Origin of the sequence: Seleniivibrio woodruffii (genome assembly GCF_029267515.1) — a bacterium.
Classification (GTDB): domain Bacteria; phylum Chrysiogenota; class Deferribacteres; order Deferribacterales; family Geovibrionaceae; genus Seleniivibrio; species Seleniivibrio woodruffii_A.
Genome location: NZ_JAJUIS010000010.1, coordinates 1 through 51,743 on the forward strand (window position 1 = coordinate 1; position 51,743 = coordinate 51,743).

Below are 51,743 nucleotides of genomic sequence, written 5' to 3' on the forward strand. Positions count from 1 at the left end.
CAACCCGTGTGGTACCAAAACACCAAAAATGACCGGAAAGATCCGCATCATTGATTACTATATCTATTTCTTTGTCCCGCTGGACAAGTCTGTGTCCGCGTCCGATATACGTCTTCATTTGCCATACCTCACTATGACACGCTCTTTAAGCTCATTAGCCGTAAAAACTATATGCGCCTTCGGTATACGCTTTTCCGTCTGCACAAGACTTCTTGCTCCTGATATCCGATTGACACAATGCACGGTGCTTCCCTGCAGCCGGAACAGCTCGTCCACAAGACGCTCTGTTGTCCGGCTCAGGATAAAGCACACCTCTCTGTCCTTTTCAGAAAGACCAGTTACATGAAACCAAAGCATTTGCCCGGGAGTGTAAGTATTGCGTTCGTGGATCGGAGTGCTGCGCAATGAACAATAAGCAGGAATACGGATACCTTCTGACGCTTCAGCATAGAAAACTCCCACTTCCTGCTCATAACGCAGAAAAAAACAGTGGACAGCCGTTCCTATAAACGGCTTTAAACATCTTTGCTTTGCAACGATAGCCTGCGCCTGAAATGCATTCTGAAGAGCTTTCGCCATATGACGCAAATCCGCCCTGCGCAAAGAAAAGACCGACTCTTTTCCTCCAAAACCATTTGCTTGATATTTTCTGAGAGTAAGTCCTTCTGATGTAAATTCACAGAGAACAGGACAGCGGAGCTTGTGAGTGTAAAACTGCTCCGCTGTCTGCCTGAGAATGCCTTTTATCTCATCCTCGCAAAGCCCGTATTTGAAAGCAATTTCATCAAAATATGCTTTCAACCACAAAGCTCAATTCTCCCCTGATTGCCATCTTCCATCACGATAATGAGGATGTCGTCAAAAAATGCAGCGTAATCCCGCTCATCTTCAGGCTGAACAGCCATACGAAGGACAAGGTCCTTAACATTGTTTAACTTCTTATTGACTTCGTTAAGCTGCACAAAGGCGTTAATAGTGTTGTCGTTATAATCAGTGTCATTCATGATGTTTTTCCGTTTTTAGTTTTTTCGTTTTTTTATCACCCCGTTTTTTCATTTTTTGTTTGTTTTTTAGTTTTTTCGTTTGCACCGCCTGCGGCGTCGGCATCAGGTTCATCGAAAGTGCTTTCAGAGTGGGAAGATGAGTCTGATTTCGGTTTTGAGAGCAACTGAACATCTTCGACCTTGATCGTATGCTTCGTGTGGAACTGCCCTTCGGTGTCCCAAGATGAGTATTCCAGCTCACCGGTGACAAGTACCTGCCTGCCTTTCTTTAAAAGAGGCTCCATTATCTTAGCGTATTCGCCCCAGATCGTAGCACCGATGAAGAAAGGCTTTTCCTTGTCTTTATCCTTCTTAGGTTTAGTTGTAGCGATGGTGAATGAAAGAATAGCTGTGTCTTCGCCAGGGAGAAAGCGCAGCTCAGAGTCTTTTGTAAGATTGCCGAGAAGTATAACTTCATTTTTGTAAGGCATGATAGATAACCTCCAGTGAGTTTCTAAAATAGAAATGTCTGGGAGGGTAAATTCATGTTCACAGATAATGCTAATCAGGGTATAATGGGCAGATTATTAGGTAGAGGGTTATAGAATGAATAAATTTCTAATGATTATGCTGGTTATATTAATTTCAATTACAGCACTTGCTCAAACTACTTACACGATAACTAAGAGTAATTTCAACCTTCTTGAAGTTAATGGTAGCCCTTACTCGGGATGTAACAATACACTAAAAAATTCTACGGTTGAAATACTGGAAACCGTACCTTTCAATAATGATCCTAATCCAAACCAAAAAATTTTAATGCGTAAAGTTAAAGTTCTGACTGGTGGATGCAGTGGGCATATCGCTTATCTTTATAAGGGTAGTTTTGAAGAGTAATTTGGCACACTTTTGGCACACTCTGGGTAAGATTCGGTAATATTCGATAATGTCGGCTTACTGATAAATAACGTATATTGTCGTACTGAACTGAATTTTATGCGTTCGACTCCCGCATCGCCCGTTTCTGGCACACCAAAACAATTAAAAAATGCCCCTGTAGTCATTTTAAATATACTAAGGAGCAGTTCAAATTACTTTTTGAGAGTGCCGTCAACCTTGTCTTTCGTTTCTTTAGTCCAGTTATCTTTTGGTCTTGAAGTAGAATATTCTACGTTCTTATCAATCCCTTTGTCTTTTCCCTGAGAATCCGAAGGATAGTTATGGTTCTTACCAAATTTGTCAGACATGATATTCCTTTTATGACCAGCGAGAACCGCGTCTTCTAAACTCCTGCACGATCTCTCTATAAAGATTATTATCACCGTTCTGTTTGGCATAGTATCCGGCTTTCTCCAGACAAGTTCCACATATTGCATAAGGGAATTGCCTTGATATGTTAAAGCTATACGTGCTTCCGCAATTCTGACACCTTATTGACTGATAGTCTCCGTTTTTAACCTGATTCATTATATCGCCGAAAAAACCCATATAATTCTCCTGTTATAAAAAAACACTAATCTTCAGAGGTATAGCTGTAGCCACATCCTTTGCATAAATAAGTCCCATTGCCGTTTGTATACCACTTGTATTGCTTACACCTTGGACACTGGCAGTGATTGGGAACCGAATAAAAAGGGCCATACTTTTCTTCAATTTTTTTGACAACTTCTTCTGTACTCAAAACACGCCTCCGTATAATTTGATAAACATAAAATAACACATAGAGAACATTAAATCAACCAAACGAGAACTAGTCTGAAATATGTTTAGAATATTTCACATATATTATCTATCAGGATTATTACACTATCCTCCATTTTATGTTATGATTCATTGCAGACCGGAGGAAGGATGGGAAACATATTAAACAACAGAAAGATAGGGCTTGCCCTTTCAGGTGGTGGCGTAAGAGCTATAGCATATCATGCAGGTGTTGTAAAATATCTTGCCGAACACGGTCTTATGAAGAAAATTACCAATATATCATCAGTTTCCGGCGGCAGTCTGTTCACCGGACTCGTGCTTCATCTCTCACAGAACAGATGGCCTAACGATACCCAATACATCGCAGATATCCTGCCGAAACTCAGAGAAATGATGATCTTCACATCATTGCAGCAGTCCGGTATGTCGGCTCTAATGAAATTTTCCAACTGGAAGCACGTTTTAAACAGAAGGAGCCTGGTCATCTCACAGACTATAGAATCTTTATGGGGTATAAACTCCGTCCTCGCCGACCTCCCACGAAACCCTGTCTGGACAATCAACTGCACAAACGGGGAAAACGGGCAGCGTTTCCGGTTTAAAAACGAAACAATGGGTGACAACAAAACCGGATATACTTCTGCCAGAATGTTTAAAACGGCAGACGCCATGGCAGCATCCGCGGCATTTCCCATTGGCATAGGTCCAGTTGAAATAGATACGGCAGCCTATAAATGGGAGCTTGAAATTCCTTACGGTTCAGATCACAAAGAACGTGTTAAACCGGAATTCGGCACACTGCACATATACGACGGCGGACTTTACGACAACCTCGGGACCGAAACATTTTACGAGGTCAGTGAACATGGCGTTAAACTTAATACAAAAGACGTTGATTATATTATCATCTCCGATGCCGGTTCTCCATTTACAGAAACTCCGCTCTCAGACCCGTTTTCTCTCAGCAGGGTCAATAAACTGATCAACATACTAATGGAGCAAAGCAGAAGGCTCAGAGTGAACTCGTTCATGTATTTTATGAAGTACAATGGAAACGCTGGAATTTACATCTCTCTTGCAGATAATTCCCTCCTTTCAATAACAAACGACGACGACTTCACTCTGAACGAAGTCAGCGCCGCCAGAAGCCTTCCGACTTCGCTTGATCAGATGACAGGATTCGAGTTCGATTCTCTTGTAAAATGCGGATACAACTCAATGCGACTGAAAACCGACACGCTGTAGTCTTCCTTAATCAGATTCACGATTTAACAATAATATAATAATAAACTTATGTTCATCAATAAAAAATCATAATCTTATTATGCACTATTTTACAACGTATTAGACAAAAACAGGCACACAGTACACACAATGAATTCACACCAGAATTGACAGGAGGTGTTATAATTTAAACATAAAATATTCACAGGAGGAAATCATGTCAGTAAATATGCTAATAGGACTTGATTTTAAACTTTTGGGAACAGATCTCAAAGCAGGATACCTCAAACTCGACAAAGGGTTCAAAATTCTGCTCACACAGCCCGAAACTGAAAAGAATGAAGGCATCTCCATTGCGCAGTTCATAGCGGATGTTGAGAAACTCGCCGGCAAACAGGAAGGGCTTTCAGCAGACGATATAAAAAACAAAATAAAGTCATCATCAGAAAACAGCAAAATCAACCTTGATGAAATCAAGATTAAGCTGTCGTCAATATATCTGAAAGTGGTCAGCGACGGAACAAAAACCGATTGCGAATACGCTTTCAGGTTGGATATTCTTGCGGAAGGTCTTGTTCCAACCGCCATAAAATCCATAATTGACGTCAAACTTCTCACCATTGCAATCTGGAATACTGCAAACGATAAAATACTTCAACAGCTCTCAATCCCTGCCGAACTCCAGAATGCCTGAGAAAAAGCCGTCCATAATGCTCGGAATAAAGGGAGCCGTATGCGGTCTCCCTTTACAGGCGGGCTTTATAAACGACAACGGACATATTTACTGGTACGGAAAAGCGAGCTTGCAAAACGATTCTGTCGCTGGACTTTTCAACTTTGTCGGAGGCGGCATCGGTGACAGCATAGTGAAAAACTGTCCGTCAGCGGTCAGTCCCATCCATTGCGATATCGACGTGTTCAGTAACAGGAACGGAAACGGATTCCGTCTGGACACCGACAGTCTCTTCATCAGCGGGCTCAAATCCGGTGGTGATTCCGCAATTCTCCTGAAACTGAACGACAGCGGAACTTCCGGCAAACTTGCGGAGATAATAGGTACTATCAGAAAAAATCTGAGCGTATCCGACTTTTATGTCATGTTCCGAAGCGGCAAAAGCATCACCCTGCCCGCCCTGTGCGGTTCTGCATCAAACGAAAAGATACCTGAACCTGCCGACAGTTATAACGTAATTCTCAGCGGCAGATTCGTTTTCGGACAGGGAAGCGTTGTTTCTTCTGCATTCAAAGAGATTTTCGGCATAGAACAGCTATCGCTGTTTCTGGGAGCTGACACGGATAAAGGCGCATTTGCCTGTACACTTGCTATCCCTGACAAGGACGGGCAATACGTCAGCGTAAAAGATATGTACATATCAGCAGGATTCGCCGCCGGACTGAGTTTCACCATGAGCGGCACTTTTCAGATAAAGGCAGATATGCTCAAAGGTTTATATTTCAGAACAGCCAGCAGTTTTTCACCCGGCAGCTTTATGATATCCGGCGAGATGATAAGTGCAGAACCCGTTAAGCTGGCGGACTGGATTTCACTGGGCGGAATAATCATCAGTCTCGGCTTTGACAAGGGCATAACGGTCGGGATGTCCGCATCTCTGTACATCAGAAAGCTGTCGATGTTTTCCGCCGTGATGCTGGAATGTGCAGGTTCCGCTGTGAACCCTCTTCTGCTATGCGCCGCGGTGAACAAGCTGTCCATCCCAGACCTGTTTGTCAACCTGACGGGAACGGATGTGGAAGCCGTTCATACGCTGGATTTCATACAGATAAACAGCTTCAGCCTGACAACTTCGGACAGCAGATTCGACACGTCAAAGGTGGATGCCAAAGACGCGGAATATATCGCAAAACAGTTTGCGGAAACCGTACCGGATAAGACCCTTGCCTTGTCGGCAGGCAGCTTAAAGGTACAGAAATCCGGCGAAGACTATTCGCTGACCGATACCTCAAGAATGAGACTCTACACAATCACGAAGGATGGAAAGATACTGCTGAACGCGCAGTTCTATTTTTCGGATATAATCGGCGAAAAGCAGTTCGGCAGCTATAAGATAAGCGCGGGAATATTTTTATGCGGAGTTGTCAGCATCTTCGACATAAAGTTTGCTCTGCTGATATCATACCGTCCCAACGACGGACTTACGGCTTTTGCTAAGATAGACGCTTTCGACCTTAAAATAGGCGGATTCAGCATATGCAAGGTATCAGGTTCGAAAGGCAAATCAGACCTGATCACGCTGCCTGCTGACAGCGTTGTGAAACAGTTCTCTCAGGATGCGCAGGACGGCGTGGTGTTTTTCCTGTCGGCGGGCAAAAAGGACGTCCAATTCTATTTCGACGGACGTATCGAACTGCTGAACGGGCTGATAACGGCGGAAGCACGCCTGATGTACATTCAGCGCAATATCTCCCTGTATGCTTCGGTGAATTTCCTTGGCGTGTTCAAAGCGACAGTGAAGATTGAAGCGTCATACGCAAATTTTTCGAACGCCTTTTTCTCGCTATACATACTGATAGACACCAGCGGACTGGAAGACATGCTGAAAGGCGTCACGGAGCGTATAAACAGAGCCATTGAAAAGTTGCGGGCAAACATCGACGGCGCAAAAAGGTCTCTGGACAGCGCCCAGCAGAACGTCGATTCGCTGTATCAGCAGATTAACTACATGAACAGCCTTATAGACGGATGCCGCAACGCCATCAGCAATGCACACTGGTGGGAAAAGGCTTTCGTAGCCATTGCGAAGGGGCTTGAGATAGCCGGATACGAGATAGCCAAAGCAGGGATTTACGTCGCCATCGGCACCGCGACAGCCGCCCTCCAGATTGCTAAAGCGGCGGTGAGCTTCGCGGGGGCACTCAGCGAAGAGGTTTTAAAGCTGGTGAATAACGTCATTAATGCTGCGGCTTCTCTGCTGGTTATAAAAAAAATGGAGATTGAGGCAATGGTATCCGGCAGTCAGCAGACTTTCAGGGCGGCTGTGACATTCAGAGCCATAGGACACGAATACACCGCCCAGATCAGCTTCGGGCACGGCACAAGCGCCGATCAGTTCAAAAACAACGCAACCGGCAGTATGAACGGACAGATGGAGGGCGATCTGAACCGTCTTGAAAACGGTCAGTCTTCCGGCAGGATGAAAAAAGACGTATTCGAACTGCCCACTCACGAGGAGATGGTGGCAAGCATACAGAATGCGATGAACCTTCTGCAAAACTCAGGACAGATGATGTCGTCTATGATAGACGGGTATAAAGACGAGTTCGGCGAGGATTTCTCCAGATTTCAGGAGCTGCAAAGGTCGTTTGCCGACACACTGTCTCAGGTGAAGCAGTCGCTGGCGGCAACAACGGACGCTGTTGAAATAGATTCACTGAAAAACACTGTCGATGCCATGAACAACCTTACAAGCGGCGAACACAACCTCACGGATGAAAACGTTTCAGAGATAAATGACGCATCGGAAGCGTTTAAGAACGTTTCAGAACTCCACGGTCTTGTAAGTTCAGCCATATCCACTGTTAACGGGGTCATAGCCGAAACGGACAGAAAGGAAAAACCCGCAGGCAGGCGTGCAAAAAAATCAGGCGAACCGTCAAAAGATATGAACGCGTTCATGCAGAAACTGGCGAAGGAGGTAAACACTCGTTTCTATACCCCGCAGGATACGGGATATATCAACCTTGCGAAAGAGCCTGTGATTCTGGAAAGCATAAACGGAACGATAGAGCAATTCGGCGGAGAACCCCTTAAACAGCCGCGGCGCGGCAGAGCGAAAGAAGCGCCGTACACTCCGAGAATATAATTACAGGAGGCAGATTATTATGATAGGCATAACAACTGATGGCGAATACACCCAGTTTGACAATCCCAGAGATTTCTATGACAGCACAGTGCGCGCGTTTTCAGGCGGCAACGGACGGGCGATATGCCACAGGTTCAGCTATTACAACATTGAAAAAGCGTTGTGTTATAACCTGGATACTAAGAACACGGATGCAATTAAATCTCTGTTTTCGATAGTAACGGATAATGATGAGGCTCTGACGAACGAACTGTATGAAAAAATGAAGATGTTGGAACAAAACAACTATACGAACGTTATACTTCTGAATACGGTACTCGGTATACTCAATAATGCCCCCGCAAATCTGAAAACAGGTGACGCAAGCTGGAACAGCTCTCTGGGAAACGCTTTCGACCCTCTCCAGTGGATTTACAAAGAAGATGACGGGATTATAAAATATGATGCTAAATTCAAACTTAACGAGGAACTATGTCTACCGGAAGACGGTTTCTATCTTACTGACGAAAGAGATGGCAGAATGCTTCACAGGCTTATCAATGAGGTTCCAACCTACGACGAAGACTGCATAAGCATCTACACAGCAAGAAGAGATAATGACGACAGTCCGTTCATATACTGCTCATCAAATAAAATAAAATTTGTACCGACAGATAACTCCTATGCCTCCAGCGAAAAAATATTCTATCTCTTTGAAGAAAAATGGTACCCATTTTCAGGGGATTAGGGAGCGGACATGAGCAATACAACCACTTTAAACAACGTAGGGCTGTCGCTGTCAGGCGGCGGTGTGCGGGCATTGGCATTTCATGCGGGACTGCTGAAATTTCTGGCAGAGAACAACCTCATGGAGAAGGTTACAAACGTATCCTCCGTTTCCGGCGGCAGCCTTTTCACGGGACTGGTCTTCCATTACGCGAAGAACAAGTGGGCGGGCGATACAGAATACCTGAACAGTGTCCTGCCGCAGATAAGAAAACTCATTACCACTACCTCTCTGCAAAAAAGCAGCATGGCGGCACTCATTAAACCTTCGAACTGGAAAAATATCCTGAACAGAGGCGCGGTGATAGCCCAGACCATAGAATCACTTTGGGGTATAAAATCCCGCCTTTCAGACCTCCCGCAGGCTCCTGTCTGGACAATCAACGGCACAAACGGGGAGAACGGGCGCAGGTTCAGGTTTAAAAACGGGACAATGGGCGACTATAAAACCGGATATGCCGCCGCAGGCAGCTTTAAAACTGCAACGGCAATGGCGGTGTCGGCTGCCTTTCCCATAGGCATCGGTCCCGTTGAGATAGAAACGGAAAAATATATCTGGGAGCGTGAAACCGGCTGGGAAACAGGTAAAACCGAGCGCGTTTATCCTCCTTATACCAAGATGCACATATACGACGGCGGGCTTTATGACAACCTTGGCACTGAGGCATTTTTTGACATAGGCAGGCAGTGCATCAAGTCCAGCGCAAAAAACCTCGATTTCATGATAGTTTCCGATGCAGGAACGCCTTTCGATGACAAGCCTGTTCCGAACCCGCTTTCATTCGGACGGGCGAGTAATCTTGTAAACATACTGATGGATCAGGACAGGTCATTAAGGGTGCGCTCGTTCCAGAATTTTTTCATAAACAATCGCGGGTCTGGCATGTATATATCAATGGGCGACGACCTGCTTAGTAATGTCGAACTGCACGAAGCGGGTCTTTCCACAGACGAGATAAACACGGCGAGGAATTACCCAACCACGCTTGAAATCATGAAAGAGAAGGATTTCGATGCGCTTGTGAAATACGGATGCGCGGCGGCGGGTCTCAGCTTAAAAAACAATTAAACTCAGGCGGAGGGCTTCCTCCGCCCGATTCATCTATTTTTTATAAACGATAAGCTCCAAACGGGCGCTTATTTTGAAGCGTACAATTCCGTTCTCGTCGGTGAACCTTTGCAGTTCCTTTTCGATATCGTTTTGCAGGGCGAACACCTCGCTTATCTCAAGCTCGTCCTGACAATATGAAACTGCCTCTTCAAAAGGCATTGTCTTGTTCCGTATCTCGTCAAAAATCTCGGAATAATAAGCTATGCCTCTGTCGTCCAGCCATTTGCGCATATTCTGCGAATTGTTGAACACGCGCGGTTTTACCTGACTCTTTCCGGCGATGTACTTTATGGGTTCAACATCCCTTTTTCCGCCCCAGCCAAGATATATGACAGCCTCCCTTGCGCTGTCGCGCACCTTCTGATAGTCCTCCGCGAGCTGCACGGCAGGTGTCATTGTGGACACGGCAATGTCCCATTGCTTTCCTCCGGTGTCGAAAGTATCCCAAGGACTTATGATTGTTTCTATGTTTTGGCAGCCCTCCGCCGCAGCGTCCTGCTCAAGCACAGAGAGCATCTCCTGTGATATGTCAATACCTGTGACACTGCCCGCCTCTTTCGCAATGCGGATGGTATAAACGCCTGTTCCGCAGCCGACATCAAGGATACTCTTTCCGCTGAAATCAATCCCAGCTTTTTTCATGGAATTTACGATACGCGCCTCAATAACGTCTTCGCTGCTCTTATATCTGGGATACGAACCCGATTTTTTCTTCCATCTGTCCAGCATATATTTGTGGTCTCTGCCGTTCCCTCTTGCCATGGCACCCTCCCTGCATTTCAATTATATGACATAATTACATGCACCTGCAAAAAATTAAAGACAAAAATTCCTTCCGTTTAACTGTAATAAACGTTTCATTATTAATGCGTTATTCAATATCAAAATTATGCGGCAGCAAATAAAGGTTAACACGTTATTCACCCGTTAGCGCATTATTAACAATATTGACACCGTTAATCTTTGTAATCTATAAGTTTATCAGAAGCGTTATTGTATTTATTATATAACGTATCAGGGAAGGTTCCATGTCAAAAATAACCAACGTCTCATCAGCCTCAAAATGGGAAAAAGGTGCTGTTGCAGGCGGCATATGGGGCACGTCTGAAATGTCTCTCGGCTCTGTTCTGCACAACATGCGTATTCCCATGAAAGGCTACATACTTACGTTCATCGCAATCACCCTTATGTCCGGCATAAACATCAGGTGGCGGCAGAAAGGTCTTTTCTACAGAGCGGGGCTTTCTTCCGCACTCCTTAAACTGTTTTCCCCAAGCCCGAACCTTATAGTTCCGGCAATCGCCATAACAATTGAGGGGTTCCTAATGGAGCTTGGCGCACGCATAGGCGGAAACAACCCTATAGGCTATGCCATCGGAGGCGGGTTTGCGCTGATATGGACGATACTTCATAAATTTTTCAGAGCCTTTATGATGTTCGGTCCCAACATCTATATCCTTTACGAGCAGTTCTTCGAAGGCACTGTGGGACTTGCAGGGCTCAAACACATCGACCCGATATGGGGCATAGCTGCTCTTATTGCCATATATTTCATCTGCGGAGTCATAGCCTCTGCTATCGGCTCATTCATAGGGCACAATCTGGAAACCAACATCAGAACAATCACATACACAGAAAACGTTCCGTCGTTCAAACCGGAAAAGCAGAAAGCGGCAGCACCATCAAACTTCAAACCGTCGCTGGTATGGATGTTCTTTGCTGTGCTGGCGATGCTGGTCGGTCTTATTTTCATGCATTCGTATCCCTCTGTGATACCCTTTCTGGGAATCTATTTCATCTTCGCTGCAATACGCTATTCAAAATCGCTTAAAAGGATGCTTAATCCTAAATTTTATATCCCCGTGCTGATAGTCTCATTCCTTTCCGGCGCTTTCATCTATGCCGGAGACAAAGGGATGCTCAGCCCCAAAGCCATATCAGGCGGTCTGGCAATGGTTTTCAGGGCGTGCCTCATGACCATAGCTGTTAACGGCATACTGAACGAATTTAAACATCCGCGCATAGCCGCAGCAATACGCAGAAAGTACGGCGACAGGATGGACAAAACCGTTGCGACCGCATGGGAGACAAACCGCGCCGTCGGCTCCGTGGTAACAGGCAAAGATATCCGTACAAAACCAATGAGCGCAGTAAAGCAGTTACTGATAACCGCCGACAATATGCTGGACGACGTTAAAGCGAACGTGACACTAGTTACGGGCGCTGTTGATGCCGGAAAAACAACGTTCATGGCAGCAGAGGCGGACAGGCTGAAACAGGATTTCCGGGTATGCGGATTCATCTGCCGCGCAAACGTTTATGCGGAGAGGAAGGACGATTACAGACTCACCGACCTGGTTACGGCAGAGGAAATACCCTTCTGCAAACGCAATGCGGAGGGTACTTTTGACTTTTCAGACGATGCCGTAAAAATATTCGAAGAAAAGGTGCTGAAAGACTCGGAAAACGCGGATTACGTTTTCATAGACGAAGCCGGAAAACTTGAAATAAACGGCGAAGGCTGGAACGCGCTGATAACTGAGCTTCTGCGCAGAAGGATAACGATTGTCATAGCCGTGCGTGATACGTTCGTGGATGAGTTTCTGGACACCTTCGCAATCAAACGCGCAAATATAATAAAAAGATGATAAAGACCACCTCGTTCTATATTTGCTTGGGCTTATGTTCGTTCTGCACGCCTTCGAGAAAAAAACGCAAAAAAGACTATTCCGCAGGACAGAATAACGCCTGCAAAACCGTACATCACCTCGAAACCAAGCCATCCGCCGATGATGCCGAGCACTATTGCGCCCGTGGTTATCCCCACGTCCATGAAAGACGTAAAGAATGCCAGCGCACCTGCCCTCTCCTGCGGCTCAGTCTTGTCCACAACGTATGCCGTAAGCGCGGGCATAAAAGCACCGAAACCAAGCCCGAAAAGCGCGCCGATGAAAGCCAGCATATACAGGTTTGACAGAAACGGCAGACAGAAGGTGGCGACAGCAAGTACCGACAAAAACGGCAGAACAACTTTTCTGCGCCCATAGATATCTGAAAGTTTACCCGCCGCAACTCTGCTCAGCAGCGTAAAGACAGCATAAACCGTAAAAAATATGCCGAAATCAGCCATACCTTTCTCCGGAGCATAGACCGGAAGGAACGTTATAACGGTGCCATAGACGGTTGAAGCGCTGAAAAAGGTGACGGATGCCGCCAGAACAGGCGGTTTCAGCCCGGCTTCAAATATCCCTTTTTTCTGCACGCCGTGGGTCTCCGGTCTGCGGTCGTCTATAAGCAAAAGCGAAAGAAAGGACAAGGCCGCCGTTATGGCGGACAGTGAGAACAGATAATTAAAATCATGGGTGATGGTGATTATACGGCTGCCCCATGCGGGAAAAAGCGCCATTGCAAAAACGTTGGCAACGCCGTACACACCCATAACCTCGCCTCTGCGCTGTATGGGCGCGAGGTCGGCAACGTAGGCATATGCCGCGGCAAGATAACACCCGTGGGCAACGCCGTGAAAAAGACGTATGATATAAAGATGCGATATTCCGCCCGCATGTGAATATAGAACAAACAGGAGCGCAAACATGCCGGAACCAGCCAGAAGAAACTTTTTTCGCCCGTATCCGTCGGCGAGCTTACCGAAATATGGTCGCAGAATAACGGAGGTAAGCGTGAAAAAACCGACTACAGCTCCAATCTGCCCTGCCGAACCGCCGATATGGTGAACAAACTGCGGAATAGTTGGCAAAAGAAAATAAAAACTGCCGAAATAAAGAAAGCCCGAAACGCAAATGAGCACAAAATTCTTTGAATAAAGTTTAAAATCGTCCATCCCTGCCCCTTTGGGTTCCAATACTTAATAAGTATATTTGCTTAACAGGAATTGTCAAAAGATTAATCACAAGAAAAATATCATCCTGTTTAATAGAAATATTGAATTTTTGTATAATTGCTTGCATTTATGAATTAACATATTTCACATAAATATTATTTATTCTCTATTTTACAATAAATTATAAATAATAAACATTCATCTGAAAAAATGAAATAAACACAGGAAATATCACAGCAATACAATTATGTTTAACTTACGGCATATACCGTTATGCCTGATATAAAAATCAGAATCACCCTCGTTTCTCCGGAAACTGAAAGTTGAAAAACGGATACGATTTCTGTTATCCTGTTTTCAGAGGCAAAAATGCTCACTGATTTACTTAACGGCTTTATTGAAGAGATGGAAACTTTTCTGGATGGCTGGACGCGCCACATGGAGGCGGCAGGGTACCTTGAGCACACCACCGCCAAACGGGATGACTGCATCCGCAGTCTGCTCGGTGTTATCGAGCCGATGAAAAAGCATCTGGCGGAAGGAAAACCCGTCGAGTTTGCGTATATCATGAAAAACAGCAGAGAGATAGCAGACAGCCTTATCATGATGGCGGAACGCCACAAAGCCCGCGGAATCACTGCGGAGATGTTCTTCGGCTGTTTTAAAACTCTTATACACTCTCTTGACGACATTATCCTCTCATCTCCCGCTCAATCCGGTGAAAAACTCAGACTCTACATAGAGTTCCGCAGAATGCTCGATTGTGTTGAATCAATTGCCATATCCAAATGGGACAAACAGTCCAGAGACGACAGGATGAAGATGCTGGAAAGAACCGACCGCATACTCACCCTTGCCAAAAATAAATATGAGAACATTTTTCAGGTGACGTCAGACATCGTTCTTGTCACCGATTCCGAAGGGCGCATCCTTGAGATGAACCGCGCCGCTGAGGAAAAATTCGGACAGAACGCCATCGGTTCCGCCGTGTGGCTTTATATCGGTCTACAACCGATGCCCATGGGCGAACTCCTGAAAGAATACCCGGCACAGGCACAGAAAGAGGTGCGTCTGCCAGACAACACCGCAATCGTCACTCTCGGCGTTGTGCCTCTGAAAAAAGTTTCTCTGGCTTCCGCAGGATACGTCATAATCCTCAGCGACATAACGTGTATGGTGGAGCATAGGGCACGGCTGGAACAGCTTGTTAACGAGCGTACGGCAGCGCTTTCAAAATCGGAAAACCTTTTCCGTTCACTTTTTTCCAGTGCGGGAGAAGGGATAATCCTTGCGGACAGAAACCTCGGCATAGTCCAGTCCAACGAAAAGGCGGATACCATGTTCGGATTCGGCAGCATAGGACTTACCGGTATAAATTGCGCTAAAATATTCCACCCCGACGGTTTCAAAACAATTAAAAACAGCTTTGCAGACACAGACATAAGCAGTACGGAAACCATGTGTGTAACAACCCGCGGAGATTCGTTCCCCGCAAACGTGACCACCAGCAAACTGACGCTCGGCAGTGAACCTTTTCTGCACCTGATTGTGCGCGACATCACTCAGCAAAAACTAATGGAAGAGAACATACTCCACGAGAAAGCGGCTGCGGAGGAGATGAACGTCACCCTTCGCAATGTTATGAAGACCATAGGCAAGGATAAGGAAGAGACCGAACGCACCATAGCGCAGCGTATTACAACGCAGATACTTCCTTCCATGCAGAAACTTGCAGCCGAAGACAACATTGAGATACGAAAAATGTACGCCAACATGATAAAAGAACAGCTCTCATCGCTGACAGGAATAAACGCGGCGAACAGCGCAAGCCTTATGAAGCTGAGCAAGGCGGAGATACAGATATGCCAGCTTATTCAGGCTGGAAAAAGCAGTAAAGAGATAGGCGACATAATGAATATCTCTTTTGAAACAATGCAGACCCACAGAAAGAACATCCGCAAGAAACTTGGGCTCAACGGCAAAGACCTGAATCTTTACTCCTTTCTGACCAACACCTGAGACTGCTTCGTTGCACCCGCAGAGACCGTCTCTCAATTGCTTTTCATAACCGAGCAGTTCAAGGCGGAGGTTATAAAAAATACAAAATTAGACAAAGCGGGAAGATGCGAGCTATGCAAGGAAGATTTTCTGAGATGAGCAAAAGCATACAAATGATGTATGTGTTGCGAATGAAGTGAATCTGACGCAGCAGAGCGAAGTATATTGCCGCGCATATCGGGTAGAAAACATACCCGATAATTACCCCATCTCTAACATTCATCCACCATCCATACCCGTCTATAATAACGTATAAAAAACGTATGAGGCGGAAATGTATAACGCAGAAAATACCCAAAACATCCTTGAACAACTGCGTGACTTCTTTTATTTCGGAACGCAGGATACAATGAAACAGGCATATCACGAAATGTGCCGAATTAACGGAAAAGAGCCGTCACAAACCGACTGGGTAGAAGAGGAATACTGCTTCAACAGGCTGTTTGTCGGTCCATCTGCACCTGCCGCTCCGATGCTGGCATCCTATTATCTGGAAACTGATATGGCATATAACGGTCATGTAACAAAATGCGTTAAAAACCTTTACCTCACTATAGGGCTTGAACTGCCGAACGGCGTGAACATACCGGAAGACAGCCTCCCCTTCGAACTGGACGCCTGCCGCTATCTGACACGGCTGGAGAACATCGCCAAAGAGGCTTCGGAAATCCGTAAATACTTCATAAAAAACCATATGAACGAGTGGGTAAGGCTGTTTCTCAGCAAAACTGAGCACGAACAGAAAACGCCCGCCGTTGACTATATGCTGTTTATTCTTAAACGGTGGATAGAATCCGCCGTTGCCGAACTAGCTGCTCAGGAGGTCTAAAATGGACGGCAACAAAAAGCAGAGACTTGAAGATGTCTGCTCCCTATCCCGACGCGAGATATTGAAAGGTCTTGCGGCTGCTGGGGCACTGGCATCCATCCCTGCGGGTCTTTTTAAAGCGGAGGCGTGGGAACGCACGACGTATCAATCCGGTCTGAAAACTTTCCGCAACGCCTGTCCCAGAAACTGTTACGACACATGCAGTATCGTGACATATGTTAAGGACGGCGCAATCGAGTTTGTCGAAGGCGCGAAAGAATCAACGTTTACCGACGGCGCGCTCTGCGTTAAAGGCTTTTCATACCCCAGAAGAGTCTACAGCCCTGACAGGATCAAATACCCAATGATTCAGGACAAACGCGGAAGCGGAAACTGGCGGCGCATAAGCTGGGATGAAGCTCTTGGCATAATCTCCGACAAGATACTTGAAATGAAACAGAAGGATGGCTCACTTCTCGGCATGGCGCTGGACAAATACTCAGGCAACTTCGGCATAACCCATTACGGCGTTGAGGGCATGTTCTCGTCCCTCGGCTACACCACACGCTTTGTCGGAACGCCCTGCTGGCCTGCGGGCATAGACGCACAGAACTTCGACATGGGCAACATGTGGTGCAACGACCCCGAAGACATGGTAAAGGCAAAATATATCATCGTATGGGGTGGAAACCCTGCTTGGAACTCCGTTCATACTATGAAATTCATATACGAGGCACAGGCAAGAGGCGCAAAACTCGTGGTCATCGACCCTATCCTCACCCAGACAGCAGCAAAAGCAGACACTTATATCCGTGTTAAAACCGGACAGGATGGCGCTCTGGCTTTGGGAATGGCGAAGCACATAGTTGAAAAAGGGCTGTACGACAAAGAGTTTGTGACCAAATATGCAAAAGGCTTCAAAGAATTTAAAGCGTATCTGGACAAGCACGTCACAGTTAAATGGGCGGCTGCCGAAACAGGTGTAAGCGAAAAAATTATCCGTCAGATAGCCGATGAATACGCGAAGGCGGATCCTGCGACAATCTGGATAGGATACGGGATGCAGCGCCACACCAACGGCGGCGCATCCGTGCGCTCAATCGATGCTCTTGCGGCACTCACCGGAAACATCGGCAAAGAGGGCGGCGGCGCGAGATACGGGCATCTCTCCACATGGGGATTCAACTACAACGCAATGGTGCAGAAACAACCCGAAGGCTCAGTGGGCTACACAGGAAAGGACAAGATTAAAAGCGAGTTTGACCAGACAGCGGGAGAAGCGCAGTCATACTCCGACAGAACCATAAACATCAACAAGATAGCAGAGTCGATACTCACAACGGACGAGCCTCCTATACGTCTGTTGTGGGTCGCCTGCAAAAACCCGTTTGCGCAGGATTTCGACCGCAATAAGATGAAAAAGGCGTTCTCAAAACTCGAAATGGTTGTCACTGTTGACCAGTTCTTCAATGAAACCGTCCAGAACTCCGACATTGTGCTCCCCTGCACAACGCTTTTCGAGGAGAACACAGTCAACGTATCCTACTGGCACTACTGGATGAGCCTGAACGAAAAAGCTATCGAAAACCAGTACGAGGCGAAATCCGACCTTGAGATAGCTGCTCTGCTCTCCGCAAAAATGAACGCAAAGGTAGCAGGTTCATGCACTTTCCCGCAGATAACCGATACAAAAGTGTGGATGGAGAAAGAGTTCAACGACGGAATTTACAAATATTTCGGCATAAAAAGCTGGGAGGAGCTTAGAAACGGTCCAAAAAAAGCCATTCTCACCTCCACAGCCTCATGGAGCGACAAAAAATTCGGCACGCCTTCCGGTAAATACGAATTTATGTCCGACCTTGCCAAAGAGTACGGACACAAAGCGCTTCCGGAATATAAGGAACGCAGGAAGCCCTACGGAAAATTCCGCATACTCACGCCCCACACCCAGTTCGGGCTGCACTCACAGTTCAACAACATCGACTATATGGAGGACTTCAATAAGGGTCCCCTCGTATACATGAACCCATCAGCCGCCAAAGCCAAAGGGATCAAGGACGGCGACACTGTAAAGGTCTCAAACAAGACCGGAGCCGTCACTCTGAAAGTTAACCTGACAGAGAACATAGCGCCCGACGTACTTCTCATGTATGAGGCGTGGTTCAAGGGAAAGGATTTCAACGTTCAGGAGCTGGTTGACGACACGTCCAGCGACATGGGCACCTTCAAAACGGGAGCCCCCGGCGTTGCCATCCACGACCAGTTCGGCGACATAGTGAAGGCATAGAGGGGGATGACATGAAAAAACAGCTTGCCTTTATGGTAAATTCTAAAAAATGTATCGGCTGCTACTCCTGCGCCATGGCATGTAAAAACCAATATCATCAGGAACCGGGCGTGGCATGGAGAAACCTTCAGCCGCTGGAGGCAAAGGACTATCCCCACAGGGACAGAGCCTTCTTTTCGCTCTCATGCAACCACTGCGAAAAACCCGTCTGCGTGCAGGTCTGCCCTGTAGGCGCGCATGTAAAACGCGAAAAAGACGGCATAGTGGTTCACTCGTCCGACAAATGCATCTACTGCCGTCAGTGCATAAAAAGCTGCTCATACCACGCGCCCAAGGACAATGAAGTGCTCCAGCGTGCGGAGAAATGCAGCATGTGCGTTGAACGTATCGACGCGGGACTTATGCCAGCCTGTGTTCAGGGCTGTCCGGCAAAAGCTCTTACACTGGTGGAGCTTTCCGCTCCGGAAGCACAGAAAGGCGTGCAGTATCCGAAAGGATTCGGCAAATTCACACGGCTTAACCCGTCCACAAGGTTTGTCGAGGCGAAAGCTCCGCAGCTTGTGCTGGCGGTTAAGGATAACTGACAATACGGGGCGTTTAAGGCGCCCCAACCTAAACCTATGAAAATATTATTAATTTTCGTTTTAATGAGTACTTCCGGCATAGCAGCATATGCGGATACTGTCATATCTGCTCCGACAGACACGCCAATCCGCATACGCACAGAAGCACCGGAACCGAAAAAGGGGGGAGGAGATTTCTATACCGTAAAGGTATCTGAGGTTGAAGGTATGACAGCCGAAGCGGCAATACCGGAAACAACTCTGATATTCAACAGAGAGGGTACCTTTTCGGTGGATATCTCTGTCATACATATATCCAAAGGAAGCTGCGGAGGCGTCGAATCATCTGTTTATTCAAAACAGAAGCTCACAATAAAAACCGGCAAACTCAAATAAATACGAAACAATAGAAATTCTTCTTTATTGTTCGTGACTTAAATTTCAAATTACTGGCAATTACGCAAAAAACATGATAAATATATATTATAATGTTTTTGGGAATGAGACTATGAAACCAATTTTCAGCAGCCTCAGATATCGTATTCTCGCCTTTACGGCGGCTCTTATGTCTGTTGCTGTTTTTATTCTTATTTTCAGTACGTACTTCAAACTGCGCAGCGATATTATCAGTAAAAATGAAGAAGCGTTCGCCATGTTCGGCAAAGTCTTTGAAACCGAACAGGAGACTATGATAAGGCAGTATTCCCTTGGGCTGGACACTCTCACCGACAATCAGACACTTGTGGAAAAATTTGCCCGCAGAGACCGCGAAGGGCTGGCAAAACTGGTTGATAACATTTACGATACACGGCTGAAGCATCTTTACGACATAGAACAGTTCCAGTTTCATATTCCACCCGCAGTCAGTTTTTACAGGGTACACAGCAAACAGAATTACGGCGATAACCTGCAAAGTTTCAGAAAAACCGTGGTTAAGGCAAACGAACAGAAAACCATGGTGGCTGGTATTGAAGCCGGCAGAGGTGGGCTCGGTCTGCGTGTTGTCAAACCCGTCTGGTATAATTTCGAGTCTGTCGGAACAGTGGAGTTCGGCGGCAGCATAGACAATATGCTCCGCAATGCAAAATCAGGCACAGGTATAGATTATTCAGTCGCTCTGGATAAAAAGATGGCCAGCAAAGCGAAATTTTTTCAGGAATCATCCCCGTGGCTTCATTATAAAAACCTTCTGGTATATGATTTTTCCTCCGAACGCGCCAAAAAAATAGTCGCAGCTAATTTAATGGAAAAGAAAGGCATATTCCGATTTTCCGACAAATTCTATATGACCAGCAAAATACCGCTTTACGACTATTCATCTAACAGGATAGGCTGGCTTTTTCTTGTCAATGATACAACCAGAGAAGTTACCCAGATGTATTCGGCAGTGATGAAACAGGCTGCTTCCATAGCCGCATACGGGCTGTTTGCCCTGGCGCTTGTGTCCGGTTTTATGATAAAAGTGCTTTTCAGACCCATAGAAAACATAGCAAAACACGTCACCGATAATGAAATAACCCTTGAAAAGGAACCGAAACTGCTGTCGTTCAACGAAAACACGGAAATAACCGTTCTGGCTGAGGCATACAATAACCTCAGCATGAATCTCTACAGCAATCTCTGGGAACAGAACAGGCAGATACACGCCATTGAAGATATAAACAAAAATCTTGAAAATACTATAAACAACCGCACAAAACAGCTTGAAGAAGCAAATCAGCGGCTGGAATCAGCTCTGGACAACTACAGATACATCAATGAGGTTAAGACCGAATTCCTTACAGATATGAGCCACGAAATACGCACTCCGATGAATGCAATATTGGGTTTAAGCTATCTCGCGCTGCAAACCGGACTTAATCCCAAACAGTACGAATACATCAGCAAAATACATTCCTCCGCCACACTTTTGATGGAGATAATCAACGATATACTCGACTATTCCAAAATAGAAGCGGGAAAACTGGAGTTGGAAAACATCAGCTTTAACCTGCCCGATCTGGTAAAAAGCATAAAGGATATCCTTGAGGTTCAGGCGGAGAAGAAAAAAATTTCGCTGTATCTGGAAATAGGCGGCAACGTGCCCATGTATGTTAAAGGAGACCCGACCAGACTTACTCAGGTACTATCCAATATAGGCTCGAACGCTGTCAAGTTCACAGACAAAGGCTCCGTGACGATAACGATAGACTGCACTGAGTCAAATATGTCCTACAGCACTCTGAAATTCAGCATCAAGGATACCGGAATAGGCATCCCCGCAGATAAAATAAACAGAATTTTCTCTTCATACGAACAGATTTCCAGCAAAACTTCCAGAAAATACGGCGGTTCCGGTCTGGGACTTTCAATTTGCAAAAAAATACTGGACAAAATGGGCAGCACTGTCTTTGTTGAAAGCGAACCCGGAAAAGGAAGCACGTTTTCTTTTACACTCAAAATGAAAAATACCGACGTAACCAGAGCGGAGGATATGAAAGAACGCTCAGGCATACTGAAAAGAAGAAGGATACTCGTATCCGAAAATATGTCCGGCGAGCAGGGGAGTATCTCCTCGATATTCAGGGAACTTCTTGCCGACGTGGTTTCCGCGGACAGCAGTATCGAGCTAATGAAGATAATAGGCAATAACCTGAAAAACGACGGCACACTGGGATTCGACCTGATTGTGCTTGAAAACCGTCTGCACGAACCTTCACCCCTTGAGGTTTTCGAAAAACTGAATGCAGACGTTTCGCTTCTGCCGCCTGTGATATACATAAGCAGTGAACAACCGGAAAAAGATACCGGACTTAAAATAACCACTCTGGCAAAACCTGCATCCCCCACCCTTCTGTTCCATACGGCAGTAACTGCCATAACCGGACAGGCTTCCAAAGACGAACTGCCGGAACTTCTCAGCGCGGGCACAACCGGACACAGGATACACGTTCTTGTGGCGGACGACAACAGCCTTAACCGTGAAGTCGCCAGCGAGTTCATGCAGCTTCTCGGCGTCAGTGTCAGCTTTGCGGAAAACGGCAGAGAAGCTGTTAAAGCTGCGGAAGAGGAGACCTTTGATGCAATTTTACTGGATATCATGATGCCCGAACTTGACGGCTATTCCACAGCCAGAATGATACGAGAGGGAAAACTGAACGCAGACACCCCCATTTATGCAATGACTGCCAGCGTAATAGACGAAGACAAACTGAAAATGAAAACGGCACTCATGACGGGAGCCATCAGTAAGCCGTTAAAGATAAATGAGATATCCAAAGCTATTACTGAAGCTGTGCGCATACGATCCGAAATACCGGTCGGAACACACATGTTCGATCCGTCAGGTCACATAGATTTCACTGCCGGACTAAGCGGCTTCGGAGGCAATGAGGCACTGTTTATCAAGGCTTTGCAGGAGTTTCTGAAAGCTGCGGAAACCATCCGCAAGGAGACCGCTGCCCAGTCTGACAATACAGCACTTACCGATATTTTCCGCTCACTCGGTTCATATGCAGAAAATCTTGCCATGCCTAAACTGGCACAAACGGCTAAAAACGCAGAATCAGCAACCGAATCGGACGACGGGAAAAAGACCGGAGAGGCGGTTGCCCTGCTGCTGGAAGAACTTAACAAAGTCGGCAATATCGTCGCACAAAATCTTAAAATCAAAGCCTGAAATGGCACTCTAATTGCTTTCCTATGTCTATCTTCTTTTAAGGAGGAAAGAATGGACACAGAGGCATTTTTCAACGAAAAGGAAGACGAAAGGATAAAGCAGCTCACAGGCATTGCAAACCTGCACATATCCATAGCCCGCGACCTGCTTTCAACCGACAAACCACTCTCCCGCGAGGAGATGGAAAGTCTTCTGAATCTGCTGATAACGGCAAACGAGGCAAAACGCCTTGCCCAGTCGCTTAAAGAAGGTCAGGATGTCAGAAAAACAGCGTAACTGAAAGCCCCGCAATAATATTTCTGGCGGGGCTTAGTTAACATCCTAACAATTCGCTTTGCGCTTTTTAAAGACAGCCTAAGACAAGGCTTGCTCTTTATATAATTATCATGTACAGTCATCCCCATACTTATAATTATTTATCGGGCGTTTGAGTGAAAGAAGATACTCTTATTAAACGTATTTTGCGGGAAAACAACGTCGTCACTGTCTTTCAGCCTGTGGTGAGTCTGAAAGAAATGAGAATTGTAGGGTTTGAAGCCCTCTCCAGAGGCATCTGTTCCGAAACAGGCAACATTATCCAGCCAAGCATCATGTTTGAAATGGCGCGGGCTGAAAACTGTGACCTTGATCTGGATCGTCTCTGCCGCCGCACGGCAATGAAGTCGTATAAAACCATCCCCGACTACAATAAATATCTGCTGTTTCTGAACATCGATACCTGTGTCATCGATAAGAACGATACGGAATCGGCAAACTATACGAAAGCGCTTACAGACGAGTTCGGCATCAGCTATTCCTCCATCTCCCTTGAGATTGTGGAATCGAAGATAGAGAACAACCACAACCTCGTCAATTTTGTGGATAACTATAAAAAACTCGGTTATTACGTCTCTCTGGACGATTTCGGTGCCATGCACTCAAACATGAACCGTATCATACTTTCGAAACCCAACATTATCAAAATCGACATGGGACTGATACGCAACATCCACGATAACTATTATCAGCAGTCAATAATCACATCCATAATAGATATTGCGAAAAAGACCGGAGCGCTCACACTTGCGGAAGGGCTTGAAAATATGGAAGATATCATGAAAAGCTATGAACTGGGCATAGACCTTTATCAGGGCTTTTTCTTCCACAGACCATGTATCGACGTAGGCAGCGCCATCGGCTTCATTCAGGACAAGATAAACTATACCGTGGGCTACGTTAAGAACAAGCTGGCGGAAAATGTCACCATCAGAAAGAACAGACACACAAACTTTGAGAATATAACTTCGCTCCTGAAACAGGAGGCAAAGGGAAGAAACCTTGAGGCGTTCTATAAAGCGCTTATAGCTAACATAACTTTTTTCCCTGAGATAGAGAGAATATTCATTCTTGACAATGCGGGGATGCAGACTCTGCCTTCCGTTATGAATCCGTCCCACGAAATAAGAAAAACAAAGTCTTTCAGCATGTTTCATGAAAACCACTCCGACCACTCACTGAAAGACTATTATTACTACTTGAAAAAACTGGATGCCGGACGATATTTTACTGACACGTTTATCTCAAGCACATCCGGAAACATTTTGCGAACGATGTCATGCACCCTAAACATCAGGGACGAAAATTATATTCTGTGCATAGACTTTATTGATAGTCTCAAATCCTGAGAACTGCGGAGATTTTTTTGGAAAACATCGGTTTTGACATTGCTGAAATTGTAGAAAAAGAACTTATACGGATTGAGTTTCAGCCTATCCTGAGCCTGAAGCTCAAAAAGGCCGTCGGCGTTGAGGCTCTTTGCAGGGGTATCAACCCCGCCGACCGTACGGTTATTTCCCCAATTACTCTCTTCAGTGAAGCTAAAAAACACAACAAAGTGCTTGAACTGGACAGGCTCTGCCGCAAAACGGCAATGAAAGAGTTCGCAAATATACGCGATCATGCAAACCTTGTTCTTTTCCTCAACTTTGACGCGTCCGTTCTGGACAACGTTATTGACGAGGACAAGTCATGGACGAAAATATATGCCGACGAAGCCGGACTGAAATATCAGAACATCGCGGTCGAGATACTTGAATCGAAAATAGAGAACAACGCCAAGCTGGAAGCCATAACGGAGAAATTCTCTGCGCTTGGCATGTTCGTGGTTCTGGACGACTTCGGCGCGCTCCACTCGAACCTCAACAGGCTTGTAATATCAAAACCGGACATCATCAAAATAGACAGAAGCCTGATCCACAACGTAAGCCAGAGCTATTATCAGCAATCAATCATAAAATCCATCATAGACCTCGGAAAGAAAATCGGTTCACTGACCCTCGCCGAAGGCGTAGAGTCCAAAGAAGACGTAATGAAATGCCATGAGCTTGGCGCAGACCTGTTTCAGGGGTTCTTCTTCTCAAAACCTAAAAGCATCAGCGATCTTCAGGACTTCTGCTGCCGGTCAATGATGGACGGGCTGTCTTATGAAATTAAAGACTACATGGCTGTGAACCTAGAACAGAAGCGCTTTCAGCACGCAAATTTCGAAAGTATCCTCAACAGGATGCTGGACGAAGTTGTCAACACCGGATCGGAAGATTTCAGGCATGTATCCGAAGATTTCATCAGAACGCATAAAGACATAGAATGTGTCTACTTCCTTGATGAAGACGGGGTGCAGGTGGGAGACACGGTATGCGGATTTAACATACCGGATAACGAACACAGTCTGTTCCACCCTTCAAAAACAGGCACAGACCACTCTCTTAAAGAATACTTCTATTTCATAAACAGTCTTAACCTTCTTTCATACTACACAGACCCTTATATTTCACTGGCAACTGGTATGCTTTGCCGAACTATGGCAAAAAGGTTTGAATCCGGAGACAGAACGTTCATTCTCTGCATTGACTTCATCGACAGCAGAGCGTGTAACCTCCTTTAGGCTGGATTCGCAGAAACGTAATTTAGTTCCGTCTTCGCAGGGAACACTGACCGAAGGCTGAATGAGCCCAGTCGAATAACGCGAAGACGCAACCTCATACTCACAGTACGGGTCCCAGCGTCCGGCATCCGCCTTCGAATACGCGCACATAGAACGGGCGTTTCCTGAGATCGCTAAGTGAAATGCTGTCTGACATACCTATATAGTGAAGCGTAAGATTGCGCACTTCTTCCGCAAAATCCGCCGAATACACCATCAGATTAAGCTCGAAATTAAGCCTGAAACTCCGTGTGTCCATGTTTGCCGAACCGACAGTAGTCCATATGCCGTCAACGGTGATTATTTTTGCATGAACCATCTTGTCCTTGGCTTCGTAAATAACAACTCCCGCCTCAATAAGCTCCTCGTAATATGACCTGCCTGCGGCGGCGATAATTGGATGGTTGTTTCTGCCGGGAACGACTATTCGCACCTTTATTCCCTGTTTGGAGATATTTTTCAGCACCTCCATCATAGGCTGGTTCGGCACAAGATAAGGAGTGATTATATCAACCGAATGTCTCGCCCTGTTCATGACGGTAAACAATGAATCATATATCATAGGCGTGCTCTGGTGTGGGCCTGACGGAATGATATGTACGGTTCTGTCGCCACAGTCCATGGTCTTAGGCACAAGGATATTCTCCGAAATGTCCATGCCGGTGGCGAACATCCAGTCCTCAGCGAAATATCCGGAAACAGAGTTGACCGCGTTCCCCTCGAAACGAAGGTGAGCATCAGCCCATTCCTGATATTCGTGCCCGATGTTCATTCCGCCCATATACGCCACCATGCCGTCTATGACTGCTATTTTGCGGTGGTTGCGGAAATTCACGCGGGATGCGGTTCTGAACCCGAAGGGAGAGTGGAATACTGCCGTTTCAACGCCGCTTCTGCGCAGACGTTTCAGCAGTGAGCCGAATATCAGCCCCATAGAACCCCAGCCGTCCACCATGAAATAGACTTTAACGCCCGCCTGTGCCTTCTCTTCAAGCAGAGACGCAAAACGCCCGCCAACGCTGTCGTCGCGGAAAAGATAATATTCCATGAGAATGTATTTTTTCGCAGACATGATATCCGCTTCCAGAAGGTTGTATTTCTCTGCGGCGTCGCTTATCAGGTGCAGATTGCGGCAGCGTACCGGATACATCCCCGTAACCTTTGTTATAAGCCTGCCCAGTTCACCGACATCCACTTCGCAGCGTTTGTCCTTGCATATAGTCCTGTCCAGAAAAGGATAACGCTTCATGCGCTTTTCTACGATGTTTTTGAGTCTTGGATTACCGAAAATCAGATAAGCCAGCGCGCCCACCACCGGAAAAAGAATGACGGCAAGCACCCACGAAAGGTTCGCCCTAGCCTCGCGTCTGCCTGACAGTATTATCATTATCAGAATGAACGACAGCAGTTCAAAAAAGTACGTCAGCAGGTTATCATAATGAATTGTCAAGCCTGCACCCCTGATAAATACCTTTCTCCGTCATATATTTCATCAGTTTCTGTTTAAATCCCGCTTTGCTGTTTGTCCAGAGGGGAGCTATCAGCGTATCTCCAGCGGCATCACCGACGAGCCTTGCAACAACCATATCCGGTTTCATCCGCCCTATCGCTTCCGCCAGTATATCTATGTATTCATCTTCTGTAAGCAGGTCTAAGTTACCCCTGTAGTACCAGTCGGCAAGGGGCGTGTTCTTCACAACGTGCAGATGGTGAAACTTTATGGAGTGAACCCCAAGTTCAACGCAAAGCTCCACAGAGCGCATCATGTCCGCGCGGGTATCCCCCGGCAGACCGAAGATGATATGTGCGCAGGTCTTTATGCCATGTTCATGGGTGAGCCGAACAGCGTCGGCAAACTCTTTAGCGGTGTGCCCTCTGTTTATGACTTTCAGAGTGTTGTCGTTTGCGGACTGAAGCCCGTATTCCAGCATAACCTCATATTTCCCGTTCAGACCGGAATAGTATTGCAGTTTTTCCGCATCTATCACGTCGGGACGGGTTCCGATGTAAATTGAGACTATACCTTCGTCAACAAGGGCCTTTTCCATACGCCTGCGTATTGTTTCCATATCTGCATAAGTGTTTGAATATGATTGAAAATAAAGGATAAAAGCATCTATCCCCTGCGCGCGTAATTTTTCTGCGCGCTCTGTCACCTGACAGGTTATGGAGTTCTCGGAAGAGATGGTAAATGAATCCACATTGCAGTAAATGCAGCCTCCCTCGCCTTTCAGCCCGTCGCGGTTTGGGCAAGTAAACCCTGCGTCAACAGATATTTTGCGCACCTTGCGCCCGTATTTGTCTTTCAGATAATCATTTAAAGAATAAAAAAGTCTGAATTTGTCAGATTTCGTCATATTTAACCCTTTACTTTCCGACTGGAAATATAATATATCATAAAGATATCTGATTCCAATGATTTAATTTTAACACGGCAAATGCCTAACCCGGAGAAAAGATGTCAGGTTTGCTGTCATTAAGTGTAGTTTTGGTATTTCTTGTCATTTCGCAGCTTATCTCTGCGTTCCTTTTCACTCTTTATTTCGTAAGACAAAAGAAAAAAATGGCGGAAACCAATAAAAAACTTAAAGCGGCAAATGCACGTATACAGCAGTACCTCAGCGGTGTGGACGCCTCGAACCTTATGTGCATAATGGACAGCACCGGCGTTATGAAATACATAAACAGGGCTTATCTCAACGCCGTGGGTTATAATTTTGAAGAGGTTGTCGGCAACAAATATGACATTCTCACCCATCCCGACACACCCCAGAAAACATATGAAGAGATGTTCTCCACATTGCAGGAGGGGCAGATATGGTCCGGCATGATACTCAATCAGGCAAAAGACGGGCACACGGTCTATCTTGAGACCTCTGTCGTACCCATCCGAGACGACAACAACCGCATAACCGAATATCTCTCCATACGCAAAGACCTTACGGAAGTTTACGTTCAGCAGGAACAGATCAAGAAACAGTACACAGATCCGCTCACCGGATTTCCCAACAGAACAAGAATGAGGCTCGACCTTGAAAAGATAACTGAACCCGCACTCGCTATCATAAACATCGACTCGTTCAGCACCATAAACACCTATTACGGGCTTGAGGCCGGCGACGAAATACTTAAAGATTTCGCAAAACTGCTGAAAAGCAAACTTGACTTGTCAATGACGGCATACAGGCTCAGTGGCGATGAGTTTGCGGTGCTCGCCGACGGCATAAACGACATCAACGAGTTCAACCTAACCATAAAGCATATCATGCACGAGATAACAGAACACAGGTTTCACCATGACGGCAACGAGATACAGCTTAACCTGACATCCGGTACCGCCCTTGGACACGACAACCCCATGGTCAAGGCGGGTATGGCTATCAAACAGGCGCGGCAAAATAAAAAAACGCTCACAACCTATTCCGAAGTGCACCAGGTTGCCGAACAGATGCGCGAAACAATACAGTACACCACTGCACTTCGCGATGCTGTGCGGCTGGACAGAGTTGTGCCGCATTTTCAGCCCATAGCGGACACTGCCACAGGAAAGATATTCAAACACGAAGCCCTCATACGTATTCAGGACGAAAACGGCAAATTCATTCCGCCCATGTGCTTCCTTGAGCTTTCCAAACAGCTAAAACTTTACAACGACCTGTCGTCTATCATGCTCATGAAGACCATCGACAAGATAAAGGATACGGACAAACGCATCTCTTTCAACTTTGACAAAGAGGATGTTCTGAACCAGAGGATGCACAATAAACTGTTCGATGCAGTACGCAAATACGGTCTTCAGGGCAGGGTCACAATTGAAATAACCGAATCCGAAGGCATAGACAACCTCAGTGAGCTTGCGGCGTTCGTAAGCAAAGCGAAACAGGAAGGATGCCTTATAGCCATCGACGATTTCGGCACAGGCTATTCAAACTTCATGTATATCCTTTCGCTCCAGCCGGATTTCCTTAAAATAGACGGTTCCATCACCCGTCAGATACTTGAATCCAAACGCGCCCGCCTGCTCACGGAGACAATCGTCAGCATGTGCCGCAGGGCGGGGATAAAGACAATCGGCGAGTTCGTTTCATCCGAGGAAATCTACGGAACCATGAAGGAACTCGGCGTTGACTACGTTCAGGGCTATTATTTCGGCAAACCCGAAATTGAACTGCTGTAATCCTTGTATTTATCCGCAAATTGCTCTAAATTGGACACAAACATAACTCTCAGGTGACTTATGATAAAACAAGAGCTTCTCGACGTTTTGGCATGTCCCAAGTGCAAACTGCCTGTCAGGGAATCCAAAGACGAAAAATACATAGTATGCGACGCGTGCAGACTCCTTTATGAGATACGCGAGGGTATCCCTGTGATGCTCATTGACGAAGCAAAACAGGTGGAAGACACAGGCGGATACTGATATGGAGATACTAAGCTCCTTTCAGATGAGCAAAGCCGACAGCTTCACCATCAACAACATAGGCATCCCTTCGGCGGTGCTTATGGAAAACGCGGCGGGCGCTTTCGTCCGCGTGCTTCTGGAAAAAATGCCGGAAATGACCACTGCGGCGGTTGTCTGCGGAAGCGGAAACAACGGCGGAGACGGACTGGCGGCGGCAAGACTGCTCTGTAACGCCGGAATACACACCGACGTGTTCCTCGCCTGCGACCCTGAAAAGCTCAAGGGAGACGCGCTGGTCAATCTGAACATACTCAAAAACTATCCTGTAAACATATTCGTTATAACCGACGATGAGATACCATCATTTGAAAGTTACGACGTCACTGTGGATGCTCTGTTCGGCACAGGGCTTAACCGCCCGCTCTCAGGCTATCCCGAAGAACTGGTTCACAGCATAAACCTGTCGTCAGAATTCACAGCGTCCATGGACATTCCCAGCGGACTGTGCGGCGACACATGGCTTGTGATAGGCACGGCGATTGATGCCGATCTCACGGTTACTTTCGCACGCCCTAAGTTTCCCCATGTTATGTACCCTGCCCGCAAACTCTGCGGCGAGGTTATCATAGTTGACATATCCATTCCCGATTTCGCGATATCAGGCTGCCATACCTATCTGCTTACGCCGGACAATCTTCCGGTTGTGACACCCAGAGAGCCGGACAGCCACAAGGGTAACTTCGGGCACGCTGTTGTCATAGGCGGAAGCCTCGGCAAATCCGGTGCCGTGCTGATGGCATCACGCGCATGTGCGGTCTGCGGAGCGGGACTTACAACTGCCGCTGTACCCAAAGCACTCATCCGCACAGCGGAGAACTCCAACCCCGAAATAATGTCCCTGCCCGTGGGCGAAGGCGATTTTTTCGCGGCGGAAGGCTCGGACAGACTTATAGACTTCCTCGAAGGGAAATCGGTTGCATCCGTCGGCATGGGCATTGGCACAAACGAAGCCACTGCGGAATTTCTGGATAAACTTATAAGCAAAACGGAAATACCTCTGATAATAGACGCGGACGGAATAAACCTGCTGAAAAAGAAGCAGTTCAGAAAACTGGAAGGCAGATGCGCCATAACTCCCCACATAGGCGAGTTTGCGCGGCTGCTTGGAATCACAACGGATGAGGTTAACCGCGACAGGATAAACCTTGCCAGCAAGTTTGCCTGCGACAACGGAATAATCGTCGTGCTGAAAAGCGCCGACACGCTCATCGCGCTCCCAAACGGACTGGTATTCGTGGATATTTCCGGATCCCCCGCTCTCAGCAAGGGCGGCAGCGGAGACTGCCTCACAGGACTTATCACAGGCTTTGCTGCACAGGGTTACGACCTTGATTTCGCATGTATGCTCGGCAGCTTCACTCTGGGCAGAGCCGCGGAACTGGTGCTTGAAACGATGAACGAAAAAACCGTTCTTACGACTGACATAATAAACACTGTGGGACGCGTGCTGAATGAACTGGAACAGAACGCTTGAGAACGAAGAGGACACCAGAAAATTTGCGGAGGAAGCGGCGGAGTTTCTGAAAGGCAGAGTGGTGCTTCTCAACGGAACCCTCGGCGCGGGCAAGACATTTTTTGTAAAGTGCATAGCGGAGCATTTCCACTGCACGGAAGCGTCAAGCCCGACGTTCACTCTGCACCAGCAATACGACGGAGACATAACTATCCGCCATTTCGACCTTTACAGGCTGAACAGCTTTCACGAACTTGAGAACATAGATTTCTGGAGCATAATCGAAAGCGGCGACACCTGTTTTGTGGAATGGGCGGAAAAATTTAATCTGCATGATGAGCTTGAAAATTATATCGAAATCAATATAACTGTATTAGACGGAACCAAAAGACAAATCACGGCGGTGACAGATTGCTTATGAAACCTCAGATATGCCCTTATTGCGGAGAAAGAAGGCTCGAAGAGCTTGAGCCGACAGAGATAATGGTGGACAATTCTCTCTGGGTGATTCACCATTACGAATGTCAGTTCTGCACGGAAGTTTTTGACAAGATCATCCCCGAAGGCGAACTTGAATACGAAATTGACGATATTGACACTGACATATACACGGACGGAGACATGAATGAAAAAAAATTCCGCAACTGATCTCTTCAGCCACCTTTCGGATGATGAGATGCAGCGTATCGTCCTGCTCAAAAACGGGCTTGAGGATCTAAACCTCATCCTTCAGGAAATAGAAGATACATACAATAAACTTGCGGAAATAGGAATAACCGAGCAGGAGAAAAAACACCAGCGTCTCAGACTTATGACACTGGAAAAATATCTTCTCGACCTGAACGAGAAGGTCAACTCGGCTATGGGAACCACAGACAACAAATCCAGACTTTCATAAATATAACGGAGACGACCCCCGATGCAGAAAGAATACCCCACACGAATCAACCCTGCGGATTTTGAAGCCGCGCTATATAAGGAATGGACAGATAAAAAATATTTCCACGCCGACGAACACAGCAAAAAACCGCCCTATTCCATAGTTATCCCGCCACCCAACGTAACAGGCTCTCTGCACATGGGACACGCTCTTAACAACACTTTACAGGATATCATGATCCGCTTTCACAAGCTGAACGGATACGAAACCATGTGGATGCCCGGCACAGACCACGCCGGAATCGCAACACAGAACGTCGTTGAGCGTCTGCTCGCCTCCGAAGGCACAAGCAGACACGAACTGGGACGCGATAAATTCATAGAACGCGTCTGGGAATGGAAAGCACAGTCCGGCGGCACCATCATAAACCAGCTCAGAAGGCTGGGCTGCGCCTGCGACTGGGACAGAGAACGCTTCACCATGGATGAAGGTCTCAGCCGTGCAGTCCGCAAAGTATTCGTATCGCTCTATAAAGAGGGACTTATCTACCGCTCGGACTATATCGTCAACTGGTGCCCCCGCTGCCACACCGCCCTTTCCGACCTTGAGGTCGAACACGAAGAGATTGAGGGCGCGTTTTATCACATCTACTACCCCGTTAAGGGAACAGACATAAAACTTGAGGTTGCCACAACCCGCCCGGAAACCATGCTGGGCGATACCGCCGTCGCTGTTAACCCCAACGACGACAGATATAAACACCTTATAGGTAAAACCGTTATCCTTCCCCTTGTAGACCGCGAAATACCAATCATAGGCGATGAATACGTCGATATGGAGTTCGGAACAGGATGTCTGAAAGTGACACCTGCCCACGATCCCAACGACTTCCTTCTTGGCATGAAGCACAAACTTGAAAACATCAGCGTTATGGACGAAAATGCCGTTATCAACGAAAACGGCGGCGAGTTCAAAGGGATGGACAGATTCGAGGCACGCAAGGCGGTTGTTGTAAAACTTGCGGAAAAAGGGCTGTTCGTTGCCAAAAAGACACACCAGCATAAGGTTGGTCACTGCTACAGATGCAAAACAGTTATCGAACCCAGAATCAGCCTTCAATGGTTTCTGAAAATCAAAGGCATGTCCGACGAAGCTGTTAAAGCGGTTCAGTCAGGTCAGATAGTCATAAAGCCGGAAACATGGCACAAGACCTTCTACAACTGGATGAACGATATCCGCGACTGGTGCATATCCAGACAGATATGGTGGGGACACCGTATCCCCGCTTGGTACTGCAAGTGCGGCGAAATAATGGTTGAAGAGGAAGCACCTGAAAAATGCCCGCGCTGCGGAAGCACCCATCTTGAGCAGGAGACGGACGTTCTGGACACATGGTTCTCATCCGGTCTGTGGCCTTTCTCCACACAGGGTTGGCCTGAAAATACGGACACACTGAAAAAATTCTACCCCACGTCCACCCTTATAACAGGTTTCGATATCCTGTTCTTCTGGGTTGCCCGTATGATGATGTTCGGTCTGAAATTCATGGGAAAAGAGCCTTTCAAAGAGGTGTATCTCCACGCCCTTATCCGCGACAAAGACGGGCAGAAAATGAGCAAATCCAAGGGGAACGTTATCGATCCCCTTACCATGATAGACAAATACGGTGCAGACGCATTCCGCTTCACCCTCGCAGCCTTTGCCGCACAGGGAAGGGATATCAAGCTGGACGAGGCGAGAATCGACGGCTACCGCAACTTCGTAAACAAGATATGGAACGCCTCCCGTTTCATCCTCACAGGCTATCAGGGGCAGAAATTCACCGCCGGCACTCAACTCTCACTTGAAGACAAGTGGATTTTGCAAAACCTGAAAGATACGGAGGAGAAAGTATCCAAAGCAATAGCCAACTACGATTTTAACGAGGCGGCGCTGGCTGTTTACCACTTCTTCTGGCACAAGTTCTGCGACTGGTACATAGAGCTTATCAAACCCAGAATTTACGACGAAACAAAAAAGGACGACGCATACGCCGTTGCGGCATATGTCATCGAAAAATCGCTTGTTCTGCTGCACCCCTTCATGCCGTTCGTAACTGAATACATCTATCAGCTTGTAACCGAAAAAGAATCGATAATGCTTGCAGAATGGGAAAAATTCGACTTCGCATTTGATGAGGAAATGAAGGAGATGGAGGAGATAATCGAACTTATCGGACTTATCCGCAATATCCGCGGAGAGTACAACGTCTCCATGTCAAAACAGCTCAAGGCGTTTGTAAAAACTGATAAAGAGATTACAAAGACAGCCTTTACAAAATACAGAAACATGGTCATGAACCTTGCCAGACTTGAAACTCTGGAGATGACCGACACTGCCGTTGAAAAGGCTTCGCAGAATATCGCCACCTCTTTCGAGGTATACGTCTCCCTTGAGGGACTGGTGGACTTCGCGGCTGAGGTTTCGAAGCTGGAGAAAGAGCTGACTAAACTTGAGAAGGATGCGAACATATACGGCGGTAAACTGAAAAACGAAAACTATCTCAAAAACGCCCGCCCTGAAGTTATCGAAAAGGATAAAGAAAAGTTCGCAGAGATAGACGACAAAATGACCAAGATAAAAGAGACCATAGAGAGGCTTAGAGAACAATGCTGAGAGAAAAACTCGTAAGACTCGCCCTTGAAGAGGATATAGGCACAGGCGATCTCACCGCCAAAGCATTTCGCGACTATGAAAAACTGAGTGCGTTCGCATATCTTGCCAAAGAGGACTTCATACTCTGCGGAACCAAGACCGCACGCATCGTCTTCAATGAGCTTAATGCCGGCATCAACACCATCTTTTACAAAAAAGACGGCGAACCTATCAAAAAAGGCGAGATATTCGGTGAGGTCAACGGACCTGTCTACTCAATTCTATCCGGTGAAAGAACCTCTCTCAACTTCCTGCAAAGGCTCTCCGGCATAGCCACGAACACTGCGGATTATGTAAAAGAGCTTGAAGGAACGAACATAAAAATACTGGACACCAGAAAAACCACCCCAGGCTGGCGGGTGATGGAGAAATATGCCGTTCTTATCGGCGGCGGAAACAACCACCGCATGGGACTCTTTGACGGCGTTATGCTGAAAGACAACCACGTTGACGCTGCGGGCGGTATAACCGCCGCTGTGCGCCTTGTGCAGAAGAGCATCCCCAGCACGGTCAAAATTGAGGTTGAAGTGCGCAACCTCGCCGAAGCAAAAGAGGCAGCAGAGGCTGGTGCGGATATCATTATGCTGGACAACTTTAAACTTGAAGACATGCAGGCTGCGATAGACGTTATCGCGAAACGCGCTAAAATAGAGATATCAGGCGGCATAACCAAAGAAAAGCTGAAAGAGTTCCGCCATCTTGCCATAGATTATATATCAATCGGGGCGCTGACACACCACGCTGTCAGTGTTGATATGAGCCTGAAAATACGCAAATGAGATGCTGCGAAAGACTGCGCAAACTTATAAACCGGAAAAGTACTATTGTTTTTGTGATGGTTGCCGTCAGCTTCTTCTCGCTTTTTCACTATCGCTCAAATCCCAAAGCGCTTAAAATCGGCGCAACTGCTCCGGACATCGCCCTGGAATCAATGGATGGTGAAAAACTTAACCTTTACGATATCAAAAAACCCGTTATGCTGGTATTTTTCAACACAAATACATTTCTTTCCGGTGGCATGTATACACAGCTTTTCCTGAAAAATATGCCTTATCTCAAGAGTATAGACAAAATTAACAAGGCAAGGCTTATCATAATAACCGACGGAGATCAGCGAAAAGCTATTATCCGAGAAAAATTATCTGATTCACGTTATAAAATCCTTGAAAATAATGTTTATTCAAGCAATAATAAACAGGCACAGACAGAGTACGGGCTTTCAATCTGGCCCCATTTCTTTCTTATTGACAGTAATAAACAAATCATTTACGCCGCCAAGGTTCCGTCTGTGGAGATTGTTGACGGCATTTTAGACAGGAGTCAGTAATGCAGGATTTTTTTAACGTACAGGACATACAGGACGAATACGATATTGTCATTTTAGGGGCTGGTCCCGCAGGTCTCACAGCAGGCATGTACGCATCCAGAGATAAACTGAAAGTGCTGATTCTTGAAAAACAGTTCCCAGGCGGATACGTTGCCATAACGGAATGGGTTGAAAACTACCCCGGTTTCTTCGACGGCATAATGGGTGCCGACCTTTCCGAGAAATTTTACCACCACGCGGTTAAGTTCGGCACTCTGGTGCGCAACGGTAACTGCACAAAGATAGAGCTGGACGGCGATTACAAAATAGTCCACATTGAAAACCGTGCCAACCCAGTTAAGGCGAAGGCGGTTATCATCGGGTTCGGATGCGAACCCAAAAGACTGGACGTTCCCGGTGAAAGCAGATTTTACGGCAGAGGCGTTTCATTCTGCGCAACCTGCGACGGTTCTTTCTATAAAGACCGCGTTGTTGCCAGCGTCGGCGGCGGTGACTCCGCAATAGAGGAAGGAGAATATCTTACCCGTTTCGCATCAAAAGTTTATGTAATTCACAGACGCGATTCCTTCCGTGCGTCAAACCTCGCCATGGAGCGCGCCTATGCAAACCCCAAGATGGAGTTCATCACCGACACTGTAGTTGATTCCGTTAACGGCGAAACCAAAGTTACCGGTGTCACACTGAAAAACGTCAAAACAGGCGAAAAGCGCGATCTTGAAGTGGACGGACTGTTCGTTTTCATAGGGCATACAGCTAAAACCGAACTTGTTAAAGACCTTGTGAAAACCGACGAATGGGGATTCATCGTTGCGGACGAATCCACAAAAACTTCAGTACCCGGAATTTTCGTTGCCGGCGACGTGCGCACAAAGGAATACAAACAGATAACCACTGCGGTATGCGACGGCACCGTTGCTGCTAAAAACGCAGAAAAATATATCAACGAAACTTTTGTGAAGGCATAAGTTGAGCGGACTTCCCCCTGTAACCTTCGTTCCCACGCCCATCGGAAATCTGGGGGATATCACCCTGCGCAGTCTTGAGGCGCTGAAAGAATGTGATGTTGTTTTTGCGGAGGATACCCGCACCGCGAAATCTCTTCTGAACGCGCTTGACATAAAGAAGCCTGTGGAGTCTTACCACAAAGATAACGAAACACAGGCTTCAGCAAAGGTTCTGAACACCGTGAGCGGCGGCAAGACCATCTGCGTCATATCCGAGGCGGGCACCCCCTGCATCAGCGACCCAGGTAATACACTTACATCCGTTCTCGTGCGTGAAAACGTAAAGTTTCAGGCGCTTCCCGGTGCCACTGCGTTCGTTCCAGCTCTCATGATGTCAGGTTTCGATATATCCGACTTCTACTTTCACGGATTTCTGCCACACAAACCGTCAGAACGCCTTAAAACGGCTGAAACCCTCACAATATATAACACTGTGATAGCTTTCTATGAATCTCCGCACAGGATAGAGGACACCCTTAAAACTCTTCTGCAGGTTTTCCCCGCGCCTATATTCTGCGCAAGAGAGATATCAAAGCTGTATGAATCGTCCTATTTCATAAACAGCGAGGCCGACATAGAGCAGCTTATGAAAAAGGGGGAGTTTGTGGTGGCTGTGAACAATCGCAGAAAAGATACGCAGGCGGAACCATCAGACTGCGGCGAAACCGCAAAGAAGCTCATCAAGGCTGGCTACAGCTCAAAAGACACAGTTAATATTCTGAAAGCGCTTGGTTATAAACGAAACGACGCCTACTCAGCGGTACAGGAGATTGTAGAGTCCTGACGCTATATAAAATACCGAACCCGCCGCCATCAGCCCGAAAAGAAACATCTTCTTTCTTGTTATAACCTTATGGGTCAGCTTATCCAGCGAAGGCTTGACACTGTCCGGCACGTTTTCTTTCAGCATATTGGTAAACTCTTCAAAATCGCCATACATGGAAGATATAAACACGAACTTGTGAGGGTCGGACAATATCAGTATCACCCGCCAACGGAGGTTGACTATCCCGATCTCTTCAAGCTCAGACATTTTTATGCTTTTGGTACCCATCATGTTTCTCTGATTTATCTCACCGTTTTCAACGGAAACACGGCTTATCAGCATACTTACGAGGTTATACAGCAGAAATACCGTCATAACGGCGCAAACCGCGGCAGAGCTGCCGGAACCGTCTTTAACTGTATAAGAATATGAAAAGAAAAGGGACGAAACAAAAAGCAGTATCATTCCGTAGAGCAGTTTTCTGCTTATTCTATAAACCGTCAATGCTAATCTCCAGCGACAAATCCGTGAGGAAGTTTTTCTTATGCTTCTCTATATCATTGATTGTGTTAAGTGTCATTTCAAAATTTTCACTTCGGAGCGCATATATCATTCGAACCTCTTTTCCGGTAAGTTCCTGCGGATAGTTTTTCATATATTCCGATACGCTGTCCATAAGCCTTCTTCCGTTATAATTCAGCACGAAATAGAGAAGTTTGTAATAATCGCTGTATTTATCAAATCCACGGAGGTTCGCCAGCGATGTGTATGACGCTTCGGCGTTAACAAAGTCCTCTATCCAGAGGAAATAGTACAGTGACGCCTTGTAAAGCTCTTTATACCGGATATCCAGAGCACTCATCTGCTGGAGGTATCTGAGAGCGGAATCCTTATCCCGCAGAAGGATACTGTAATATACCATTTCCTTGAGCGCCGCCTTATCGTCCTTGTATTCAGCAAAATTAAACACAGAAGGTTTTTTGCCCTGTTTCATCAAAGCATATGACTTCATAAATTTATAAGTTCTGTCATTTAAAAGTCCTGTATCAATTGATTTGCTTAAACCTTCCTCCGTTGCTGTAAGATCCCAGAGTGCCCGCCCTCTGTATATGCTGCGCATATTGTTGAGAGGCATAAGAACCTTGTGTCCGCTGCCGGACATGTAGTCGGCAACGGCATAAAGATTTTTGAAATAGGTGTTTCTGCTTCTGTAAGGCTCAAGATCCTCCTTAACCTTTTTATACATCCCAAGTCCTGTTTCCGCCAGAAACGACGAATAGAGTATCGGTTCCGGTATGTTCCGCTTGCTCTCCACCGCCTGAACGGCTCTGTCTCTGACAATGTTGTAATAGTCTGCGGGGGTTGTGGTTTTCGCCATCAGCTTCATTGTGGCGGCAAGCCCGAGATATGCGGGGAAATGATAGTTGTTCTGGAGCACGGCGGTGTCAAAATATTTCGCCGCAAGTTCAGGATCTCCAAGGTTCAGCTTTGCAAGCCCCATATTATATAGAGTATAGGGGTTGTTATTCAGCATTTCGTTTGCCCTGTTGAACTTGTCGTAGGCCTCGTTAAACCTGTAGGCAAACATATCCGCGACGCCTGCGTTATTCAGCTTTATACCTTCGGAAAACTCAACAGACCGCTCAAGTTCGCGCAGAGCGCTCAGTTTTTCATTCTCCTGCAGGAGTTTATACCCCATAGCAACGAAATTCATCATTTCAGAAGGTTCTATAAACAGCGGATAGAGCATAAGGGAAAGCATCTGTTCGAACTTTCCGTCGAACCTGTATGCGAAGTCGATATCGTCGATTCTCGGTATCAGGTGGAATTTAATGTTCATGTTCCGCGTAAAGGTGCCCTCTCGCTGAACCTGTTCCGCAACAACCTCTTTAAGACCTGAAACATTGTTGGTGTTGAAATAGACGGCCGCCCGGTACCAGAAATATTCCGGTCTGGACTTGCTTATTTTTTTTGCATAAGTCAGAACGTTATCATATTTCTTATATTTCATGTTGATATAAGACTGATACACGTAATAGTCGTTATCGGTTTCCGGCGGAATGTTCTCTATGAACCTCCTGGCGGGTACCATCTTATCTTTAAAGATATAGTACGCAACCCGTGCAAGGTTAAGAAAAGGCGAAGACCTGTCAGAAAGCAGTTCCGATTCCACTGAACCAAGCGGCTCGTAATATATTATTCTGTGCTTAACAAGCATATAAAGCATATCGTCTGTTTTGAAGCGCTCATATGAAGCCGCCGCAAAACCGCCGGAGGCAGTTATTTCCCCCATACTTAACAGAACTTCATATTTGAGTCTGTAATAGTCTGTTTTGTCAGGAAATTCATTTATAAGCGACGTAATATCGCTGTTCGCTTCATTAAACTGACCGTCGTGGTAGTATGCTTTTGCGAGCCTGAACCTGTACTCCTCAAGCGGGTTTTTCTCTATAAGCTCTTTAAGTAGGGAAATGGCACTCTTATTATCACCCAGAGCTGCATAATTCAGTGCCGAAAGGTTTACAGCCTCCTCCGTACGGAAAAGTTCCATGGCTTTCAGCGAATTTACAAGCCCCTGCTGGTAAATTCCCTCGTTGTAGTATGCGCTTCCAAGGTTATAATAGTCTGTGTAATCCTTGTACGGCAGATTTTCAAGGATAGCAATGCCGTCTTTATATTCGCCTATGGTCATAAGGAAATACGCGTAGTTCGACTGAACGTATTTAGAATGTTCGCCTTTTTTCATCGCCTCCTGAAAATATTCGGCGGCAAGAGCCGTCTCGCCCCGTTTCAGGTGGATATTAGCCATGTTCACAAGCATCTTAGCAGAACTGGCGTTATTGTCCTTCAAGAGCCTGCGGACTATTTTTTCAGCCTCTTCAAGATTGCCCGTCTGCATAAGGACTACGCCAAGGTTCATATAGGCTTCCTTGAAGTTTGGATTCTCTTTAACAGCCTGACGGAAAGCGTCTTCCGCCTTGTCTATCTCACCGAGCAGATAGTAGCTGACCCCTATGTTGTAAAAGGCAATGGAGCGGTTTTGCGCAAGCGCTTCGCTGTAAAATTCGATTGCGTTGTTGAACTCGCCCTTGAGGAAAAAATCGTTGCCTTTGGTGATATTCTCATTAGGGCTTATGATGGGCGAAACGATAGGTTTGGTATCTGTTATCTTTTCGTCGAGCTTGGGCTGGGGTTTGTCCTCTTTTGAACAGGAAAACATCAGCACAGACAGAAATACTGCTGCGATGATAACAACGCGGTACGGCAGACGCAAACGTGAAAACCTGTTTTTTTCGCTGTTCATGTCCGGCGGCATAATCCGTTATCCCTCCGGTACTTTATATTATTATGGGGCAAATCCCGACTCCGTTCGGAAAACCTTCCGTAGGATTTTAATCGGACAATTTGCGTAAAAGTTGATAGATTTTATTCTTATCCGAGGGCTTCGTCAATGGCTTCGTTGGCGAGCCTGTCGGCTGTCTTGTTCATTGCGCGTGGAACATGGGTGAAAGTCACTTTTTTTCCTGCAAGAACAGCATCAAGCTCCTGTTTAAGCGGTATGATATTTGGATGTTTCACCTTATACTCACCCTTCATCTGCTTAACCACCAGTTCGGAATCCAGAAAGAAATTCAGTTCCTGAACATCCCTGACAATATGGTTTTTCGCAGCTTCAATAACGGCTGTGTATTCGGCAAAGTTGTTAGTCGCCTGACCAAGGTATTTCTTTCCGGTGTATATCTCAACCCCGTCGGCATAAACGGCAAAACCGCAGGCGGCGTGTCCCGGATTCCCCCTGGACGCGCCGTCTGTGTATATATCAATCTTCGGCATTAGTTTTTTCTTCTTCGTCAACAGCGTAAAGAAATCTCTGGCAACTGGGGCACTGGAGAAGCTCCTTCTCTTTTTTGACCTCAACATAGAGCTGGGGCGGAATCTTTATGCAGCAGCCTGTGCAGGTTTCGTTGTCAACGCGCACAACGGCGAGGTTGTGTCTTGCGTCCCTGATTCTCTCATATTTTGAGAGCATGGGTTTTTTGATAACTTTGATGGCTTCCGCTCTTGCGGCCTTGTCTTCGGCAAGCCTGTTTATGAGTTCTGCGTTCTCCTCATCCTTCTGGTTTTTGGTGAACTCAAGCTCTTCTTTCATCTTTTCAAGTTTGTCGATGACAGACTGGTTTTCGGCTTTGTATTTGTCCACAGCTTCCGTAAGCTCGATCAGTCTCAGCTCGGATTCGTAAACGTTCTTTTTCAGCGTATCCATCTCTTTCAGCACAGCTTCATATTCCTTATTGTTCTTAACGTCGGGAAGTTTTTTCTGTGCTTTCTCAAGGAGAGTCTTGCCCTCTTCATAGGCTTTCTCAACCTGAGTTTTGGCGGCAAGATCCTTTTCGTATTTTGCGTTGAACTCATCGAAAGCCGCCTGTGCTTTATCAAGCTCCGTCTGTGCCTTCTGAACATATTCGGGCTGACCTGCGAGCTTTGCCTCCGCATCGGCTATCAGGTTGTCCAGACGCTGAATCTCGATAAGCTGCGAAATTATCTCCAACATGTACTTTACCTCCAGTTGATGATAGGCGGTTCTTCGTCTATCAGCACTGATTTTATATTAAATTGTTTACTTATTTGTTCAGCCAGATATTTCATAAAGATTCGCTCTGTATGGAAGTGTCCGCCGTCGATAACAGTGATACCCGCCTCACGGGCGTCAAGGGCCTCATGGTGCTTCAAATCGCCTGTGACAAGAACATCAGTCCTTCCGATACATTTTTTCCAGAGAGAGGCACCGCTGCCCGTTACAACGGCAAAACGCTTCACCTTGCCGGACAGGTCGGATGTGTTGACGCGCAGAGCGTCCGCACCGAGAACAAAACGGACGTGGTCAAGGAAGCGGGACATTGGCATCGCCGCTTCAAATGAAGCAATGCGCCCCAGACCGTATTCCGCTCCGCCGAGGACAGGATATACATCGTATGCGACCTCTTCGTAAGGATGCGCCTTTATAACTTCTTTTATGAGATTGGTGATTTTGGATCTTTCAATGATGGTTTCGATGCGGTGTTCATGAACTTCTTCCAGTGCGCCGGGCGTGCCGATGAAAGGGTTTGCGCCGTCACATGGTTTGAACCTGCCCGTCCCTTCCGCTGAGAAGGAGACGTCAGAGTAGTTCCCGATATTTCCCGCACCCGCCGCTGCCATGGTTTCCCTGACAGCCTGAGAGTGCGTCACAGGCACAAAGACGACGAATTTCACCATTTCGGTGCGTCCCTCGGAAACAAGGGTTTCTTCAACTTTGCCGCCGAGAAGCGCGCAAAGGTGGTCGTTAAGGCTGTAATCCGCAAGGTCAAGACTTGTGTGGTGCGAAAGAACCGCCAGTCCGTTCTGGATGGCTTTTATGATTTTTCTGTCGAAAGGTTTGTCGAAATTAAGGCTTTTCAGAGAGCCAAAAAAAAGGGGGTGATGAGTTATCAGAACCTCACACCCCTCTTCTATTGCTTTGTTAATAACCTTTTCTGAAGGATCAAGTGCAAATGCGGCTTTGTTGATTTCCCTGTCGTCAGGTACTATCTGGTTCCCGCTGTTGTCCCAGTCGTATTGACGGTCACGGTCAGCGATACCCTTCTCCAAATAGTTTCGTAAATCTCTTATCCTTGCCACTTAGTCCTTTCTCTGTGATATTTAAAAGTTAAAAAAATGGGCCAAGCTGGACTCGAACCAGCGACCTACCGGTTATGAGCCGGTGGCTCTAGCCAACTGAGCTATTGGCCCTTGGGAGTGATGTTTTTACTCGTAAATTACGGTTTTGTCAATACTTTTATTCAGTAAAAGTTTTTAAAATTCTGCTTCTTGTGGGGTGGCGCAGTTTCCTCAATGCTTTTGCTTCGATCTGTCTGATACGTTCGCGTGTGACATTGAATTTCTTACCTACCTCTTCAAGTGTATGGTCGGAGTCGCAGTTGATGCCGAAGCGCAGTTTAAGCACCTCAGACTCTCTGTGGCTCAAAGTTTCCAGTATCTGCTGGGTATGCTCCTTCAGCTTGAGATATGTAACCTCTTCCGAAGGATTTTTCGCGGATTTATCCTCGATAAAGTCGCCGAGACTCGAATCCTCATCCTCGCCTATGGGCGTTTCAAGAGACACGGGTTCTTTGGCTATCTTCATAACCTTTTTAATCTTTTCAACAGGGATATCCATCTTGACGGATATCTCCTCAGGCGTGGGTTCGCGCCCCATATCCTGCTGAAGCTGACGGGTTATCTTCATCATCTTATTGATGGTCTCTATCATGTGGACGGGGATACGGATGGTGCGCGCCTGATCCGCTATGGCGCGGGTTATCGCCTGACGTATCCACCATGTGGCGTAGGTGGAGAATTTGTATCCGCGTTTATATTCGAACTTTTCAACCGCCTTCATAAGACCTATGTTGCCTTCCTGAATCAGGTCGAGGAACTGTAAACCTCTGTTGGTGTATTTCTTCGCAATGGAAACAACCAGTCGCAGGTTTGCCTCTATAAGTTTAGATTTTGCGGCTTCCGTTTCGGACTCGCCCATTATGAGGCTGTCGTGTATAACGTCAAGTTCCGCTTTGTCGAAACCGAGATTACCCATTGCGGCATCATAGTTCTTTTTGGCGGTTTTGAATTTTTTCTGTATTGTGGCTATATCATTGACATTCATGCCGCGTTTTTCGCAGGCACATTTTATATCGTCTTCGCAGATAAGAGCCAGTTCGGGATATTCTGTCAGCTTAACAAGACGACAGAGCTTTTCAAGCTCTCTGGAACCGTCAAGAATTGAAGAATAAGCGTACTTTATATCTCCGGCTATGTTGCATATCTTGGAGTAATTTACTTTGATTTCAAGGAGCTTGTCTGTGATGTCGTCAACGGAATCGTGCATGGTCTGTTTAAGAGAGAGTATCTCGTCCAGACACAGTTTATCCTCTTTTATCCTGTCGTTGATGCTGATATTCTGTTTCAGCTTCGCTGCGATATCCTCCAGAATGGCAATATACTGCTCTTTAATCTGAAGTTCCTTTTCATCAACGGGAACCGGAGCCGCCTCAACGGCAATCTCCTCTTCTTCCTCTTCCGTCTCCGCTTCGTCTTTGATGAAGTCCTCTTCTCCGTCTTCCGCCGGTTCGGAATCTTCATCAATATTTCTTATTATATCGGCATCGGGTTCATCTATATCAACAGGCTCGTTTTCAAGCTCATCTTCAATATCTATGATGTCCTTCAGCCTCATGCTGTCATTTTTAATACCCTCGGCAATCTCCATTATTTTGGCGGCTGTTTTCGGGTATAGCAGAACGGCGCGCAGAACTTTGCGCTGTCCGTCTTCTATCTCTTTGGCGACTTCAATCTCCTCGTCGCGGTTGAGCAGGGGGATATTTCCCATCTCTTTCAGATAGAGTCTGACAGGGTCGTCCGTACTTATTGTCTCTTCGCCCACGTCTTTCAGAAGACCGAAAGACTCGTCGTCATCGTCGTCGATATCCTCATCAGCAGTAAACAGACCTGGTTTATCCACTTTGCTGTCGATGACGTCTATTTTAAGCTGGGCAAGGAGCATCATGATCTCGTCAATAAGCTCGGTTGTAAGTATCTCGTCCGGCAAATTTTCGTTTATTTCATCGAAAGTGAGAAATCCCTTCTCTTTTCCAAGGGCGATAATGTTCTTGACTTCAGGGCTCTTGATCTTTCTCGACATCAGATTCAATCCTCCGGGTTCCTTTTGCGCATCATGCGTCCAGCCTGCTCAAATTTCTTTATAGCAAGCTCACGCGCCTTCGCCCCGTCGTCTGAGGTTTTTATCTCTTTTGACAGGGTGTCCATAACCGAATTTGAAATCAGCTTTTCTCTGGCAGCTGCCGCCAGTCTGTAGATATCGGTATCGGGCATTTTTATGACCGCTTCCGACAGTTCGCTGCCCACGTCCGGTGAGCACAAAAGGACACTGATATTATCACCATCACGTAAAACATCAAGCACTTTCTTATATATATCAGCCAGAATTTTGTCGTTGAAAAATTCCGGCAGAATATTTTCGGTCTGCATAAGGGCTACGTCTTCCGGCAGTTTAAACAATGTGGCAATAAACTCACGTTCATATATATATGTGGCGGCGCGCACGGCGTTTTTAACGGGACGCCTGCCGACTATTTTTAAACTATTATTTGCGGCAGAAAGGTCAATATCCTTTTTCAGTATTTCTTTACCGACATTGAATATCTCTGCCAGCTTTTCCGCGTAATGCTCTTTCCTGTATGGACTTTTCACTTTTGTCAGCATCTGCTTCATCCGCTCAAGATTTCTTAAACGTGCGTTCATGTCTCCTGAGTTTTCCATAAGCGTCTCGGCGGTGAAAATAAAAAGGTCCTTTCTGGTTTCAAGCAGCTCTTCAAAACCTTCGGCGCCCTCGCGGTCGAGGAATGTGTCAGGGTCGTCCTCCTTCGGCAGAAAGATGACCATTGGAAAGTTATCCGCCGCTACGAAAACGTCAAGGCTTTTAAGCGCGGAGTTATATCCGGCATCGTCCCCGTCGTAAAGCATATATATATCTTCGGTAAACCTTTTCAGCAGGGTAACGTGTTCCGGAGTAAGCGCCGTGCCCATTGTGGCGACACAGTTTCCGAAGCCCTTGTCGAAAAGGCGCATCACATCGAAATAGCCCTCGACGATAAGCACATGCCCTTTTTTTCGGATATGCTCCTTCGCCAGATCCAGATTAAAAAGCACCCTGCGCTTTTTAAAAATTTCCGTTTCGGGAGAATTTATATATTTCGGCATCTGCCCGGTTATTGTTCTGCCGGAAAATGCGATGGTTCTGCCTGTTACTCCACGCACAGGAATCATAACCCTGTCGAAGAACATAAGGCGCATACCGTACTGCCCCTCTTTAAACAGTCCGGAACCCTGAAGTACGCTTTTGTCGTATTTGCGGACGTATTTTTCCGTATCGAACTTCTGCGGGAAATAGCCAACCATAAACCGCTCAAGCAGGCTGTCAGAAAAATTTCTGCTTTTCAGATAATTAAGAGCCTCTTTTCCTATTCCCGAATAAAGGTTCTTTCTGGCATCAAGCACCAGTTCCTCATGGAGCGCGGCGATGTCCTTCGCGGTCTGGCTGACCTCCGCTCCTTCATATTCTATCGCCACCCCGTATCTGTCCGCCAGAAAACGAACTGATTCGGGAAACGGCAGATTGTAATAATTCATCACAAACGATATGACGTTCCCTCCGGCACCGCAGCCGAAACAGTGGTAAAAACCCTTGTCGGGATGCACGTTGAACGAGGGGGTTTTCTCCGAGTGAAAAGGACAAAGACCCTTGAAGCTGTTACCCATCTTTTTCAGAGGAACAACATCATTGATTATCTCGTAAATATCGCTTGCTTCCAGTATTTCATCTATTTTTGAAGAAGGTATTTTCATGAGTTAAATAAAGACAACTCCATAACGCATACTTATATTGTATAGACAAAGAATCAAATATCAAATATATTTTGCCCATGCTGTCAATTAATAATTTATCCGTAGAACTGAAAAGCCCGGACAACCCTTTTATAATCCTGCGGAACGTATCGCTTGGTCTGAAAAGAGGAGAAATTCTCGGCATAGCCGGTGAGTCCGGCAGCGGAAAAACCATTCTGGCGAAAACTATCCTGAACCTCATCCGAAAACCTGTTGTGAAAACGGCAGGCAGCATAATCCTTGACGGTCAAGAGCTAAAAAACGAAAAAGACTTCGCCGCCATAAGAGGCAGCAAGGTTTCCATGATATTCCAGAACCCCACAGGTTCGATTAACCCCGTATTTACTGTGGGCGCGCAGATTACCGAGGCTATCCTTGCCCATAACACGGGGATGAAGAAAAAGGAGGCATGGGAAAAAGCTGTCTCGCTTCTGGCAGAGGTTGAGATACCTCATCCGGCGGAACGCATGAACTCTTATCCGCATCAGCTTTCCGGAGGTATGAACCAGCGAGTAATGATCGCAATGGCGCTCTCCTGCGACCCCGAAGTCCTCATAGCCGATGAGCCCACAACAGCGCTGGACGTAACCGTTCAGCAGCAGATCCTCCTGCTGATAAAAAAACTTAACCGTGAAAAGAACCTGTCTGTAATTTTTATAACCCACGATCTCGGACTGCTCGCAAGGATTGCCGACGAAAGCTGCATCATGTACGCGGGAGAGATTATGGAGCGCCTAAGCGCAGACAACCTGAAAAACGAAAGTATGCGGCACCCGTATACGAGGGCGCTTAAAGACTGCATCCCGTCTATTGGAGACAAAAGACAGTACCTGAACACCATAAAGGGCACCATAACATTTAACGGCAGTTCATTCAACAGCAAGTGCGTATTCGCAGACAGATGCGAAAGAAAGACAGAAAGATGCGTCCGTGAAAAACCGGAATTCAAAGACGGGTTCTCCTGCTTCAACCCTTTTTAAACATTTATCGACTTCCACTTTCCGCTTCTGAAACGTATCAGAAGCACCGCAGCACGAACCACTGATTCTATCATCGCCACAAGATAAACCCATACCGAGTCAGTCACATAAAAAGTGAGCAGCCAAGCCGGCAGTATACGCAAACCCCACAGAGAAACAGCGTTGATGGCGAACGTCATATTTGTGTCCCCCGCCCCGCGCAAACTGCCTGAAAGCACAAAGCACACGGCAAGAGGAACCTGTGAAATGCCCATTATCCGCAGATACCATGCGGCATTCTCTATCGTAGCCTGATTGTCGGTGAATAACCGCGCTAAGGCATATGGAAATATAGTCATAAGAAGTCCCAAAATACCCATTATCACCGAAGCGGATACAGTCGCAGCATACGCATCCTTCTCCGCCTCGTCCGGTTTTCCGGCGCCAAGCCCCTGACCCACCAGAGCCATGCTTGCAAAGATGAAACCAACCCCAGGCATAAATGCCAGACCCTCAATACGTAGCCCCACCTGATAACCCGCCAGCGCATCAACACCGAACTTCGCCACCAGCGCCGACAAAACAAGATACGAAGGATGAGCTACTATCCTTTCAAGCCATGCCGGAACCGCAACCCTTATGCCTCGTTTCAAAAGATCCATATCAAAAGACGGGATTATCCTGATCCCCCTGCCTGAAAAATAACAAATGAAATAGACAATAAGCTGATAATAAATGACAATAACAGTGGCGAGCGCCGCGCCCTTTATTCCCATTGCAGGAAATCCGAAATGCCCGAATATCATCACCCAGTCAAGAAAAACGTTCATAAGATTGCCGGAAATGCTTATATAAAGAGGTATCTTCGTCTTTCCGAGGGCGTTCAGCCCGCTGAAAAGCACTCCCTGAACAAAAAGTGCCGGAAGCGCGTACGAATAGTTCGAAATATATATCGTACCCTCGTGCACAACGTCCTTTCCCGTTCCGAGAATCTCAAACAGCACGGACGAATGAAACAGACAGAAAAACATTAGCGGCAGAGAGATGACAAAAGAAAAAAGTATCATCACATAAATGGTCTGCCCTGCCTTTTCCATATCTTTCGAGCCGTAAAAACGGGAAACAAGAACGTTCGTACCGACATACACCAGAGACATAAACGCATACAGAAGAGCGGTGTACTGCATACTGACACCGACGGAAGCAAGACTCACAGCCGATATGCGTCCCACAAACAGCATATCAATCATTGTCTGCACCATGTTCATTAGATTATGGAATGCAGACGGAAGGGAAATTGCAAGCACCCTGCGGTACCTGTCGTTAATAACAATCATAAATTCCTCATACGCCGTATCTTTTCATATACGACGCTAAAATATACACTAATACACGCGAAAGTATATTGCAATAAATCTGTTTTGGTTTTACAATAGCTTTAAATAAAATAGCATTTCATTACATAGGATTAATGATATGATAGGTAAATTTTTTAATAAAAAAACTGCCGCAGATAAAGCCAGAGACCCTATATCTATCTATGTTAATAGACTGTGTGATAATTTCGCTAAAAATATAACACTGGATGAAAGCATAGACAACACTGTTTTCTCTGTTGTTGATACAGAAACAACGGGGTTAGACCTTGCAACCGCAAAAATAATAAACGTCGCTGCTGTAAAAGTGCAGAATTTCAAGATAATTGATTTCTATAACTCATTCATAAACCCTGAAATTCCTATACCTGCCGAGTCTGTGAAATGGCATAATATCACCGACGAGATGGTGGCGGACAAACCCACGGCCGGGGAAGTTCTGCCTGATTTCATAAACTTTGTCGGCAGCTCAGTCATAGTCGGACATCATGTAAATTTTGATATCAGAATGATAAATAAAGAACTTGAAGACTGTTACGGCTGCACCCTGCAAAACCAGTGGCTGGACACCATGTTCATCTATTCCAGAACAATAAGAAAGAAAGAGGAGCATGTCAGCCTCGACCTTCTCCTTGAAAAGTATAAAGTTGTATGCAACGGGCGCCACACGGCTCTTGGCGATGCGCTTGCCACAGCAGAGGTTTTTACAAAAATGATCAGTCAGGCAAGAACCGACTTCGAATCCATCAGACAGCTTATTGAAAGTCAAAGAATGATTTCAGGATAAGTTTTATATTACGCAACCTATCCGTTGACTGTCAGCATTAACTGCTGTATTCTAAAGTTATGAGTGACTTCAGACTTAATGTCCTAAAGGAAATTCTTAATAGCTACGAAAAATTCTTCATACACCTTATGCCGCACCCTGACCTTATAATCGGGTCACGAGGTCTCATCGGTGAGGAGAAAAAAAACGGTCTGGTACTGGTCTTCAGTTCATATTCCTATGACAAACTGAGCATCGACGAGGACAGCATCACCGTTAACATGAAATTCTCAGGAAGCTGGGAAAGCCTCTATATTCCTGTGGATGCTGTCAGTGCTGTCTTCAACGATCCGGTTAAACCCGAATTTATGTTCAGCTTCAAGCCGCAGAACAGGAAAAATGCCCCTAAACCCATTGAAAAAGAAGAAGAGGACGATTCAGACGACATATCGGAAGACACCTCCGCTTCATCCAACAACGTAATCCAGTTCAAAAGAAAAAACTAAAACATTTAACATAATCATTGTCGCAGGCTGAGATACGAGATCGCTTCACCTGGCGCAATTTTATTTTCTGTCTTCGCAAGAAATGCTCAATTGCTCGCGAAAACGGCATAATTCATGGAAAATATTTTATAAAAACCTCATATCCCTGTCTCCTCTATCTCTGGACTGACAGCCTTATACTGAGGCATTACAATTTGCCACGAAATTTTCTCCATCCATGGAAAAATTTCGTCAGCGCTTCTGTCGGCAAAGCCTCCATACGCTCACGTTACTCTCGCTCAACCG

46 protein-coding genes and 1 tRNA gene are annotated in these 51,743 nt (G+C 46.3%); 30 read left to right on the plus strand and 17 right to left on the minus strand.

All coding sequences use genetic code 11. From position 1 onward, the window contains the following. Positions 1-114: 114 nt before the first annotated feature. The 3 genes from Q7P67_RS10755 to Q7P67_RS10765 all read right to left on the minus strand — a co-directional run bounded on the left by Q7P67_RS10755 (position 115) and on the right by Q7P67_RS10765 (position 1,474). A complete protein-coding gene (locus Q7P67_RS10755; protein WP_303852024.1) occupies positions 115-579 on the minus strand; it encodes a hypothetical protein in 465 nt (154 codons plus the stop codon). A gap of 218 nt (positions 580-797) precedes the next feature. Next, entirely contained in the window at positions 798-1,004 is a 207-nt protein-coding gene (locus Q7P67_RS10760; protein ID WP_303852025.1) for a hypothetical protein, read from the minus strand. Positions 1,005-1,039: 35 nt separating this feature from the next. Next, the gene (locus tag Q7P67_RS10765) at positions 1,040-1,474 is read right to left on the minus strand and encodes a single-stranded DNA-binding protein (RefSeq protein ID WP_303852026.1); all 435 of its coding nucleotides are present in this window, start codon (positions 1,472-1,474) and stop codon (positions 1,040-1,042) included. 130 nt (positions 1,475-1,604) lie between these two features. On the opposite strand from Q7P67_RS10765, the gene Q7P67_RS10770 reads away from it, so the two are divergent. Beyond that, on the plus strand, positions 1,605-1,880 hold the full coding sequence (locus tag Q7P67_RS10770; protein WP_303852027.1) for a hypothetical protein: 276 nt from the start codon (positions 1,605-1,607) through the stop codon (positions 1,878-1,880). Between the two features lie 194 nt (positions 1,881-2,074). Here Q7P67_RS10770 and Q7P67_RS10775 read toward each other — a convergent pair whose 3' ends face one another. After that, positions 2,075-2,230, minus strand: coding sequence for a hypothetical protein (locus Q7P67_RS10775; RefSeq protein ID WP_303852028.1), 156 nt, complete (start codon positions 2,228-2,230; stop codon positions 2,075-2,077). 604 nt (positions 2,231-2,834) lie between these two features. On the opposite strand from Q7P67_RS10775, the gene Q7P67_RS10780 reads away from it, so the two are divergent. The 5 genes from Q7P67_RS10780 (at position 2,835) to Q7P67_RS10800 (ending at position 9,566) form a co-directional block, all read left to right on the plus strand. Further along, positions 2,835-3,932, plus strand: coding sequence for a patatin-like phospholipase family protein (locus tag Q7P67_RS10780; protein WP_303852030.1), 1,098 nt, complete (start codon positions 2,835-2,837; stop codon positions 3,930-3,932). Between the two features lie 196 nt (positions 3,933-4,128). Then, entirely contained in the window at positions 4,129-4,605 is a 477-nt protein-coding gene (locus tag Q7P67_RS10785; protein WP_303852031.1) for a hypothetical protein, read from the plus strand. Then, the gene (locus Q7P67_RS10790) at positions 4,598-7,732 is read left to right on the plus strand and encodes a hypothetical protein (protein ID WP_303852032.1); all 3,135 of its coding nucleotides are present in this window, start codon (positions 4,598-4,600) and stop codon (positions 7,730-7,732) included. The genes Q7P67_RS10785 and Q7P67_RS10790 overlap by 8 nt, the downstream gene beginning before the upstream one ends. A gap of 19 nt (positions 7,733-7,751) precedes the next feature. Beyond that, positions 7,752-8,459 (plus strand): hypothetical protein, encoded by a 708-nt coding sequence (locus tag Q7P67_RS10795; RefSeq protein ID WP_303852033.1) that lies wholly within the window; start codon positions 7,752-7,754, stop codon positions 8,457-8,459. A gap of 9 nt (positions 8,460-8,468) precedes the next feature. After that, positions 8,469-9,566: a patatin-like phospholipase family protein gene (locus Q7P67_RS10800; RefSeq protein ID WP_303852034.1), complete on the plus strand. Its 1,098-nt coding sequence runs from the start codon at positions 8,469-8,471 to the stop codon at positions 9,564-9,566. 33 nt (positions 9,567-9,599) lie between these two features. Here the strand turns inward: Q7P67_RS10800 and Q7P67_RS10805 are convergent, their stop codons facing one another. Next, a complete protein-coding gene (locus Q7P67_RS10805) occupies positions 9,600-10,370 on the minus strand; it encodes a class I SAM-dependent methyltransferase (RefSeq protein WP_303852035.1) in 771 nt (256 codons plus the stop codon). Between the two features lie 266 nt (positions 10,371-10,636). Between Q7P67_RS10805 and Q7P67_RS10810 the strand changes: the two genes are divergently transcribed. Next, a complete protein-coding gene (locus tag Q7P67_RS10810; protein ID WP_303852037.1) occupies positions 10,637-12,256 on the plus strand; it encodes a nucleoside-triphosphatase in 1,620 nt (539 codons plus the stop codon). 32 nt (positions 12,257-12,288) lie between these two features. Here the strand turns inward: Q7P67_RS10810 and Q7P67_RS10815 are convergent, their stop codons facing one another. Further along, complete coding sequence (locus tag Q7P67_RS10815) at positions 12,289-13,449, minus strand: MFS transporter (protein WP_303852038.1); 1,161 nt, start codon at positions 13,447-13,449, stop codon at positions 12,289-12,291. Positions 13,450-13,818: 369 nt separating this feature from the next. On the opposite strand from Q7P67_RS10815, the gene Q7P67_RS10820 reads away from it, so the two are divergent. The 9 genes from Q7P67_RS10820 (at position 13,819) to Q7P67_RS10860 (ending at position 25,746) form a co-directional block, all read left to right on the plus strand. Continuing rightward, the gene (locus tag Q7P67_RS10820; protein WP_303852040.1) at positions 13,819-15,468 is read left to right on the plus strand and encodes a PAS domain S-box protein; all 1,650 of its coding nucleotides are present in this window, start codon (positions 13,819-13,821) and stop codon (positions 15,466-15,468) included. Positions 15,469-15,781: 313 nt separating this feature from the next. Beyond that, the gene (locus tag Q7P67_RS10825) at positions 15,782-16,336 is read left to right on the plus strand and encodes a molecular chaperone (protein WP_303852042.1); all 555 of its coding nucleotides are present in this window, start codon (positions 15,782-15,784) and stop codon (positions 16,334-16,336) included. 1 nt (position 16,337) lies between these two features. Then, positions 16,338-18,602 (plus strand): molybdopterin-dependent oxidoreductase, encoded by a 2,265-nt coding sequence (locus tag Q7P67_RS10830; RefSeq protein WP_303852043.1) that lies wholly within the window; start codon positions 16,338-16,340, stop codon positions 18,600-18,602. Positions 18,603-18,613: 11 nt separating this feature from the next. Beyond that, positions 18,614-19,186, plus strand: a complete 573-nt coding sequence (locus Q7P67_RS10835; RefSeq protein WP_303852045.1) for a 4Fe-4S dicluster domain-containing protein — start codon at positions 18,614-18,616, stop codon at positions 19,184-19,186. Positions 19,187-19,249: 63 nt separating this feature from the next. Continuing rightward, positions 19,250-19,561 (plus strand): hypothetical protein, encoded by a 312-nt coding sequence (locus tag Q7P67_RS10840; protein WP_303852047.1) that lies wholly within the window; start codon positions 19,250-19,252, stop codon positions 19,559-19,561. Positions 19,562-19,673: 112 nt separating this feature from the next. Then, positions 19,674-22,823, plus strand: coding sequence for an ATP-binding protein (locus Q7P67_RS10845; protein ID WP_303852049.1), 3,150 nt, complete (start codon positions 19,674-19,676; stop codon positions 22,821-22,823). Between the two features lie 51 nt (positions 22,824-22,874). Further along, complete coding sequence (locus Q7P67_RS10850) at positions 22,875-23,099, plus strand: hypothetical protein (RefSeq protein ID WP_303852051.1); 225 nt, start codon at positions 22,875-22,877, stop codon at positions 23,097-23,099. 155 nt (positions 23,100-23,254) lie between these two features. After that, positions 23,255-24,487: an EAL domain-containing protein gene (locus Q7P67_RS10855; RefSeq protein ID WP_303852053.1), complete on the plus strand. Its 1,233-nt coding sequence runs from the start codon at positions 23,255-23,257 to the stop codon at positions 24,485-24,487. Positions 24,488-24,504: 17 nt separating this feature from the next. Then, positions 24,505-25,746 carry an EAL domain-containing protein gene (locus tag Q7P67_RS10860; RefSeq protein ID WP_303852054.1) on the plus strand — a complete coding sequence of 414 codons (1,242 nt, stop codon included), beginning with the start codon at positions 24,505-24,507 and terminating at the stop codon, positions 25,744-25,746. Positions 25,747-25,846: 100 nt separating this feature from the next. Here Q7P67_RS10860 and cls read toward each other — a convergent pair whose 3' ends face one another. Together cls and Q7P67_RS10870 are read right to left on the minus strand one after the other, a co-directional pair. After that, the gene (gene cls / locus Q7P67_RS10865) at positions 25,847-27,235 is read right to left on the minus strand and encodes a cardiolipin synthase (RefSeq protein WP_303852055.1); all 1,389 of its coding nucleotides are present in this window, start codon (positions 27,233-27,235) and stop codon (positions 25,847-25,849) included. Next, positions 27,219-28,142: a TIGR01212 family radical SAM protein gene (locus Q7P67_RS10870; protein ID WP_303852057.1), complete on the minus strand. Its 924-nt coding sequence runs from the start codon at positions 28,140-28,142 to the stop codon at positions 27,219-27,221. The genes cls and Q7P67_RS10870 overlap by 17 nt, the downstream gene beginning before the upstream one ends. A gap of 101 nt (positions 28,143-28,243) precedes the next feature. Here Q7P67_RS10870 and Q7P67_RS10875 point away from each other — a divergent pair, with 101 nt between their 5' ends. Genes Q7P67_RS10875 through rsmI form a run of 11 tightly spaced genes read left to right on the plus strand, consistent with a single transcriptional unit; the run spans position 28,244 to position 38,389 of the window. After that, the gene (locus Q7P67_RS10875) at positions 28,244-29,962 is read left to right on the plus strand and encodes a GGDEF and EAL domain-containing protein (RefSeq protein ID WP_303852058.1); all 1,719 of its coding nucleotides are present in this window, start codon (positions 28,244-28,246) and stop codon (positions 29,960-29,962) included. Positions 29,963-30,022: 60 nt separating this feature from the next. Beyond that, a complete protein-coding gene (locus Q7P67_RS10880) occupies positions 30,023-30,205 on the plus strand; it encodes a Trm112 family protein (protein WP_303852060.1) in 183 nt (60 codons plus the stop codon). Between the two features lies 1 nt (position 30,206). Continuing rightward, positions 30,207-31,721, plus strand: coding sequence for an NAD(P)H-hydrate dehydratase (locus Q7P67_RS10885; RefSeq protein ID WP_303852062.1), 1,515 nt, complete (start codon positions 30,207-30,209; stop codon positions 31,719-31,721). Continuing rightward, complete coding sequence (tsaE, locus tag Q7P67_RS10890; protein WP_303852064.1) at positions 31,699-32,121, plus strand: tRNA (adenosine(37)-N6)-threonylcarbamoyltransferase complex ATPase subunit type 1 TsaE; 423 nt, start codon at positions 31,699-31,701, stop codon at positions 32,119-32,121. Before Q7P67_RS10885 ends, tsaE begins: the two co-directional genes overlap by 23 nt. Continuing rightward, entirely contained in the window at positions 32,118-32,348 is a 231-nt protein-coding gene (locus Q7P67_RS10895) for a hypothetical protein (RefSeq protein ID WP_303852088.1), read from the plus strand. The genes tsaE and Q7P67_RS10895 overlap by 4 nt, the downstream gene beginning before the upstream one ends. Beyond that, positions 32,326-32,598: a hypothetical protein gene (locus Q7P67_RS10900; RefSeq protein ID WP_303852066.1), complete on the plus strand. Its 273-nt coding sequence runs from the start codon at positions 32,326-32,328 to the stop codon at positions 32,596-32,598. Before Q7P67_RS10895 ends, Q7P67_RS10900 begins: the two co-directional genes overlap by 23 nt. Positions 32,599-32,619: 21 nt before the next feature. Beyond that, positions 32,620-35,235, plus strand: coding sequence for a valine--tRNA ligase (locus Q7P67_RS10905; RefSeq protein WP_303852067.1), 2,616 nt, complete (start codon positions 32,620-32,622; stop codon positions 35,233-35,235). Beyond that, positions 35,229-36,053 (plus strand): carboxylating nicotinate-nucleotide diphosphorylase, encoded by an 825-nt coding sequence (nadC, locus tag Q7P67_RS10910; RefSeq protein ID WP_303852068.1) that lies wholly within the window; start codon positions 35,229-35,231, stop codon positions 36,051-36,053. Before Q7P67_RS10905 ends, nadC begins: the two co-directional genes overlap by 7 nt. Continuing rightward, positions 36,050-36,601 carry a peroxiredoxin gene (locus Q7P67_RS10915; RefSeq protein ID WP_303852069.1) on the plus strand — a complete coding sequence of 184 codons (552 nt, stop codon included), beginning with the start codon at positions 36,050-36,052 and terminating at the stop codon, positions 36,599-36,601. Before nadC ends, Q7P67_RS10915 begins: the two co-directional genes overlap by 4 nt. Next, positions 36,601-37,566: a thioredoxin-disulfide reductase gene (gene trxB, locus Q7P67_RS10920; protein WP_303852070.1), complete on the plus strand. Its 966-nt coding sequence runs from the start codon at positions 36,601-36,603 to the stop codon at positions 37,564-37,566. Before Q7P67_RS10915 ends, trxB begins: the two co-directional genes overlap by 1 nt. A 1-nt stretch (position 37,567) precedes the next feature. Next, a complete protein-coding gene (gene rsmI, locus Q7P67_RS10925; protein ID WP_303852072.1) occupies positions 37,568-38,389 on the plus strand; it encodes a 16S rRNA (cytidine(1402)-2'-O)-methyltransferase in 822 nt (273 codons plus the stop codon). Here rsmI and Q7P67_RS10930 read toward each other — a convergent pair. The 8 genes from Q7P67_RS10930 to dnaG form a co-directional block, all read right to left on the minus strand. Beyond that, complete coding sequence (locus Q7P67_RS10930; RefSeq protein WP_303852074.1) at positions 38,360-38,875, minus strand: hypothetical protein; 516 nt, start codon at positions 38,873-38,875, stop codon at positions 38,360-38,362. The two genes, rsmI and Q7P67_RS10930, sit on opposite strands and share 30 nt — an antisense overlap. Further along, the gene (locus Q7P67_RS10935; RefSeq protein WP_303852076.1) at positions 38,862-41,675 is read right to left on the minus strand and encodes a tetratricopeptide repeat protein; all 2,814 of its coding nucleotides are present in this window, start codon (positions 41,673-41,675) and stop codon (positions 38,862-38,864) included. Before Q7P67_RS10935 ends, Q7P67_RS10930 begins: the two co-directional genes overlap by 14 nt. A 128-nt stretch (positions 41,676-41,803) precedes the next feature. Beyond that, on the minus strand, positions 41,804-42,205 hold the full coding sequence (locus tag Q7P67_RS10940; protein ID WP_303852077.1) for a ribonuclease HI family protein: 402 nt from the start codon (positions 42,203-42,205) through the stop codon (positions 41,804-41,806). Next, on the minus strand, positions 42,192-42,923 hold the full coding sequence (locus Q7P67_RS10945) for a zinc ribbon domain-containing protein (RefSeq protein WP_303852079.1): 732 nt from the start codon (positions 42,921-42,923) through the stop codon (positions 42,192-42,194). The genes Q7P67_RS10940 and Q7P67_RS10945 overlap by 14 nt, the downstream gene beginning before the upstream one ends. Before the next feature lie 5 nt (positions 42,924-42,928). Continuing rightward, positions 42,929-44,029, minus strand: a complete 1,101-nt coding sequence (locus Q7P67_RS10950; RefSeq protein WP_303852080.1) for a Nif3-like dinuclear metal center hexameric protein — start codon at positions 44,027-44,029, stop codon at positions 42,929-42,931. A gap of 37 nt (positions 44,030-44,066) precedes the next feature. Continuing rightward, positions 44,067-44,140 (minus strand) — tRNA-Ile (locus Q7P67_RS10955). 46 nt (positions 44,141-44,186) lie between these two features. Next, the gene (rpoD, locus tag Q7P67_RS10960; RefSeq protein WP_303852082.1) at positions 44,187-46,088 is read right to left on the minus strand and encodes an RNA polymerase sigma factor RpoD; all 1,902 of its coding nucleotides are present in this window, start codon (positions 46,086-46,088) and stop codon (positions 44,187-44,189) included. A gap of 5 nt (positions 46,089-46,093) precedes the next feature. Continuing rightward, complete coding sequence (gene dnaG / locus Q7P67_RS10965; protein ID WP_303852083.1) at positions 46,094-47,812, minus strand: DNA primase; 1,719 nt, start codon at positions 47,810-47,812, stop codon at positions 46,094-46,096. A gap of 77 nt (positions 47,813-47,889) precedes the next feature. Here dnaG and Q7P67_RS10970 point away from each other — a divergent pair, with 77 nt between their 5' ends. Continuing rightward, positions 47,890-48,831, plus strand: coding sequence for an ABC transporter ATP-binding protein (locus tag Q7P67_RS10970; protein ID WP_303852084.1), 942 nt, complete (start codon positions 47,890-47,892; stop codon positions 48,829-48,831). On the opposite strand, the gene Q7P67_RS10975 is transcribed toward Q7P67_RS10970, so the two are convergent. Next, complete coding sequence (locus tag Q7P67_RS10975) at positions 48,828-50,147, minus strand: MATE family efflux transporter (RefSeq protein WP_303852085.1); 1,320 nt, start codon at positions 50,145-50,147, stop codon at positions 48,828-48,830. The two genes, Q7P67_RS10970 and Q7P67_RS10975, sit on opposite strands and share 4 nt — an antisense overlap. 139 nt (positions 50,148-50,286) lie before the next feature. Between Q7P67_RS10975 and Q7P67_RS10980 the strand changes: the two genes are divergently transcribed. Together Q7P67_RS10980 and Q7P67_RS10985 are read left to right on the plus strand one after the other, a co-directional pair. Next, positions 50,287-50,973, plus strand: coding sequence for a PolC-type DNA polymerase III (locus Q7P67_RS10980; RefSeq protein WP_303852086.1), 687 nt, complete (start codon positions 50,287-50,289; stop codon positions 50,971-50,973). Positions 50,974-51,032: 59 nt separating this feature from the next. Continuing rightward, on the plus strand, positions 51,033-51,458 hold the full coding sequence (locus Q7P67_RS10985) for a ClpXP protease specificity-enhancing factor SspB (RefSeq protein ID WP_303852087.1): 426 nt from the start codon (positions 51,033-51,035) through the stop codon (positions 51,456-51,458). Positions 51,459-51,743: the final 285 nt, after the last annotated feature.

Bases quoted from the DNA above. Each gene is read 5' to 3' on its own strand.
- Q7P67_RS10755 (WP_303852024.1), bottom strand. From the start codon at position 579: ATGGCGAAAGCTCTTCAGAATGCATTTCAGGCGCAGGCTATCGTTGCA.
- Q7P67_RS10760 (WP_303852025.1), bottom strand. From the start codon at position 1,004: ATGAATGACACTGATTATAACGACAACACTATTAACGCCTTTGTGCAG.
- Q7P67_RS10765 (WP_303852026.1), bottom strand. From the start codon at position 1,474: ATGCCTTACAAAAATGAAGTTATACTTCTCGGCAATCTTACAAAAGAC.
- Q7P67_RS10770 (WP_303852027.1), top strand. From the start codon at position 1,605: ATGATTATGCTGGTTATATTAATTTCAATTACAGCACTTGCTCAAACT.
- Q7P67_RS10775 (WP_303852028.1), bottom strand. From the start codon at position 2,230: ATGTCTGACAAATTTGGTAAGAACCATAACTATCCTTCGGATTCTCAG.
- Q7P67_RS10780 (WP_303852030.1), top strand. From the start codon at position 2,835: ATGGGAAACATATTAAACAACAGAAAGATAGGGCTTGCCCTTTCAGGT.
- Q7P67_RS10785 (WP_303852031.1), top strand. From the start codon at position 4,129: ATGTCAGTAAATATGCTAATAGGACTTGATTTTAAACTTTTGGGAACA.
- Q7P67_RS10790 (WP_303852032.1), top strand. From the start codon at position 4,598: ATGCCTGAGAAAAAGCCGTCCATAATGCTCGGAATAAAGGGAGCCGTA.
- Q7P67_RS10795 (WP_303852033.1), top strand. From the start codon at position 7,752: ATGATAGGCATAACAACTGATGGCGAATACACCCAGTTTGACAATCCC.
- Q7P67_RS10800 (WP_303852034.1), top strand. From the start codon at position 8,469: ATGAGCAATACAACCACTTTAAACAACGTAGGGCTGTCGCTGTCAGGC.
- Q7P67_RS10805 (WP_303852035.1), bottom strand. From the start codon at position 10,370: ATGGCAAGAGGGAACGGCAGAGACCACAAATATATGCTGGACAGATGG.
- Q7P67_RS10810 (WP_303852037.1), top strand. From the start codon at position 10,637: ATGTCAAAAATAACCAACGTCTCATCAGCCTCAAAATGGGAAAAAGGT.
- Q7P67_RS10815 (WP_303852038.1), bottom strand. From the start codon at position 13,449: ATGGACGATTTTAAACTTTATTCAAAGAATTTTGTGCTCATTTGCGTT.
- Q7P67_RS10820 (WP_303852040.1), top strand. From the start codon at position 13,819: ATGCTCACTGATTTACTTAACGGCTTTATTGAAGAGATGGAAACTTTT.
- Q7P67_RS10825 (WP_303852042.1), top strand. From the start codon at position 15,782: ATGTATAACGCAGAAAATACCCAAAACATCCTTGAACAACTGCGTGAC.
- Q7P67_RS10830 (WP_303852043.1), top strand. From the start codon at position 16,338: ATGGACGGCAACAAAAAGCAGAGACTTGAAGATGTCTGCTCCCTATCC.
- Q7P67_RS10835 (WP_303852045.1), top strand. From the start codon at position 18,614: ATGAAAAAACAGCTTGCCTTTATGGTAAATTCTAAAAAATGTATCGGC.
- Q7P67_RS10840 (WP_303852047.1), top strand. From the start codon at position 19,250: ATGAGTACTTCCGGCATAGCAGCATATGCGGATACTGTCATATCTGCT.
- Q7P67_RS10845 (WP_303852049.1), top strand. From the start codon at position 19,674: ATGAAACCAATTTTCAGCAGCCTCAGATATCGTATTCTCGCCTTTACG.
- Q7P67_RS10850 (WP_303852051.1), top strand. From the start codon at position 22,875: ATGGACACAGAGGCATTTTTCAACGAAAAGGAAGACGAAAGGATAAAG.
- Q7P67_RS10870 (WP_303852057.1), bottom strand. From the start codon at position 28,142: ATGACGAAATCTGACAAATTCAGACTTTTTTATTCTTTAAATGATTAT.
- Q7P67_RS10875 (WP_303852058.1), top strand. From the start codon at position 28,244: ATGTCAGGTTTGCTGTCATTAAGTGTAGTTTTGGTATTTCTTGTCATT.
- Q7P67_RS10880 (WP_303852060.1), top strand. From the start codon at position 30,023: ATGATAAAACAAGAGCTTCTCGACGTTTTGGCATGTCCCAAGTGCAAA.
- Q7P67_RS10885 (WP_303852062.1), top strand. From the start codon at position 30,207: ATGGAGATACTAAGCTCCTTTCAGATGAGCAAAGCCGACAGCTTCACC.
- tsaE (WP_303852064.1), top strand. From the start codon at position 31,699: ATGAACTGGAACAGAACGCTTGAGAACGAAGAGGACACCAGAAAATTT.
- Q7P67_RS10895 (WP_303852088.1), top strand. From the start codon at position 32,118: ATGAAACCTCAGATATGCCCTTATTGCGGAGAAAGAAGGCTCGAAGAG.
- Q7P67_RS10900 (WP_303852066.1), top strand. From the start codon at position 32,326: ATGAAAAAAAATTCCGCAACTGATCTCTTCAGCCACCTTTCGGATGAT.
- Q7P67_RS10905 (WP_303852067.1), top strand. From the start codon at position 32,620: ATGCAGAAAGAATACCCCACACGAATCAACCCTGCGGATTTTGAAGCC.
- nadC (WP_303852068.1), top strand. From the start codon at position 35,229: ATGCTGAGAGAAAAACTCGTAAGACTCGCCCTTGAAGAGGATATAGGC.
- Q7P67_RS10915 (WP_303852069.1), top strand. From the start codon at position 36,050: ATGAGATGCTGCGAAAGACTGCGCAAACTTATAAACCGGAAAAGTACT.
- trxB (WP_303852070.1), top strand. From the start codon at position 36,601: ATGCAGGATTTTTTTAACGTACAGGACATACAGGACGAATACGATATT.
- Q7P67_RS10935 (WP_303852076.1), bottom strand. From the start codon at position 41,675: ATGAACAGCGAAAAAAACAGGTTTTCACGTTTGCGTCTGCCGTACCGC.
- Q7P67_RS10940 (WP_303852077.1), bottom strand. From the start codon at position 42,205: ATGCCGAAGATTGATATATACACAGACGGCGCGTCCAGGGGGAATCCG.
- Q7P67_RS10945 (WP_303852079.1), bottom strand. From the start codon at position 42,923: ATGTTGGAGATAATTTCGCAGCTTATCGAGATTCAGCGTCTGGACAAC.
- rpoD (WP_303852082.1), bottom strand. From the start codon at position 46,088: ATGTCGAGAAAGATCAAGAGCCCTGAAGTCAAGAACATTATCGCCCTT.
- dnaG (WP_303852083.1), bottom strand. From the start codon at position 47,812: ATGAAAATACCTTCTTCAAAAATAGATGAAATACTGGAAGCAAGCGAT.
- Q7P67_RS10970 (WP_303852084.1), top strand. From the start codon at position 47,890: ATGCTGTCAATTAATAATTTATCCGTAGAACTGAAAAGCCCGGACAAC.
- Q7P67_RS10975 (WP_303852085.1), bottom strand. From the start codon at position 50,147: ATGATTGTTATTAACGACAGGTACCGCAGGGTGCTTGCAATTTCCCTT.
- Q7P67_RS10980 (WP_303852086.1), top strand. From the start codon at position 50,287: ATGATAGGTAAATTTTTTAATAAAAAAACTGCCGCAGATAAAGCCAGA.
- Q7P67_RS10985 (WP_303852087.1), top strand. From the start codon at position 51,033: ATGAGTGACTTCAGACTTAATGTCCTAAAGGAAATTCTTAATAGCTAC.